Source organism: Nitrospirota bacterium, assembly GCA_013388455.1.
GTDB lineage: Bacteria > Nitrospirota > Thermodesulfovibrionia > Thermodesulfovibrionales > SM23-35 > JACAFF01.
On record JACAFF010000041.1, the window covers coordinates 1 to 57,512 of the forward strand.

A 57,512-nucleotide genomic window follows, 5' to 3' on the forward strand; every position below is an offset into this window, starting at 1 on the left:
CGGGGTCTCTTGATCTCATAAAGAAACTTCTTTTTAAGCATAGTCCCATAATAGAATTTCAGGGCATTGATAGCTTGATTCAATGTAGAAGTAGCAAATTGTTTTTCTTCTGCAAGATAGAGTAAGTAATCTCTGACCTTTGCAACAAGCTGAGGGTCATAAGGAAATGAAACTGTTATCCTGCCAGAATCATCTTTACCGATTGTTACTACCCCATAAATAAATCTCCTATTAGATGAGAGACTTAAAGGTTATTGCACTAAATTATTGTATAAAACCCTTGTCTTTTCCAGAACCGAATTGCCTCACCAAAAATCTAAATGAAACTGATTCATTGCCTCATTTAAAATTTAAATGAAACAGATAAACATTATAAGTATTTAAAAGTAAATTTTAGGGATACTGAGATATGGGTTGGTTATAGGGAATCGATTGTAGGGCATTTAGCGAAGCCGTTGCAAAAACACCTTATCAGAGAGTCATTGAATCAAAGCACATAGATAGTGCTATTACAAGAAAACTCAAAAGACAGTACGAGGAACTTAATCCTGCAGAGCTTAAAAGAAACATTACTAAGTTACAAAATAAACTTATTAGATTGGTTACATCAAAAAACAATGCAAAAAAGAAAGATAATTTCGTTTACAATTTTTATGAGGCAACCAAAAAAGATTTCGTTTATATTTTTACGTAAGACAATGAGACAATATTGTTTTAACTCATTCTTTTATAATTAGAATTTCTGCTCTTCTGTTTTCGGCTCTGCCTCTGGCTGTTTTGTTAGTTGCAATCGGCTTTGATTCACTATATCCTACAGCAGATATATTTACCTCTTTAAGAACACCAGCATTAATGAAATAGTTCTTTACAATCTCTGCCCTTCTTTCAGATAATCTTTGATTGTATCGTTCTGTTCCGATACTATCGGTATGTCCTTCGACCTTTACTTTTGAATTTGGATATTTTTTCAGAAATTCTAATGCCTTCTGGAGCTTCACTTCTTCATCTTTTTTGATTACATATTTATCAAAATCAAAATTTATAGTAAGTGACATTTTTTCGATTCCTTCTGGCTTTTCTTCAACTTTCAATTCAGGCTTGAGTTCTGACACAGGTGCTGGCGGCTGGGGTTGAGTAACTGCTGGCTCAGGAGATATTACTGTTACGGTTGCACTGGCTTCTTTTGTCCCTCCTACACCAGTAACCATACCTGTATAAGTAGTTGTAACTGTTGGACTGACTATTTTTGTGGCACCTGTAATCGGGACCTCTTTCCCATCAAGCATAGCAGATTTAACCGTTCCAGATGTTGTAAAAGTAAGCGTTGATGACTGTCCCTTCTCAATCTTTGGTGGTGAAGCAGTTAAAGAACAGTCAGCAGGTGGAGGGCAGAGTGCCTTTGCCTTTGCTGTTGCATCTTTTGCCATTTGTATCGCCTCTTGAGTCCTGCAAGCCCAGTATACACAATATGCTTCATCCATAAGTTCCTTTGCAGCATTAAATTCATCCGGGCATTCCTTATCCTTCCCTGCTTTCTGTGCATCTTCAACAGCCTTTGCTGCTTCTGGCAATTCAGGATGATAATACCAGATTGCACTTCCCTCTCTTGGTGCATATACCCTTCCTGAACATCCAATCAGAAAAATTATTGCTATAAAAATAGCAAGTGACAGTAAAAATATCTTTCTCATAATTTATTCTCCTCTCTGAATTTTATGAGATAAAAAAGTCTTTATAAAATCGAGTTCCGCATACTTTTTGATAATTTTGATAATAATATCAAATTTCCCACAATAAAGCAATTATTTTACTTTTTCTTAGCTCCAGTTTAGCTTATAATGTTCAGGTGGTGATATTAACTCGAAAAATGCGATTAAAATAATGCAGATGTTGTGAGAAAATTTATTTTCCGATACCTTAGTGTGCGGTTATATTCGTTATCTGTTAATAGTTATTTGTTATCCGTACAAAAAATCTTCATACGGACACAGACAACGAACACATAAAACGAGTTTATTTCGAGCAATGTTTGCATTATTCGGGTTAAAGAATTTCTTCAGAAATTAAATAGGGCTTGCATTTCTGCAAACCCTTGATATTCATTGGTGGCGGGGAGTGGATTTGAACCACTGACCTTCGGGTTATGAGCCCGACGAGCTACCGGACTGCTCCACCCCGCGATAGTTATTTATAAACAATAACTTATATTGAAATTCTTTGTCAAACCACTGCATTCTTCCTTAGTCTTTAGAGACTCTCCTCTCAGCTTCTTTTATAATATCTTTCATTTCTCTTACAGCCCTTTCTAAACCCACAAATACTGACCTGGATATAATGCTATGCCCAATGTAAAGCCCTCGCAGTCCATGAATAGAGGCAATTCGTGAAACATTGAAATAATTTAAACCGTGGCCAGCATTAACCAGAAGACTCAAATCTAAACCTGACTGAATTGCTCTAATGACACGGGATAATTCTTTTTGCTGTCTTTTCCCTTTTGCATTTGCATACATCCCGGTATGAATCTCTACCATATCTGCTCCAACTTCCTTAGAAACTTTCACATCTTCAACATCAGGATTTATAAAAAGACTCACTGAAATACCTGCTTCCTTTATTTTTTTTATTGTTTCTTGAAGATGTTTTCTTTGTGTTTTTATATTCAGACCACCTTCTGTTGTTAGCTCCTGTCTCTTCTCAGGGACAAGTGTAACCAGCTCAGGTTTTGTTTTTACAGCAATACTTATCATTTCTCCTGTTGCAGCCATCTCAAGATTTAATTCAACCGGGACAAATTCTTTCAGTAGTCTCAAATCTCTATCTTGAATATGTCGTCTATCCTCCCGTAAATGAACTGTAATTCCATCTGCACCTCCTAAGATAGCAAGAGTAGCTGCCATAACAGGACCAGGTTCAATTCCCATCCTTGCCTGTCGTATTGTCGCTATATGATCAATATTTACACCAAGAATCATCTCAGCATATCCTCGGCAGCTGATCTCCTGAAAGCATCTCAACAATCCTTGTGCCACCAATAGACGTCTTCAACAAGACCATGCTTTGTGGTGATTCCTTCACTTCGCCGATGATTTTAGATTCTTTTCCAAGCGGATGTTTTCTCATTATTTTTAAAAGAGCCTCTGCAACTGAAGGATCAACAATAGCAACGAGTATACCCTCATTTGCAATATAAAGAGGATCAAGACCGAGTAGTTCAGAAGCTCCTTTAACACCTGAAGGCACCGAGATTAAATCCTCATAAATCATTATGCATAAACCAGAATCAATAGCTATCTCTTTAAGCGTCGTTGCCAGTCCTCCTCTTGTAGGGTCCCTCATAGCGTGAATCTTCTTTGTTTTTTTAAGCATCTCCTGAACAAGACCATTTAAAGGTGCTGTATCACTTACTACTGGGGGATCAAAACTCAGACCGTTTCTCTCTGCAATGATTGATATGCCATGATTTCCAATAGGACCACTCAAGATGACTTTATCAGACGGCTTGACCTGTGATGGTGAAATCTCAATACCTTTTTTTATAATTCCAACTCCAGAAGTATTGATGAATATTCCGTCTCCTTTACCCTTATTTACGACCTTAGTATCGCCGGCAACTATCTTTACTCCTGCTTTTTGAGCGGCTTCAGACATTGATATAAGAATCTTCTTTAAATCATCAAGAGGAAATCCTTCCTCAAGAATAAGTCCTGCTGTAATATATAGCGGTATTGCACCCACCATTGAAAGGTCATTAACCGTGCCATATACGGCAAGCTCTCCGATATTTCCACCGGGAAAGAATACTGGTGATACAACATAAGAATCTGTAGTTAATGCGACTCTGCCTTTATTAAGGCCATCAAGGACTGCAGAATCGTTGAGTGTTTTCATTTCGAACCTGGGGACAAAATGTTCTCTTATCAGCTGATACATAAGCCTACCACCACTGCCATGCCCGAGGAGAATTCGATCCATAATGAAACCTCCTGATTTATTCGCAATATTTTAGCATACTAATAATTATAATAGATAGTGTTCGATTATTCTGGTGGAATCCATATGCCTGAAAGAAAAAGTGGCAGTTCAGCAGCACATTTTGGTCCAACAATAACCCTCCAACCACTTAATTTTTCTATTCTTTCTTTCAGTGAAGCAACAAGTCCCGGGATAATAATTTCTCTTTTGTTTACCTTTTCTTCAATCCTTGTTTCTTCTAATGCCTTTAGTATTCTCTCTGCTGTCATTGTCTGATAGATCATTGCCATATCAACTGTATTACCTTCTGTATTTACAAAAATAACAAAGAATGGACAGATTGTTGTTCCTAAAACACTCAGAAGAACTTGCTCAGTGTATTCATTATTTCCTGTTATAAGAACTATTGAATCTGCTCTTGGATTATTCAATTCTATAAGTCCTGTTAAACCAGGTCTTGGATGAACAAGAAGAGGGACTTCAGGCCATATTTCTCTGATATTTTGAACAGTCTTTATGGCATAGGCCTTATTTTTGCTTATGGATGGACATTCTTCAGGTCTTTTTGTATTGGAAATAATTGCTTCTATAAATTCCTCACATGAGGAAAATCCACATTGAACACAATCTGTTTTATTGAAATATCTTAAAAAATTGATTTCGTCAAAATATAAATCTGCTGATTTCAAAAATCACACCAGATATAATCTCAAATCATTTTATAATTCCTGAATATTTATAATAGGCTGCGCAGCTTCCTTCAGTGCTAACCATACAGGCACCAACAGGATGTTCAGGGGTGCAAACCTTCCCGAAAAGTTTACATTCTGTCGGTATCTTCACTCCTCTCAAAACAGAGCCACATTGACAGCCTTTTGGTTCCTCAGACTCAGGAATATCTAAATTAAATACCTCATTGATATCACGGTGCTTCATCTTTTCCTTCAATTTAAACCCGCTTGCTGGTATTACTCCTATACCTCTCCAGTTAGCATCACAAAGCTCAAAATATTCTTCTAAGAGAGATACAGCTTTACGATTTCCTTCTCTTCTGACAACTCTTGTATACTGGATTTCGACGGCTGCCCTTCCTGATGAAATTTGTTCAAGCAACATCATAATAGCTTGTAATATGTCTTCAGCTTCAAATCCCGTTATTACAGATGGAATTTTGTAATCAGCAGCAATAAATTCATATGGTTCACTTCCAATAATAGTACTTACATGTCCTGGAAGAATAAAACCATCAATGTGCAAATCAGGTGAATCCAGAAGCGCTTTTAAAGCTGGAGGCACTACTTTATGTGCAGAATAAATATAAAAATTCTTTATGCCTAATCTCTCTGCTTCCAAAATAGTTCCTGCTACAGACGGAGATGTGGTCTCAAATCCTGTTGCAAAGAAAACAATATTTTTATCTTGATTTTCTGAAGCGAGTTTTAATGCGTCCATCGGTGAATAGACTATGCTGACATGCGCTCCCTCGGCCTGTGCATGAAAGAGCGACTGCTTGTTACCAGGCACTCGCATCATGTCACCAAATGTGGTAAGAATACTTCCATTGAGTCTCGATATTGCAATTGCAGCATCAACATCACGTATTGGAGTTACACAAACAGGACAACCAGGCCCGCTAAGGAGTTTAATGTTTTTGGGTATTATATCTCTAATCCCATGCCTGAAGATCGCCACAGTATGGGTTCCGCAAACTTCCATCAGTTTTATAGACTTACCAATAGTGTCACTAAGGTTTTTTATCTTTTCAATTACTTTCTTCATTAGTTACTCCTTACATTTACTTTTCTATTGATTCTATTCCTGCCTTTATTCTCTCTCTTATAATATAAGCCTGACCAAGGGATATTCCAGCATCATTTGTTGGCACCTTATCATGTATTAGTACTTCCATACCATCTGATTCAAGATCTGGAATCACTCGCTCGAGTAAATACATGTTTTGAAATACTCCCCCACATAATGCAACACGATTTATCATCGTGAGTGAAGCAAGTTTCTTCACAACTTTTGTAATTACCTTGATAATGCTATTGTGAAATTTAGATGAAATAATTGCTTTTTCTGTTCCTCTTTTTAAGTCCTCTATTATCCTTAAAATAGTTTGAGAAAAATCGATCTCAATTGTATCTCTGAATTTTATATTTACCGGATAATCATCAATAACATAAGGATTTGTTATTGCCTCAAGGGCAATTGCTGCCTCTCCTTCAAAAGTATTATAATCACATAGACCTATGATTGCAGAAACTGCATCAAAAAGCCTTCCCGCACCCGATGTCAGAGGTGAGAACTGTCTTCTATCAAGAATCTGTATGATATCCTTTATCTTTTTCTCACCATATTTATCGATAAAGCTGATTAAACGAAGGTATTGAATAACATCTTCTCCGGCAAAATCTTTTACGTAACTAACTGCTATTCTCCATGGTTCTCTTACTGCAATTTCTCCGCCAGGAAGGGGGACATATTTAAAATGACCTGCCCTCTTGAATCCTTCTATGTCTGCTATTAGAAACTCCCCTCCCCAGAGATTTCCATCCGTCCCGTATCCAGTACCGTCAAAGGATACACCAATTACCTGTTCCTTAATACCCTTTTCTGCCATAACAGAAGCAACATGTGCATAGTGATGTTGTATGCCGATCTTCTTTATGTTATCCTGCCTTAAAGCCCATTGGGTTGATAGATATTGTGGATGAAGATCATAAGCCAGAGCTACAGGATTAACCCTATAAACATCTTTCAAGTTCTTAAGACTCTCTTCATAAAACATTAGTGTTTCATAGTTCTCCATGTCTCCGATATGCTGACTGGGTATTGCATAACTCCCTTTTGTTAGTGTAAAAATATTCTTTATATCAGCCCCACAACCAAGGACATCGGGGCCGTCTTCATGAAAGGCAATTGGGTCAGGAACATATCCTCGTGAACGTCTTATGAAAGAAATTGATGACCCATCTTTCATAACTTTAAGTACTGAATCATCTACTCTCATAAATATATCCCTGTTATGAACAAGAAACGCATCAGCAATATCTGCAAGCTTGGAAATTGCCTCTTCATTATCAATAACAATAGGTTCTTCTGCAATATTTCCACTTGTCATAACGAGAGCTTTGAAATTAGTCTTAAGTTGAAATTCATTAGAAAATGTAGTCATTGGGTCTAAACTGCGTGAATTTTCATCTAAAGGATAATAGAAAAGCAAATAATGCAACGGCGTGTAAGGAAGCATGAAACCAATATAAGGATTCTTTGGAGAAATAGCTTCTGGCAATGAGTTTTTTATTTTTTTTAAAAGTACTATGGGTCTTTTGTTCGAAATAAGAACAGATTCCTCCTGAGGTGACACTTCACAAAATTGTTTTATAGTCATCACATCTGGCGCCATAAGTGCAAAAGGTTTATTGCTTTTTCTTTTCTTCAACCGCAATCTGTTTACTGCATCCCCATTTGTAGCGTCACAGGCAAGGTGGAAACCACCAAGACCCTTAATCGCCACTATATCCCCTTTTTTAAGTAAGTCTATAGTCTTTTCTATTGCTTTTTGACCGATGAGTGTCGACTGGTTACTTTCTACTAAACTTACATGTGGACCACAGACATGGCATGCATTTGGCTGTGCATGAAATCTTCTGTTTCCTGGATCATTGTATTCATTATTACAATCATTGCACATTTTGAATATAGACATCGTAGTATTTGGCCTATCATAAGGAACAGATTTTGTAATAGTATATCTTGGCCCACAATTTGTGCAATTTATAAATGGATAAAGATATCGTCTGTCATTCTCATCAAGGAGTTCTTTGAGACAATCCGCACAAATAGATACATCCGGAGAGATGAGGGTAAAACTCCCCTCATCCTTACTCTTTAAAATGCTGAAATCCGTATAACCAAAATAAGGTAGATTAATAATATCAGTGTTCATTATTTTCGAAAGAGGTGGGGCTTCTTTATGAAGTCTTTCAATGAAAGCAGAACTTTTATCCCCCTCTATCTCTATAATGACACCTTCGGATGAATTTAAAACAAAACCTTTAAGATTGAGTGACTTTGCAAGGCTGTATACAAAAGGCCTAAAACCAACTCCCTGAACAATTCCTTTGACTACTATCTTTAATCTGGAATTCATTAGTCTTTTCTGAATATTTTCTTACTTTACCTTTGATCTTATCCATTCTGTCCATTTATTTATTCCTTCCCCTGTTTTGCAGGAAACTTCAAATATCTTCAATTTAGGGTTAAGGGATAATGAATCCTTCTTGATCTTTCCTAAATCTGCATTGGTATAAGGTAATAAATCAATCTTATTCAAAATAAGAGCGGATGATTCCTGGAACATTAATGGATACTTAAGTGGTTTATCATCTCCTTCTGCTATGCTTAAAAGCATTACTTTTATATCCTCACCAAGAACGAATTCTGCAGGACATACAAGGTTGCCAACATTCTCGATAATAAGGAGATCAAGTTTTTTCAATGGCAGGTCTTTCATAACTACATTAATCATGTTTGCATCAAGATGGCAGCCGCCTCCAGTATTTATCTGGACAACAGGTATCCCAAGACTATCAATACGTCTTGCATCATCACTACCTGCGATATCTCCTTCTATCACTCCAATTTTAATTTTACTTTTAAGATCTTTTATCGTCCTTTCAATAAGAGACGTTTTTCCTGCACCCGGAGCGCTCATGATGTTTATAACAAATACTTTAGCTTCCTTAAATATTTTCCTGTTTTCATCAGCAATTCTCTCATTCGCTTCAAGGATATTCTTTACAACTCTTAATTTCATTACTAAAAAACCTCCATCTCGTCAATATTCAATTCCCTGCCCGTTTCGATCACCAGTTGTGTGCTTCCGCATTTCTGACACTCCAACACATATGCTTCTTCAACAGAAAATCTACATTCGCAATTTTTGCAGTATCCGCTTACCTTGATTTCATTGATGGTTAAAGATGCCTTCTCAGCTATAGTTCCAATCTTTAAAGTTTCGAAGGCAAAAAGAAGAGAGTCAGGCACCACACCTGAAGCCTTACCAATCTTCACACTTATGGATTCTATTCTTTGATAACCACCCTTTTTACAATGTTCTATTGCTATATCGAGCAAGCCCTGGGCTATTGAAACCTCATGCATTAGATTCTTTTGTCAATCTCTCTTTCTCTTTTTCATATGCTTCTTTACCTGCCTCTATAGCAGTTGATATCATGGATTTCTTGTCATGTATGAAATCTTTGCCTTTATCGATTGATGATGTTACCTTCTCTTTTATGCTTCCTGCGTAATCCACTGCTTTCTCTCTTATATCGTCGGTAAAATCTTTAATCTTCTGCCTCGTTTCTCGACCTGATTGCGGTGCTAAAAGCAGTGCAATCCCTGCGCCAACTAAACCACCAAGCAAAAACGAAAGAAGTATACTGCCATGGCCATATCCACCTTCTTCTCTCATTTTCCATCTCCTTTCTTTGATAAAAGATTATTCATTAAGACTCCGAGACCCGCTTTTATTCCAGCTTTTACACCTGAAGCTTTAATTGATGCTATCCCAGTAATATGACCAATGATATTGCCTACCTGTTGCAATTGCATTGCAACATCCCTCAACACCCCAGAAAGGCTTTTAACATCCGAAGTTATTGCATTTACATCTTGTGAAACATCTCTTAAATTACGTAAAGTAAATTGTAATTCTTCAAGCACTGGTTTAAGAGAGGTCTCGGTCGTCTTTAGAAAATCATTTAATGAGCGAACTGTTCTTCTTAAATCTATTATTAGCAAAATGATAAAAAATGAAGTTATAACACACGTTAATACTAAAAGTATTATCCAGAATTTGTCCATAAAATATTATAACAGATTAAATGCCATGTGAGAAACAAGTTTTCACATTATTAAATAAAATATTATCAATCAATCTATCAATACATCTATGGTATGATAATTTTTATTAAATTTTTTACAATTCTATAAAATCATGAATGATGAATTTTATATAAAACGTGCTCTGAGACTCGCAGCAAAAGCGAAGGGGTTAACAAGTCCAAACCCTATGGTTGGAGCTGTTCTCGTTAAAAATGGGAAAATCATCTCTGAAGCATATCATGAAAAACCAGGGTCGCCCCATGCAGAAGTGCTCGCATTATCGAAAGCTACTGAAAAAGCAAAAGATTCTACACTTTATGTAAATCTTGAACCATGCTGTCATACAGACAAAAGGACACCACCCTGTACTAAGGTAATAATACAATCCGGTATAAAAAAAGTTGTAGTTAGTATGCTTGATCCTAATCCAAAGGTTTCTGGAAAAGGTTTATTCGAGCTTCAAAATGCAGGGATAGATATTGTAACAGGCGTTCTTGAGAATGAAGCAAAAAGGTTGAATGAATTTTATATAAAGCACATTACAACAGGAAAACCATTTGTGATATTAAAGGTTGCAATGACACTTGATGGTAAGATTGCTACACCTGAAGGACAATCTAAATGGATCACTGGAGAAAAGTCTCGAAAATTTGTTCATCAGCTAAGAAGTTCAGTAGATGCAGTTATGACAGCGATTGGGACTGTTAAGGCAGATGACCCACAGCTTACTGCCCGCATAAAAGTCGGGAAAAATCCTATAAGGATAGTTATTGACCCAAATCTTGAGATACCGATAAATGCAAAAATTCTTCAGACACCACCTGATACAATCATAGTCACAAAGACCAAGTCATCAAAGACAGATTATTTAATAAATTCAGGTATTAAAATTATATTTTATAAAGTAAAACTTGAACTTAACTGGTTAATGAAACTCCTTGGAGAAATGGGAATTATATCAGTACTTGTTGAGGGTGGCTCATCAATAAATTCGCATTGTCTAAATGAAAATATTATAGATAAAGTTATTTTTTTCATTGCACCAAAAATTATTGGTGGCAAGGAGTCTTTTCCCGCTGTTGGAGGAAAAACGTTTAAAAAACTTGAAGAAGCTTATAAAATTAAAAATACTAAAATTAGAAAAATTGGTGAGGATTTCCTCATTCAAGGATATATTGATTACGACAGAATTAATTAACCTATATAAACTAATAGACAGACTTAAACCGTCTTTTATTTGTCTTCAATAGAAAAAAGAGAATCCTTTATAAAAGAACCTTTACAAACAGGGCATTTGCCCGGTTTTTTTAATCTGTCTCTTTTTCTGAATTCAAATCCACATTTTCTGCATGAAGCCGGAATAACAACAAGTGGTTGGTTTTTCGTATTCATACTTTTCTGAATATGTTCAAGGTGATCATAAACTTCCTTTTCAGAAATCATAACTTCTTTAGAGATGTCTTTTGCAGTCAGAATGTTTCCCCTCAGAACAGAGACTATTTTTTGGCGGACGGTCTCTAAACGCTCGTATGGTACGAATGGTTTTTTAGATTTCTTTTCTATCATGGTATCGTCTTCTTCAATTACTAAACTATTCTGAAAGAGCTATATTGATCGTTCTTATAAAATTATCCAATAATACAGGATTGAATACTCCTCCAGCTTCTTTTTTCATAATTGCAATTACTTCTTTTATTTCTAATTCCCTTCTGTAAGGTCTTCGGCTTCTTAATGCATCAAAATAATCTGAAATTGCAACACACTGGCTACATATGTGTTGTTTTTTACCATTTACTTTCAATTTTGGATATCCCTTTCCATCATATCTTAGATGATGTTCGAATGCTACGATCGAAGCAAGTCGGGGAAGGCTATCGAGTTTTGCAAGATATCGTGCTCCATATAAAGGATGAAGTTTAATTTCTTCCCACTCCTCTTCGTTAAGGGAATCCTTTTTTTCCAGTACTTCTTTTGAAATAAATAATTTTCCAACGTCATGAAGCAATGCAGAAATACCTATATCGCGAAGAACGCTGTCCTGCATTCCAAGAGATTCTGCTTGAAACATCGTTAGAACTGCAACATTTGTAGCATGTGTGTAAGTATATTCGCTGTAAGATTTAACAGGACTTATTAGTTTAAGGATACCAACTTCTTTTCTAAAAGTTAGTATAAAATTTACCACTATTTCTTCAAGTCCTGCTACATTCAATTTCTTGAATGGAGAAATTCCTTTGTATACTTCTTTTACCATTTCAACTTGCTTAGAAGAAAAACTTGGCAGATTATCCAGATTAATGTCGATACTCGAATCAATCTTGAAACCTCCAATTTTGACATCTATAACACCTGTCCTGATATGCGTAAATGTTTTTAAATTTTCATCACTATCTGATATATAAGCAATCAACTGTTTTATCTCAGGAAAAGTTATTCCTCTTAAAAAATCGATTCTTGAGATACCTTTTCTTTTTAATCGCTTCATCAGATTTATTCCTTGAACTCCTACATCCCTTAAGGGTAATTTATTGGCAATTAAATCACCCTCCACAATCATAATCTCAAGACACTCCACTCCTTCTAAAATTTCATTCAATATCGATATAGCCTTTTGAGAGAGGGCTTCAACAGATGCATGATCTCTGGAATAAAGTGAACAATTCGAAACAGCTGACATTAATGTTGATATAAAAACATTTATTAAATCCATTTAATTCTTTTGTTCCTTTTTTAAACGTAAAGATATTTCCTGTATATATTCATTTTTTGATTTCAATCCGATTTTGATAAAATCTTGAATATTTTCATAGGGATAATTTTTTAGTGTTCTGTATATTTCTTCTTTAAGTTTTTCAGATGCACCTTTAAAGATAATGCTCTTTTCTGATAGTAAAGACTTAAAAACATCGAGCGCACGCAGATCTCCAATTTCGCCAAGAGCCTTAACAATAGGTATTTTATAATACAGGTCTACGCCGCTTATACCCCTCTTTTTCAGCATCTGTATTAGTTCCGGAACTACTTCACGAATTCTAAATGCACCTGCAAGATATATCGCCTGATCTACAATTTCTCTGGAAGAAGACCTCAGAGAATCTCTAATTGCTTCAATCCCATAATTATCACCTGCGATTAGAAGACATTTAATTGCTTCTATACTAACTCTTAAGTTTTCATGACGACAGTAAAGCTTAATATAGGGAAGAACATCATTTCTTTTAGTCTCACAAAGAAGGTAAATCATGTTTCTTTTAACAAACCATCTGTTGTCATTAAGTCGTTTAATCGCTTCTGGAATCATTTTGTCTTTGAATCTTATCAGAAGACCTATCAAAAACTTTCTGACTATCTGTGAATTTTCATCAATGAGAGCATCAAACAATACAGGGATTATTTTTTCATCATAATATTCACATAGAAGCGCAGCATCATCTCTCATCAGTCTCCCTACAGTTCTCAATGAATCGATTATTTTTGAGATAAATTCAGATGAATGATAGTATTGTATTAATTCACAGGTAATTTCAGGAAACTTTTTTTCATTATTATTCTCCTCCAGTACCTTTAATGCTTGAAGAACACGTAGATACTGACCTGTCCACAGCAACGTATCAATTTGTTCTTTAAGAATACCTGTAAAGATTTTGTATTCCTCTTCATTGAGAAATTGAGAAAATAATAATTCAAGAATTGCATAATTGAAATCTTGCTCAATATAATCATCATCATATGCTCTTTTAATTTCTGATAGCTCCGAAGCAATAATTTTAGATGCATCGAAGTTCATCAATTTCTGAATTTCTTTCTGATAAGTGTCAGTTACAAATTTTTTAAAACTACCTTCACCCAAAAGATTGGTAATATCTGTTGAAATAAATATATCGTCTATGAGAAGTCCATTTTCCAAGGCAACATCTTCAATAGCACCCTGAGGAAGTTTTGAGAGTTTGTCCATTAGATTCTTCAGTTCTTCAGGTATAGCTACTTTCTGCTCATTAATGGCATTCAAAAGTTCTATTAGTTCTTCAATTGGTGTTTCTTTCAATATTTTATAGGCAGAATCTATATCTTTTGAAACAGTTCTTACAGCAGAATTCAGGAACTGTTTTTTAAGCTCTGGCCTAAGGCTATTAATAAAGTCCATGAGTCTCTTTAAATCTTTACTTGAGAAAGCTGTATCAGATGTCCTTCTGATATAAGTGGTTATAACTTTATCATAAGTTTCTTCTTTTAAATTATCATGAGAAGTTCTATTTAAAAGGCGGGCAAGTATTTCAGGCGGAATATCCTTCATATCATCAGAAAAATCCTCCGTCTGTAATGTTCCCTCAAGCAATCCATAAACATACCGCTCCCATAAAGGAGTCCCCGTGTCTTTTGTAGTTTTCCCTTCATCAAAAAAGAATGCTCCATAATCTATAAATCCTGCCTTAATATGTATAAGATTCAATTCATTAAATCGTTTCTGAAACTCTTCTGAAGTCATTTCACTAACTTTTTCTGAAACTAATTTATGAAATACATATAGCTCATCTTTTGTTAATCCTGTTATAAATGAAATATATGCAATGTTCATTTTATTAAGATGTAGAGCAAAATCCCTGTAAACCGGATTTTTTCTATCTAAATAAAAGTCATCAATAATCAATGTATCTTTTGCAACAGCGAGGGTAATCTCTGCTCTTAATTCAAAAAGTTTTTGTAAAAATTCAAAAGCCCTATTCAGTGATTTATCAACCGAAGGATGATCTTTTGGATAAATTGCGACATTACGGCGTGAAATATTAAGCTCGATGATTGCATCACTCAGCAACCTGGCATCAAGAGGAATTTGTTCCGATTCTTCCGGCATAGTATTATTTTATAAATGGAAGAGCCGGACTTATTCTCATGGTGGTGTCCTTTTTAATCTGAAAGTTAATACTTTTTTTGAGAGAAACGAAAGAAGTTCTTTAATACCTATTCCTGTTATTGAGGAAACTTTTAAAAACTCCATATTATTATTCTTACAATATTGTTCAATCCTGTCAAGTTTTGTTCTTTGTATGGCTAAGTCGAGCTTAGTTCCTACAACAGTCTGTGGCTTTTTAACAAGTTCTTTGCTATATAATTCGAGCTCTCTGTTAATCTTTTCAAAGCTATCAACCGGATCTCCAATTGTATCATCTGAAATATCAATAAGATGTAAAAGCATCGATGTTCTCTCAATATGCCTCAAAAATTGAAAACCAAGACCTGCCCCCTTATGAGCACCTTCAATCAAACCAGGAATATCAGCAACAACAAAACTACCGTAATCTTCAAGTTTTACCACACCAAGAACAGGATTTATGGTTGTAAATGGATAATCTGCAATCTTAGGTTTTGCAGAAGAAATCACTGATAAGAGAGTCGATTTTCCAGCGTTTGGAAGTCCGATTAGTCCAACATCTGCAAGTAATTTCAACTCGAGTATCAACCACTTTTCTTCTCCTTTTTCCCCAGATTGTGCAAACCTGGGTGATTGTCTTTTAGGGGTTGCAAAATGAGCATTTCCAAGTCCTCCTCTGCCTCCTCTTGCAATAAAAGCTTGTTTTCCATTTTCATCGAGATCTACTATAAACTCTCCTGTCTGTGCATCTTTTATAATAGTGCCAATAGGCACATGAATAATAAGGTCTTCGCCGTCTTTCCCATGCATATTCTTTCCTTTACCATGCATTCCTCTTTCAGCTTTATAGTGCTTGTGATATTTATGATCAAGAAGTGTATTCAATTTATTGGTTGCCTTAAAAATAACATCTCCACCTTTACCTCCGTCACCACCATCTGGTCCACCTTTGGGCACATACTTTTCTCTTCTGAAACTAATGCAACCTCTTCCACCATCACCAGCTTTCACATATATTTTTACAAAATCAATGAACTGCATAATATATTTTACCTTAACTTAAATAATGCAGATATTGCTCGAAAATTTCTTTAACTCGATATGATTATTAACCCATATCATTCATAAATCTTCTCACAACATTTTTATTATTTTTAAGCTTGAAAGCTTGCCAGGCCTGATAGATTTTTTAATTGTATTTTTCGTGTTAAAAAATACCAAGTTCTAACGATAAGCTGACAGGAACCCTGTAGATTTTATAATTGCACATATCCCTGATGCTTTTGGGATGAGGACATTATTTTGATAGCATTTTTGGGTTTAATAAATTGCATTTTTGGTTAGTAAGAGAAATAAAAAAGCGGACATAAAGTCCGCCTTTTACCTGAATTGTATTCTCTCTTATTTAGTTAAAGGATATACGCTAAGCTGCAAACGTGTTCTGTCTTTACGTTCGAAGGTTACAATTCCATCAATTTTTGCAAAGAGGGTATCATCAGATCCCTTACCAACATTTAATCCTGGATGGAATTTTGTTCCCCTTTGTCTTACAAGGATATTTCCAGCCCTGACAAACTGGCCTCCAAATCGTTTTATTCCCAGACGTTTTGATTCGCTGTCACGTCCATTTCTTGAACTTCCTACTCCTTTTTTATGTGCCATAATTATCCTCCGATAACAATCTGATTGATTTCAAGAGATGTATAAGGTTGTCTGTGACCTCTCATTTTCCTATGATTTTTCCTCGGTTTCTTTTTGAATATAAGAACCTTGTCTGCTTTTCCATGACTTATAATTTTTGCAATTACTTTTGCACCAGTTATATATGGTGAACCATAGAGAATTTTTCCATCTTCTTTCACCATCATTACTTTCTCAAGTGTTACAAGCTCCTCAGGCTCATTCGAAATTTTTTCTATTCGTATCGTTTTACCAGGAGAGACTTTATATTGTTTTCCATTGTTTTCTATAATTGCATACATATTGACCTCCAATTTATTAAAATAACATAAAAATATTTTTCAAAACAAGTCTTTGTATAAGTTAGAGACATTTGCGACATTTCTCCTTTTTCGATTAAATACTGAATAGGGCTTTTTAATCCCGGAAACTTATTCTGATAGAAATCATTCGTGTCGCCTTTGTCTTTCAGCAAGGGGTTGCATCTGGAATTTTAATCTCTGACTTAAGTTATTATTCTTCAATTGATATTCATGTGTTAAATTATCAACACTCATTGTATAGGTTGTCTGAACCCCACTCATGCAGTTTCTTAAAATCCCCTGATAACAGGAGCACTCGGAGTTTTGAGGATATGCATTATTTATATACATTATCGCGCTACCCCACCAGATATTCGCTCCCCTGTATTCAATAAATGTAGGATACCACCAGATATGACATGGTGCTTCCATCGGTGCACAAACATCAGGGTCTTCTTCATACTCTACCTGGTTCTTTATTGCTACACCTGTATAAATCGCAGTTGTTGGATGTTGTATAATCCACAGGTCATCTGGATCAGTATTCACCCAGCTTTCATATGAACTATATATAAAATTGTAGTCTGCCAAAATATAAAATGCCCTTTTAAATTCCCCTGCACTAAGATATGGAATTATAAAATCGTATTCAGCAGGTGAAGCATATCCTGGATTATTTATAGGAGAGACTCTTAAGTAAATATCTTTTAGGTCATGTGGATATATATCCCACTCAGGTATTCCATCGCCGTTCGTATCTACCTGCTGTATTGCCTCTACACTGCCTGCTTCATACATTCTTCCATTTAGACATATCTGATCCATATCGTTAAACAAGTCAATAGGTGTTGGTTCACTTATATCTTTGAATCCTACTGCAACAGCTCCGTCTTCAAGTCCAAGCTGTCCATGATATATAAGACGTATAAAAACATTTATTGCAAATAAAGGAATAGGCTTACTACTCAAATCAAATGTGAGCTCTACATAACTATCATTTGGGATTGAACGAATGCCATTTGCTTCTGGTACAACTATGTATGTTATCTCGTTTTCTGCCTGAAAGGGATAATCTTCAGGATAGTTAAGAAAAGGGTCATCAATTGCACGCCTATAACCTACAATAAGCTCTATCGTCCCATTATTCATTTGTTCGTTGTTTGGTGTTGTATTCCTTGCAAGAAGTTTTATCTGTGTGAACCCTATAGATGGATTATCTGTCTGAGCATATGCCCCAGAAGAGGGAAGACTTATTTCTATATTGCCTCTGAAGAAGTAATCCAAAAGCCCTGCTGAGTAACCTACAGCTCGGGGGATAAGAAGAGAGGCATATTCTTTGTAGCATTCAAGATCAAGAGACAATGGCATCTTCTGATCATACTGAGGGAAATATTTTCTTCTATAATCAAATAACCAGCTTTTTACTGCTAAATGCTCTACAACATCGCCATTAACCGCTTTTTTAATATAAGTTCTCTTATTAGTGTCTTTCCATAAAACTGTGTCAATAATTCGTGGAAAAGGGAAATTATGCAAAGTACTACTTTCAAACATCGTGTCCTTACTTAAAAAATTGACATTTGTATATTCTGCTATACCTACAGATTGCAGAGCAGGCTGATGATCAACAAGTATTGTCTTTGTAATGTCAGGATTACCACCTGTGTATCTATCCGTATCAATTATTCGAGAAATGGGTACAGTAGCAGATGGATTTGTTGATGGGATAGTTAAAATTGATTTATCAAAAATTATAGGATTTGCAAGTAAACTGTCCCATATGAAATCATACTTGGCTTTGCGTGTTCTGAATTTTTCTACTTGTGCTTCATATGCTGGTAAAATATGAATGTCATTCCTGACATGCTCAGGCACCGATGCATCCTGCACAAGATGCATCAATTGGCCGATGGCTCTAAAAGTATTCGCAAAATATTTCTCTTTGTCTATTTTTGTAGTTGCTATTGTATTCCCATCAAAGTCCTTTCCTGTTAAAGCAATATAAAAATACTTCCTTGCATCTTGCCATGACCATTTACCTCCGATATTTTGATCTGGATTTTGTGCCCATAACACCTGTGACTGACCTGTGTATGATATGTCAATAACTACATCGTTTAAACCTGCATAATCCCAATCTTCCGCTGGTTTAAGTGGATTATGGAAATGATTGATTGAACGTGTTGGTTTGCGTAAAACATAATCATACCAAGCCCCCGGACGATCTTCCAGAACACCACCTTCCCCAAGCCAATTTTCTATTCTTTGTGTTACGTATTGATTATATATACCAGAATAACCATATAAAGGTTCTTTTACACCGGCATTCAAACCTAAATTTTTTATTAAAAAATCATTTAACGAAAAAATATTAATCGTTCTGTTTGCAATGTTTTCATTTATTGCCTTATGAGTATCTTCATTTAAAGCATGGCCATAAGATGTCCATATCAAAAATACTAAAATTATAATCGTTAATGTCTGAGTTTTCTGTATCATTTTAATCTCCTTCATAATAGGCTTTTGGTATTCCTAAATGCTTACTTTCTTCGTTTATTAATCTAATGAATTGTCCCTGTTTCTTAAGAGAATTTTCACCTGCCACTGGGCTTGGTAAAACTTTTAGCCTATCCTCTCTAATAGTCAACTTCCGCAGCTCAACAATTTCGCCGATGTTTTCACTCTTAGTAAAATTATATGTTTTCATTTTCTCTTTACATGTCTCAATTCCAAATCCTGCTGGATATGAACAATACCCAGGCTTGAAGACAATGAATTCAGGTGGGAGCGTATAATATGTACCGGTAAGGAAAGTAAAAATGGCTGTTATATTTCCACCATCCCGCCCTTTTGGCCCTTTTATAACCCATTCACCGTTTTTGTCAGTAAGTGTCTCCTTTACATCTTTTAGTCGTGAGGTTGGTCCTGCCGGAGTTGCTCTTTCTTCAAGCCATGATGCAACTACTACTGCACCTTCGATAGGTTCTTTCGTATCAGCATCTATAACCTTTCCACGAAATGTTTCCCCACATGCAGTTGTGCTGAAAAAAATAAATGCAAAAAGTAAACAGAATGTTATTTTGTATTTCATAGTTTTCTCCTGTTATTCCAAGGTATAACTATCGTCTATTCTTATAATCACGTTGCTGATTAGAAAAAATTTATTTTCCATATTCCCACGTGATCTCGAATAAATTCTATATAATAAGAATGTTCAACTTCATCCTGGGTAACAGTCATGTCGTATTCTGCAAGACTGTCTTCCAGATCCTTCATTGTGATTTCTCCCATATCTTGAACAATTATTGAAAGTATATCTCTCATCAATTCAAAGTTATATCTATACATTTCCTCTGAATGTTTACTAATGTTTTTTAATCCTCCTTCTACATCCTGATTTGCCAAAGATCCTTTCATCCCTTCCCATTTCCCTCTGAGCAATCTATCCATCTGGGACTTATTCAATACGATTACCGCAATTGTATCTTCATAGAGAATGTTATCAGGTCCTGTTACACTTGCTGTAATATAGTATATTCCCTCTGCTTTCATTCTTATCGTGTATTCATCAGGAGTTGAGGACATGATTTCAGGTATTATTGGCCCTGTTATATTGAGTGATGAGTTTTCTATACTGAATGAACCATCTATTCTTAAGATTACTTCCATTGGCAATATTCCTGACTCGATATTTGAGGTTAACCTTATATAATTGACCGTTGTTAAAGCATTCACATTGATTGATGTGGTTGCGGTATTGCCATCTGTATCTATTGCGGTTATTGTGATAGTATTAACCCCGTCAACCAGTGGTACATGGTTAGCTACAAACTGATTGCCGTAAACATTTGCGACAATGCCGTTTACGGTTACTCCTGTCTCGTTCCCTGTGGAGTTGATTATAACACCTCTGACCATTACATCAGGTCTTGTTATCGTTTCCCCGTCTGAAGGTGAACTTATAGCTATCGTAATAGATGGTGGAATATCTGCGATAGAGGCTTTCCCATCTGTAAGATTTCTGAATCTTCCTGCCCAGGCATTTATTATATTTTCTATTTTAGGAAGTTCATTCTCATTGAATGTGCCTGGTTTTGTGATAAAGAGAAAGGCTGTCTTGAATATCTTCTGGGATTGAGAAGCATCCGGTATCCGCTCTCCTTCAGCAGCAATAATATCATTTATGTTTATATATTTTGCTGTGCCTGAGATTGTTGCCCCGATTTCAGGCATTTTAGTTGGGTCAATAGAAGTATTATCAACTAAAAGCATTGGTGGAACGTGTGTCTTATCATAAATGCCTATGAGATAGAGATCGAGTGAACTGTAATATCTGTTCGCACCAGTTGATGTGAATGTGCCATCTCCATTCTCAATCCAGTCATTTCCATAAAGCACGGATGCATCTGAATCTAAAAGATAACTCCAGTGGACATTGTCTTTTCCGAGAAGGGCTGTGCTGATGTTTCCACTTTCATCTTTAAACTTAACATTTGCTCCCCATCTGTGCATTTGTTCGTGTGCGAGAAGGTTAAGTGTTTCTTCAAATTTGGGATCAATGGGGTTTGTTGTTATGTTTGCAATATTGCCCATATCAATAGTTCCCTGGAGTTTGCTGTTGCTACCAAAGAGTGATGAATTATCAAAAATGGGTTTTCCTATCCCCTGTATGTCATTCTTTACCTCAAGATAAAATGCCTTTGCTTCTGAATCAGGCATGGAAAAATCAAAGTTAGTAAAAATAACAAAGAAATCATATTCGTCAGGATGAGTTTTAAAAAATTCCTTTGCTATTTCCTGCCTTGGTATTGAATTGATTGAGCCATCTGTGGTTCTTGCATTATAGTCTCCTATAAACTCCATCACCGTGATGTTCCTATAATCTCCAATGGTTGTTGCCGAACATTTCTTAGTTGTGAAGGTATTATCCATTGAAGATGAAGCTAATCCATAAGTATTATTCGATATTATTCTGAAATGATATGTTGTATCAGAAGTGAGGTCTGATAAAGTGATACTATGACTTATTATGAACTCCGAATTCGTTATTGTATTCTCATAGCTTGTTGTCGTGCCATATTCAAAAATTGTTGATGTTGGCTGGTCGGTTGTCCAGGTAATTGTTGCTGAATCAGTAGTTGTACTGCTTACTGCTATGTTGCTTATAATTGGAGCAGTACTAAATGTTACTGTTATGCTTTGAGAAGCGGTCTGTCCATATTCATCTGAGGCAAATGCTGTTATTATGTTTTGTCCCTCAGTCAGAAAAATTGATGCAGAGAAATCACCATTGGTTACAGTTGCCTGTACATCATTAACCGTAACCTGTGCATTATTCGTCACAGTTCCTGCAACATTTACTGGAGAGGAGTTTATTAAAGCACCATCCTGTGGATATGTAATTGCTATAGTGAGAGGCGGCAGAGGCGTCAATTGTATATCAAGGGTTTTCGTTTCCCCGGAGATAACCGTTCCATTTGCTTCCTGTTTTAAATAACCTGATTTTTCGAATATTGCTATAAAATTACCAGGGGTAATATTTAATACTGTAAAGTTCCCATCTGAATCTGTGGTAGTTGAGTTTGAACCAATTGAATCATTTACTGTTACCATTACCCCGGATAAAGGAAAACCTGTAGAATAATCTGTAACTTTCCCTTTCAGAGTCGCTTTTGCTAAAGGGGTTAATTGGACATCAAGGGTTTGTGTCTGGCCTGATATTAATGTGCCGTTTACAGTTTTCTTCTCATAACCTTCCCTTTCAAAAACTGCGGTATAAGTGCCCTGATTCAGGTCTGAAATTTTATACATACCGTTTATATCCGTTTCGCTCTGCCACAAATTAAGAAATTCTAATTGAAAGAAGTCGGTAGCAAGATATATTTCAAAATCATTTCGATCTTTTTTACTATATGTCCATACAGAAACCCATCCATTCTCATCATAGTAATTATTACTACTTGTATCTATAACTTTCTCGAAGGATCGGTCTTCTTCATTTTTAGTACCTATCCATTGCGAGGTCAGCGCTTCCCATGAGCCAGATATATCATTCCAGACACCTACAGTAATGGGTTTATATTTGGTTCCTTTGATATGAATATAATCATTACTGAAAGTTTGCTCCTGATTTAATGCATTATCAATATATAACTTGAAGGGTAAGGAAAAATTGCAGGAAGTATTTCCCGAACGTGCTTCACTATTGTTTATACAACTTTTCCATATACCAAAACGCCTTAAAAATCCTTGTCCCCTTGTATAAGGATTGCTATTTTCAAATGGAATTGTTAGATAAGAAACATAATGATACTCTTCATAAGCATCATAATTATCTAAGTTAACTTTATTTATTAATAAATAATATGTCTGGTCTTTATTTAGAATCACAGGATTCGAAAAGTAAAAATCTACCCATGAATTAGGTGTAACTCCAGCATTCATATAAATAGGGTCACTGTATGCCAATATCTCAAATGGTTCGGTAAGAGATGATCGAACAGATATGGAAAAATTTTCATTCAAATTTTGTTCAGCGTACCAGCCAAGGAATAGGCTGATCTTCGTAAGTTTGCCAGTTTCCCCAGGTTTGAAACTCTGGGCAATTGATTCAATATTGCTATCACCTGATATTCCGTTCCATTCAATTCTAAACTGATCAAATTTATTAAGAGGATTTCTTATTTTAAAAAGCTGCAAGCAGTAATTATATTCATAATTGCTAATACTTGTATAAACTTTATTTCCATCATTGTACGCAAAAGCATTATACTGATCTAAAGAAAACGAATAACGTAAATCACTATTATCTAATGGGAGGTAATCTGAAAAGCCTGCATAGGAATATCTATAATCACCAGGACCCAATGTAATAGATCGAGGAATGTTAACTGACACCTTAACATTTGATAAAGGCAAACCAGTATATGCATCTGTAACCTGTCCTATAATTGAAGCTGCTGGCGGAGCACTGCCTGTCAAACTTACCGTTGTGTCATAATTATCCCAATCATTAGATGGTATTTTGATAGTACTATTAAAATCACCAGATAACGTCGGTCTAAAATCAACCTGAACTGAACATGATTCCGAAGTAGATAAAATTCTGCCCGAACACTCATCGGATATAATTCTAAAAGGCTCTGATGGAGTTGATATCATTCCTATTTTCAGATCACCACTGCCAATATTTGATACTTTCAAATCTGCCCACGTATAGCCGCCGGCGTTAACAGAACCAAAATCAATTGATTGAGGTTCAACATTGATTTCCCAATCGTCCAGTCCTCTTGAGGATTGCACACTCACCCATGCCTCTGAAACATCAATCCAGTTCTGGGGAACTACTATTCTGAACTTTATAAATCCAAATCCGTCCATAAGATGAAGAAGCTGTGTAAGATCAAGATCGTTCCATCCGCTAATAAGTTCAAAGCTTAATACGGATGATTGCAAAGAAAATCCATCAGCATTATAGGCATATACATTAACAACCTGTGGTGCACTCTCATAAAGATTGCTCACATAAACACTTAAAACATAGGAAGAAATATCTGTTGCATCAACATCTGTTCGGAGATCCAAAATATCATATCTGTTTTTAAATTTCTGTATTCGTGTGCTCTGGTCCAAAAATCCATCTTTCATAATAGAAGTGACATCTACACTGTTTATTTCCGAACTTGTCGCCGATTTAAGACCTGTACTGTAAACAACATTACTTATCAGGTCTATATGCTCATCACAGACATCTCCAATACCATCTTTATCAAGATCAACCTGAGTTGCATTATAGTCTAAAAGGCAGTTGTCTTTTGAGTCAAAAACTCCATCAACATCATTATCAGTGGTGACTTCTATATAATTAGTCACTGTTTTAGTGTCAGTATTACCAAGAGAATCTGTTACAGTCAGACTGACTGTATATTTGCCAATATTAGTGTATGTATGAAATGGATTCTGTATGGTGGAATCTATAATTCCATCGTTATCAAAATCCCATGCCCATGATATTAGTGTCTGGCCTTCAGGCACACCAGATTTGTCAAGAAATTGGACTGTAAATGGTGCTAACCCCTCTGAAGAATCAACAGAAAATGCAGCCTCTGTCCCTGTATAGAAATTTACATACCAATAATAGTTAACACCCGCCGTATATATTCCATCTTTTACCCATGAAGTGGTTCCAATATCAATTATGTTTATATTCTGCTCAGGATAAAAACTCCATCTCGTTTTAATTGTTTCCCATATGTGGCCAAAAGGTTGTTGTGATACAAGGGCAGGCTCCTGAAACTCTCTCTGAGCCCAGATTGCACCATTTGATAATCGAACATGATATGGAAAATCATTCACCAAAATAAGTTTTCCTACCTGATAGGGAAATACTGAATCGTATAAATTCCATCCTGAATCCCATGCTTGTGTATGGTCATGAACATAATTTGCATAAAAACCATTGTTCGACAATGAAACTCTCACATCTCCATTCTTATGAATAACAAATGATTCAATTCCATCAATGTTTTTCTCTTCAAAAAAGGATGCATTATTTGCATTACCTTTTAATATTTTCGTACCCATGAGAATATAAGGAATATTATCAGGGCCTATGGCAATTTCAAAATTCGATGGAGCATTAATTTTGTTTTCTTTTGGCCAAATTGAAATCTTATTCCATGCGCCCCCTATTCTATTTGCATAATGCAAGGTCATATAATTTCTCCCTTTATATCTCTCATAAAGCTGATAGATGATATGAGGGATATCATTTGAATCTATTGCTATTGAACACATGCCATTATAGGTATATTTATCAATTTCAAGCAATTCTGTGTTTCCCCATGAATTATCTCCTTTAAGACTATCAGAAGTGTTAAAAGTCTGATAATAAGGGCGTTTAAGCCGATCAAAAGCAATCATGTGAATCACATTTTGACTATCTACTGCAATCTCTGTCTGTGAGTATAGAAGCCATTCTTTTGTTGTATTGACTTGTCTCCAGTCATCTCCATTCTCTGAAGTATGGACTTCAAGAAAATGCTCATTATAACTTGTTGATTGGTCACTATTAGCAAAAAAATAATAAAGTCTATTTGAAGATGTTCTTATAATATTTCTGTTTCCATATAAAACATGATGAGTATTTCCTGTATCAACAATCACAGGTGTAAGATTAGCTGCCATGGTCGATAAGGACTCAAATAACAAGAAAAATACAAGATTGAATACGATGTATATTAGTTTGATGGTGTTAAATTTAAGATACACATTTTCCTCCTGTTTTTTTAAAATTTACAATTAAACAGGAGAATATAATAAAGCAAATGCTAAATTTTAGCAAATGATATTTTACTGATTTGTTACATTTTAATTTATCTGCATTACCTCGGCTAAAATGAAAATATTTTTACCCTCTCTCTGATATAATTGAGCGAGTTTAAATAAAAATGGATATCATTTATCGAAGTGCTAAAAAAGATGACTGTTTACAGATAGCAGAATTAATCGATATTGCTTCTGGTGGGCTTCTAAATTTCCTCTTTTACAATTTGACCATGGAATTGAGTCCTGTTCAGATTGTTGCTCAATATCTAAAGGAATACAATAGTCATTATACTTATAAAAATATATTTGTAGCTGAGTTTAATAATGAGATAGCAGGGATGATCTTAACCTATCCATCTGAATATTACGGAATTACAGAAGAGATGAAATATGTTCTTCCAAGAGAACGTTTAGAGCACTTAAAGGATATGTATTATTCAAAACTTCCAGATAGTTTTTTTATTGATACACTTAGTGTGCATGAAAGATATCATAAGCGCGGAATTGGTAGTACGTTACTCTCCATCGCCTTTGAGAAAGCAATAGAAAGCGGTTTCAAAACACTAAGCCTGATTGTATTTGCAGACAACTCAAATGCATTGAGGTTTTATGAAAAACGAGGTTTTCAAATTATGAAAAAAATTAAAATTGATTACCATCCTTTAATACCACATCAAGGTGGTGCATATCTGATGAAATGCGAAATCAAATAAAATAATTTATACTCTCCTTTTTTCAACACCAAAAATATATTTGTGAATCTGCAAATTCAATCGTGCATCGAGTTTGTCTTTGAGCATCCATTCAACAAGTCTTTCAGGAGGAAGTATTCCATATGCTGGAGACATGAGTAAATGAGATTTTTTTTGAAGATTATTAGAAACAATAACCTCTTTTGCCCATTCGTAATCTAACCTATCTGTAAGAACAAATTTTACTTCATCATTATTCTTCAATAGTTCAAAGTTTGAAAAATCCATCTTTTCACTCATTGCACTTCCAGGCGTCTTAATATCAAGTATGATGATAGCCCTTTTATCAACTTCTTTTATAGATACCGAACCATTTGTTTCTATTAAAACAGTGTGATTATTATCAATGATATTTGATATCAGTTGATAAACACCTGCTTGAAGCAATGGTTCTCCACCTGTAATCTCAACAAGGTTAAACCCGTAACGTTCGACTTCTGTAAGGATTTGTTTTACACTCATTTCTTTTCCATCATTATATGCATATTTTGTATCACAATAAGTGCACCTGAGATTACAACCCGTTAATCTGATAAAAGTACAAGGAATACCTGCAAAGCTTGACTCTCCCTGTATGCTAGTAAATATCTCACATACTTTTAAGATTTTTTTCACAATGAACAATTATACATTTCCTGTAATAAATTAACCCTAAAAATATATTCAATAACCAGATTGTCACATCCCAAATGGTTTAAGGGCTTGCAATTAGAATTTTATAGGTATATCTGGGTCAAATATAATAGTTTTCCGTATAAAATATTATATTATATAATGAAAAAGGGATTTAAGATGACAACAAATATAGCTAAGGAATCACCATCTGAATATGAAATTCTACAGGATGTAGTAAAAGCCTATCCTGGCATAATGAGTGCTTCTGAAATATTATTTCGAGAATTAAAAAGTTCTCCGAGAAAATGGGATACAATTGTTAAAGAATTAAAAAATCATGCTCTAAAAAACTTTTATCTTCACGACCATCATGAAAAAGGAAGTGAAGCAATCAAAGCAGTAATATCTATTTTTCTGGAGGCCATAGATTCTTCAACAGATCCATCCGTGCAACAGGCCGCAATAGATGGGCTTATCTTTTATATTGAAAAAATTCTTATTGATGGCAGTAATAATCTGAATAAATATGGAGCAATTTTGAATTACTGTTTTCAAAGACTTTTTCAATTCGATAAAAACCATTTTTCCATGCTAATCACCAATCCACATCAATTGAAAAAATTGGGACAGATCATTTACGGCAAGATGCCGAATCAATTGGACATTGTTCAATTCAACAACCTGCTTTTCAGATTTTTTTCAGAGACTTATGAATTCTGGTTAAATGAGCCAGATCCTATAAAATGGTTTTGTGACGGAAATAATTATGACCTGAGTAAAAAAGAACTAAAAAATATAAAAGAATTATTATTTCCATTATCACATGAAAATTTAAAAAAAATCCTGTCACATCTTCAAACAATAAATGCTTCATCTGATCAAATGCATCGTTTAAAAGAACTTCTACAGTTGCCAGGGTATCTTCAACTTGTTAAATATCACGAGGATCTAATAAGCAAATTAAATATAACAGGTAATTTATCAAGAGACCTCAATCTAAAAATATCCTATCTTTTTAAAATCATGGAAACAAAAGGGCTTTCGAGTATACACGAAAATACCCTGAGGGAAATAAATCGGACTGCTTCAAGCATTATAAAAATCGAACAGCATGAACAAATACAGAAAATTCTTGTAGACCTCTTCATTATCCTGAAAAAGTGCATGACCAATTTTCCAGAAACGGTTTTATACCTGATTCAAAGTATTGGTAATGAAATATATGCAACTGGTAGCAGCAAACTTGTTGAATGGTATCATAACAAAATAATATCTCTCGGATTTCAATATCCTGAAATTCAGGGCACCACAGAAGAATGGCAGGTAAAATCAAACCGAACTCATTTGAAAAATATTCGCACATGGCTCGAGCTAATAGAGAACAGCCCTAAGTGGTCTAAATCACTCATATCTGCTCTGATAATCAATCTAAAACTTGCAGGTGTCCATATTGATGATACTGATATCTTTCAGAAGGATGTAACTAAGCTTCTTAATAGTGATATTAAACCTGTTTATTTTTTGGTGAAAAAGCTGGCAAAATTATTCCCTGTCTATTTCAGCGAAGTTGGCGCAGAAGGTCCTTTAAGAGAAGTTTCTACAGAGATTGATGAAATAACTGGAAGAGCTGATCTGCTTGTTCATTTCCTGCGAAAACAGAGTCATGTTGAAAGCAGTTATAGAGTTGTTGATTTTATAGAGAGCGTTATCAACTTTTGGTTAACAAAAAACAAAAGCTATCTGAAAGAATTTATACCTTCTGAGCTCTATGAGCGAATAAAAACAGATGGCCATTTTATCGATGAGTTACATATTATCTTTAATCACATTTTCAGAGAAAAAGGGTTCCATTCAATAACAGACCTTATCACATTATCTGATGAAGAAATAATTCACATAACAAATAGTATTCCTCATATATCTGCCAGGGAGAAAAAACGTTCTTTTCTCGCTATAAAGTTTTATCATCTGCTCAGAAAAAAATATAAACTCGATCCACAGCATATCAAAGATCATCTGAAGTCTGCTCAGAGTCTGGGGCTTCCCAGTCCAGAAACATTAATTACCAGCCTTGAGAATGGAAATGTTTTTGACAAGCTTGACGAAGTATTGAATTATATGCAGATGCTGAAAGACATCATACTGTCTCCAGAAAAATTTGAACCTGTTGAAAATTTATTCCGCAAAAGACATATAGCAGTCGGGATAGCCTCGATATACGGTAAGTATAATGAGAGGAAATTTGATGCACTTGCATTAACATTCCGCCTTGAAAATCTGGCTAATATACTTTTCGAAGAACTTATTTGTTCAATCAATCTAAAATTTATCACAAGGGCAACTTTATTTGATATTGAGAGGTTTGCAAAACTATTTTTCAAAGCAATGCAACTTGATGGAATTTCATCGAATAGATTCGAAAATACTCTTGAATTATTAAGTGTTGCTCTCGAAGTAAGAAGATTTTCTTTTTCGCAATATATTGACATTTTTAAGGGATTTTCAGAAGCAGTACAGGATATTCTTAATACCTATTACAACGATGTTTTTAAAAACAATCTTAAAAAGATCATTTTACAAATCGGCGAGAAAAATATACTACCGAAATATCTCGGAGTCGGCAAATCCAAGACTGAATTTGAATTCATTCATACAGTATCCGAACAATTCCTGAGGGAAATTGTTGCAAGCTCATTTGGCCTGCAACAGCTTGACACATTCATAAGTAATATTTTAAAAACTCTTTTTGAACAATCTGAAGAACTTGATATACAAAACCTCGATCTGCTTATGAGTTATGATCCTAAAAAGTCACTCTCTAACATATATTCACCTAACAATACAACATACGACAGAATTCATCTGGGCAATAAGGGATATAATCTTGTCAAAATGGCTTCTCTGGGAATTCCTGTGCCACCTGGTTTTATTATAACTACAGAAGTTTTCCGTTGTGAAAAATCAATAAATAAATTTTTTTATGCCAGAGAGCATCTTGAAGAAGGAATTACTGAAGAGATTAAAAAACTCGAAAAATTAACAGGAAAATTTTTTGGTAATCCAGAAAATCCACTTCTAGTTTCTGTGAGAAGTGGGGGAGCCATCTCTATGCCTGGCATGATGATTTCTTTTCTGAATGTTGGAATAAATGAATCAATTGTTGAGGGACTCATTAATCAAACTAAAAGACCATGGTTTGCATGGGACTGTTACAGAAGATTTCTACAATGCTGGGGAATGTCATACGGCATGGAGAGGGATAAATTTGATGACATTATGAATTCGTTCAAATTAAAGTATAAAGTTTCTAAGAAAATTCAATTTTCACCCACTCAGATGAAGGACATGGCCTTTGCTTACAGAGAAGCTATTCTGAGCAACGGTATAGAAATCACTGATGACCCAAAAATGCAGTTGAAGATTGCAATAGCGCAGGTCTTTCAATCATGGTTTTCAAAAAAGGCGCAGACATATCGCGAACTGTTGTGTATTTCTGAAAACTGGGGAACAGCGGTGATAGTTCAAGCTATGGTTTATGGGAATCTCGGGACCGAAGCTGGAACCGGTGTTCTCTTCACCCGTAACCCTTATGAATCATCTGACAAAGTTCTGTTATGGGGTGACTTTGCTACAGGTGCTCAGGGAGAAGACATTGTATTGGGACTTGTCAAAACTCTGCCTATTTCAAATGATCAAAAACCATTTGAAGACAGAATAACAGAACCATCATTCGAAGAAAGCTTTCCTGAAGTTTATGAAGAACTCCTTACGATAATTAAAGATTTGATTTATAAAGAAAGATGGGGAGCACAGGAGATAGAATTCACTTTCGAAGGTAAAAGTAGGGACAAGCTCTTTATACTTCAAACACGTGATATGACTATTTCAAGAAAAGAGAAAATCATGGCTTTTATGCCTTCTAAAAAACTACTTTCTCACTATATTTCACGAGGAATCGGCGTAGGTGGAGGTGCAATGAGCGGCAGAATCGTCTTCGATTTAGATGAAATACAACATTTTAAGAAAGAAGATCCGTCTGCAAATGTAATTTTAGTAAGATCAGATACTGTGCCTGATGACATCAAGCATATATCAGCAGCAGATGGCCTTCTTACTGCGCGTGGAGGTTCAACTTCTCATGCTGCAATAATTGCAAACCGTCTCGGTAAAACATGTGTTGTAGGATGCAACAATCTTATTGTTTGGGAACAAGAAAAGAAATGCAAAATAAACAACCGAATTTTAAAGACGGGAGATTTCTTAAGTATCGACGGAAGAAATGGTTCAGTATATACCGGTAAACATCTGATTGAAGAGATTAAGGCAGAAATCATATCAGATTTATAGACCATTAATTAAGTGGTATAATAATCAAAAATAAAAATAAGGGGTTAACGATGGAAAAGAAAAAAATGAAAATCATATCTGAGAAAAAGAAAATTCTTGGTATTAATGGTCTTGGAAGAATAGGTAAATTGACCCTCTGGAATCATATCGGAAGAAAATATTTTTCTGAAATAGTAGTAAATATTGGCAGAACAGCGGGGTCAAATCTTCATGATATAGCCCTCTATATAGAAAAAGACTCAACATATGGTTTATTACAAAATTATCTTTACGGTTACAAAGCAAAAAGGATAATCGAACAGGTTGACGAAGAAAATGGCACTATGCTGATAGATGGTATACCTGTAACTATATTAAGAGAAACACGGAATCCCAAAAATATTCCATGGAAAGACTATGGTGTTAAAGTGGTTGTTGAGGCAACTGGCAAGTTCACAAATCCAGTTGCTGATGCAGATGTAAAGGAAGGATCGGTAAGAGGACATCTCGAAGGTGGAGCAGAAAAGGTTCTGGTATCAGCTCCCTTTAAAATAAAGGAAAAAAATATTCCTATGCCAGGCGATATTATAACCGTTGTCATGGGAATCAATGAGCAGGAGTATGATCATTCAAAACATCACATAATCTCCGGAGCATCATGCACGACTACATGTCTTGCACATATGGTTAAGCCTTTGCTGGATTATTTTGGGTCAGAAAAGATAATAAGCGCTTCTATGGATACAATTCATGCTGCTACAGGAACTCAAGCTGTTCTGGACAGATTGCCCAAGGCAGGTGCAACAGATCTCAGAAAAACCAGAAGTGTAATGAATAATATCATCCTTACTACTACAGGTGCTGCTAAAACCCTAGGCCTTGTTATACCAGAAATGAATAAAATAGGTTTTATGGCAGAGTCTGTACGCATCCCCACTTCAACAGGCTCACTTATAATTCTTGTTATTACTCTCTATGATGATCCGGACAAAGCACCTGTTAGTAGAGATATTATCAATAATATATATCGCGAAGCTGAAAAACGTGAAAAAAGAGGATACATAAAATATACTGATGAGCAAAATGTATCTTCTGATATAATCGGACTATATGGTCCTGCTGCAATTATTGAAGGACATGAAACGCATACAAGAACTGCGAACATCTCTCTTAATATAAAGAAACTTTATAAAATTACAGGAGACGTTGAAGCCTGTATCCCTGACAAGATTGAGATTCCTGTAACTAATGCAGTCATATACGGTTGGTATGATAACGAACTTGGAAGCTATACAAACATGCTCGGAGACTTAACAGTAAAGATAGCATCAATGGTATATCAATAAATCAACTTTAAGGTATCACTTAAATCTTTCTATAACCACTATATGATTACACCATTGTGCCTGCATTTATATTCAATGAGCTACATTTTTAGGATAAAAATCACAGATTAAAATGATAAAAATGACTATTGCATTCCTTACTCTCTTCGGTATTGCAATGGGCTATCTCGAAGCTGCTGTAGTTGTTTACCTGAGACAGATTTATTACCCTGAAGGATTTCAATTCCCTCTTAAAATAATTGCTCTGCACGGATTCTCTATTGAGTTCTTCCGTGAAATTTCAACCATAATCATCCTCATATCAATTGCCTTCATTGCCGGTAAGTCGTTTTATATGAGATTTGCATATTTTCTATTCTGTTTCGGTTTATGGGACATTTTTTATTACTTCTGGTTGAAAGTGCTATTAAACTGGCCACCATCTTTACTGACATGGGATATTCTCTTCCTTATACCTGTAGTCTGGGCAGGACCTGTTATGGCGCCTCTTATCTGTGCCATAACAATGATTGTAATCTCAGTATTAATTTTTTCTTTTCAGATAAAAGGTCTGGAAGTAAGGATTAAACCATTAGAATGGTTTTTACTATTATGTGGCTCTTTAATTATCTTTACATCTTTTATCTGGAATTATGGAAAACTTATTATTGAAGGTGGTTTTATTACGAGACTGCACAGCCTTTCATCGGCCCCACGATTTCAAGAGATAATCTCAACATATATTCCTGAATTATTCAACTGGCCATTGTTTTTTTCAGGAGAACTGCTGATTATTTCTGCCATTATAATGTTTTATTTAAGACTAAGTAATCAAGAGCATACTTATCCAGAATATTAATTACTAACAAGCTTTCAAGCTTAAAAATAATAAAAGGAAAGTGTATCGAGTTAACCAGAAAAATGCAATTAGAATAATGCAGATGTTGTGAAAAAAGACAGGACATAGTATTTAAATGGAGTTAAAGAAATTTTTGAGCAATATTTGCATTATTTTGGTTAAGTTAAAACTTAAAAAATGATCCCAGTTCATTCCCATCCATATCATATATTACCTTAGCAACAAAATTTTCTCCTGCCCTGAACGAAAACGAAAGCTCACGCCATATCACCGTAATTTTTTCAGAATCTTTTTTAACTTCAGCATATGGAAAGCGCGCAAAATATAAAAAATTCTTCACAACTCGCGTATTTTTTGAGTTTTCTATGAAAGGATTGCTTTCATCTCTTATATATGTCTCCTGAATACATATCCTCTGTGTAAAAAGGTCAGCAAATCCAACCTGTATCTTGTCTCCTGACTTTACAATAAACCACCATCTCAAAAAATCATTCGGCAGGGGACAGAGCTTGTAAATTTTAGCATCCACTTTTTCCCTAAGAAATTTTTCTGTTTCACCATGTAGATAATATCGAGCACCTGTATAACAAAAGAGAAGAATAAATGTTATGAATGCAATAACTGTTGCTTTTCTTTTCATCAATTTGAGCAAAATTAAAGAAAATAGGAAACCTAATGTAACATATGGGTCAATAATAAAAATCAGATCGAGCGAATATTGTTCCCAGTCAAAAGGAGATAGAATTCTCGTTCCATATTGGTTAGTAAGATCAAGGAAAAGATGTATTGCATATGCAAAAAAAGATATAATTGTATAATAAAAGAAACCTTTCCTGTAGCCAAATAGCAGTCCGATTATTACTGGCACAACAATTAAAGCAAAAACCCCATGCGTTATACCCCTGTGATACCTTAGAAAAACATCTGCACCCCACAATCGTGTAATATAATCAAAATCAGGTGCAAGAGAAGAAATGATAATAACCAATAAGGTAAATTTCCTTTTAAAGCCGAGATTGAAAAAAACTGTACCAGCAAGACTATGAGTAATTGGATCCATGATGTTCTTATATCCTTATTATCTATATATTATCTTACACCTATTTCATATATCTTTTCTTTAAGTTTAAATTTAATTTAAGATATTTAAAAGGAAAGAATTTATTCGTGGGAGGAAAAATATCAGATGGATTTTTCAAAAATAATTTTTTGGCCTGTCTTCTTGGTCTCAATTATCTGTTTATTATTCGTTCCTTCAATCTCAAATTCGCTGACTCTTGAGGAAGCGTTATCACTGGCAAAGCAGAACCTTCCATCATATAAGGCATCTGAATTACAGATAAAATCTTCAGAAGCTATTTTTCATTCTTCATTTTCACCTTACCTGCCGAGTATTGATGCATCTACTACCCACCAACGTATTTTTACTTCACAGGAAGAATTAACCTCGAGAACATATGACCTCACATTAGCTTACACGCTTTTTGATGGAGGCTATAGAAAGGCAAAAAGGAATATTGCAAGACTAAATCTCGACATTAGTACAGAAGATTTCAAGAAGAATCTCCTCGATCTTGAATACAATGTAAAAGTCGCTTTTTACAATGCAATAGCAAAGAAAGAGATCGAGGAACAGAGAAAGATACAATTGAAGGATGCTGAAAAAGATTATGAGGTTGCTGAAGGAAGATATAAATTTGGCGTAGCAAAATTATCAGATACACTTCAAGCATCTGTGAGACTTGAGCAGGCAAGATTCAATTTGGTCCAGGCTGAAGGTGAATACAAGAAGGCACTTTCTGATTTAAATTCTCTTATAGGGAATCCACTTGATACTGAAGAAGTGCTCCAGGGGTCTCTTGATATTAAAGATGAATATCCAGATATAGACAAGCTTTTCTTTATAACTCTCCAAAGGCCTGAAATAAAACAGGCTGAAGATCTTTTAAAAATTTCTGAACAGAATAAATTAGTCTCACGAAGTTCTTTCTTCCCGAGTATTTATCTAAATGCATCGTATATAAAAACCGGAGGGGATTTATCAAGAACTTCTTTTTCAGAAGAAAAAACTGCTGGATTAACTGCCCGATGGAATATTTTTGATTTAGGCAAATTCTATACACTGAGATCTTCAGAGTTTGATAGAAGAATTACAGTAGAAAATTTAAATGACCTGAAAAGGCAATTATTGCTTAATATAAACAATACATATCAAGACTATATTACTGCCTCAAAAAATCTTCTCGTTGCAAAGGAACAATTAAAACAGGCAGAACATAATTATTCACAAGCGCTGGGAGAGTATAAAGTTGGTAAAGCTGACATACTATCCCTTATACTGGCTGAGAGTCTTCTTTCAAATTCACGGGAACAATTAGTAAACGCAAAATTGAGCCTTATATTATCTAAGACATTACTGGAAAGGACAGCAGGCATTCATAGTCTTGAATCTTTACAGGATTAATATAGAAAGGAATATATGATGAAGAAAATTTTATTGCCAATAGTTTCAGCTATCATTATAGCAGTAATTATTTTTATATATAAAAGTCTCAACAAAACTACAATAGAGGTTCTGGAGACAGCAGAAGTCAAAAAAGGCAGTATACGTGGAGTTCTCGTTGAGACAGGTATCATAAAACCTCAGGTTGGAGCGGTTGTAAAGGTTGGAGCACGTGCAACAGGTACTATCATAAAGATGAATGTAAAAATTGGAGATAGGGTAAGAAAAGGGCAACTTATTGCACTTATTGATGACAGAGAGATTCTGAAAGCAGTAGAACAGCAGGAAGCATCCCTCTTAGTTGCAGAGAACACCTTAATCCAGATAGAACAATCATATCCTGAGCGTATCAGAGAGGCAAAAGCCAATTATGAATATGCGAAAATAAACTATGAGAGAGAAAAGGAATTATTAGAACATGAATATACTACGAAAGATGCTGTTGACAAAGCAAAAAGTCAATTCGATGCGGCAGACGCAATTTTGAAAAGATTACAGAGTGAATATGAAACACAGCGCAAAATTGCTAAATCTAATATCGATGATATCGCTGCACAGTTGAAACAACAGGAAACAAGATTAAGTTATACACGCATTTATGCCCCTATAGACGGTGTTGTCGCAGATATAACTGCTCAGGAAGGCGAAACAATCGTTGCAGGTCTTCAGGTTGCAAATCTTGTAACAGTGCTTGATCCAACACTGCTTGAGATGTGGACATATGTAGATGAAACCGATATTGGAAGAGTAATAAACGGACAGAAGGTTGAGTATTCTGTAGATACATTTCCTGATAAACAATTTTATGGGACTATTGAAAAAATTTATCCACAACCTATTGTTAAGGATAACATCGTTTATTATCTTGCTATTGTAAAGGTATCAAAGGATGACGCAATATACCTCCGACCAGAAATGACAACTCATATAAAGATAATCTTCAATGAGAAGAATAACATCCTGATTGCTCCGAATGCAGCAATCAAATTTGAAGAAGGCAAGCAAGTTGCATATGTTGTAACAGGGCCTGATAAAACTCAAAAAGTTGAATTAAAAACTGGTTTGCGAGGAGAAGATTATACAGAAATTATTTCAGGCGTTAAAGAAGGTGATATTCTTGCCACCAAATTAATCATTCCAGTATCAACAAAATCTTAAAAATAAAGGAATCATTTGCAATGCCTCTTTGTTTAATGGAAGATGTCAGAAAGACTTATATGATCGGTAATGTCCCTGTAGAGATTCTTAAGGGATTAAATCTTAAGATAGAAAAGGGAGAGTTTGTAGCTATTATGGGAGCATCTGGATCAGGAAAAACAACACTCATGAATATCATTGGTTGTCTTGATGTTCCAACTTCAGGTCGATATGTTCTTGCGGATAAAGAGGTCTCTTCTCTTTCAGATGATGAATTATCGGTCATAAGAAATGAACATATTGGTTTCGTATTTCAGAATTTTTATTTACTACCATATGCTACAGTCCTGGAAAATGTTTTATTGCCAACATTATATATTGAAACAAAGAAAGATTCGATAGAAAAATATGCTGTTGATCTTCTCAAAATGGTAGGACTTGGAGAAAGGATTAAATTCAGACCTAATCAGCTTTCTGGAGGAGAGCAGCAACGTGTTGCAATAGCCCGAGCATTAGTTAATGAACCTGATCTGCTCCTTGCAGATGAACCAACCGGTCAGCTCGATAGCAAAACAGCAGGCGAAATCATGCAGTTGCTCACTGATATGCATGCTAAAGGAAAAACACTAATTGTTATAACACATGACCCAAACATCGCAGGATATGCAAAGAGAATAATAAATATAAAGGATGGGATTATTATCGAATAATGGACTCACCCTATGCTTTCGATTTGAGCAAGAAAGAATGATGTTATAGACGAAAGTATTTTAAATAATATGCAAAGGTTGATAAAAATTGTTTCACAATCAATAAAGGCTGTTAGAGCTTACAAATTGAGAACACTATTCTGTCTTATCAGTGTATCACTTGGCATAGCATCTATAACTATTATTGTTGCTGCCACCGAAGGTGCATATCAAAAAGCTTTTGAGATAGTAGATCGTTTTGGTCCCGATTCATTATTGGTTTTCGGCAGCGGGGAAGAAGCAAGAGCAACAGGGCAGAGACAAAAAACTATAACTCTTGATGACATAGAAGCAATAAAACAGGCATTCTATAGCGCTTATTTAGTCGTCCCGATGACATCCATGAGAGAAATAACAGTTTCATATAAAGAAAAAAAATATCAGACTATGATTGTAGGCTCAACAAGTGATTATAGTCGTGTCTGGACATGGCCGGTTATTCAGGGTTCTGATTTTACTGAAGAGGATGTGAAAGGTTTACGCAATGTCGGACTCGTAGGCCAATTTGTTGCTAAAGAACTCTTCGGTGAACAAGATCCGATAGGTAAATCCATTCTTATTGGAAGAATGCCAGTACAGATTGTGGGGGTTCTATCAGAACGAGGAACTACGCCTGCAGGAGACCGTCTTGATGACAGGATCATAATCCCGATAACTACTCTAATGAGAAAGTTACAGAATGAAACAAAATACGTCTCTGCAATCAGAATACGTTTCATTGACCAGCAAAACCTTCAAAAGTATATTCAGGAACTCAAGTTATTTCTCAGAAAAAGACACCATCTGCCACCAGAAGAACCGGATGATTTTACAATTATCTCACCAAAGGATATTGTCAAATTCCTCGTCGCTTTGACAGGTTCACTCGTTGTATTTCTTGGGATAACAGGTGTCATTTCATTAATTGTAGCTGGTTTTGTTCTTGCAAATCTATTCCTTCTATCAGTAAAAGAAAGAGCTGTTGAAATAGGGATAAGAAGAGCAATTGGAGCAAAAAAGAAGGATATAATGTATCAGTTTCTCGGTGAATCAGTGTTAATAACTACCATTGGAGGCCTATGTGGCTTTATACTCGCACTATTGTCTTCGAATCTTCTCATGTATATAGCTCAGTTTCCAATACATTTCTCATGGAAGGCTTTTGTAGTAGGATTAGTTCTTTCATGGATTGTTGGTATAGTTTTCGGATTACAGCCTGCCAATAGAGCTTCAAATCTGCTTCCTGTAGAGGCAATTAAAGGATGAACAGGATTTTTCTAAATCTCAAAATAGCAGTTCGTTCATTATTGAATTTTAAACTCAGGACTTCTCTGGCTGTTCTCGGTGTATTCCTTGGCACATTCTCTCTTATAGTGGTATCCAATCTTTCAGATTCACTGTCCAAGAAAACCGAACAGGAGGCAGAAAATTTTGGTGTGAATCTTCTGATAGTAAGGAGCGGCATTGTAAGAAAATTCGGCACGAGAACTCGATTGTTAAGTGAAGCCACCACACTTACAGTTGATGACGCTTCAGCAATCAAAAATGGTTCAAGACTAATCCATGATGTTTCTCCTTCAGGGAATGAAAATTTCCCTGTCAGATATGGGAATAATGTCCTTAAATCAGTGCTTGTGATTGGGGTAACACCCAACTACACTAATATAAGAAACTTCCACGTAAAAGAAGGCAACTTTATTACAAATGATGACAATAGAAATCTTAATAAAGTTGCTGTTCTGGGAAAGAAAGTAGCAGAAAGGTTATTTACAGATGAAGATCCGATAGGAAAATACATACTCATCTGGAGGGTTCCATGTCAGGTTATAGGTATCATGGAAGAGAAGGGAGTGGACATTTCAGGTGCTGATCAGGATAATCAGATATTTATTCCTCTCAATACATTCCTCCGAAGATTTGTAAATAAAGACTATGTCAATAATATTTCAGTACAGGTAATAGAGGAATCGCTGATTCCTGTAGCAAAAAAAGAGATAGAGTTTATTTTACGTAATCGCCATAAAATAAGAGATAACCAGAACGACGATTTTACAGTAATAGATTTAAAAGATGTTATGGAATTGAAAACACAGGCTATGACAATGATTAAAATTCTTGGAAGAGTTTCCGCTGTAATATCTTTTCTTATCGGAGGAATAGGTATTCTATCTATAATGATACTTATCGTAAATGAAAGGCGTGTTGAAATCGGCATCAGGAGAGCAGTTGGATCAAGGAAAAGGGACATTATTCTTCAATTTTTAATAGAGGCTTCTTTTATCTCTTTTAGCGGAGGGACCGTGGGTGTTATATTGAGCTCTTTCGCTAGTATTATGATTTTTGTTTTTGCAGACTTACCTTTTAGTATTTCGCCAGCAGGGCATGTAATCTCTTTTGTATCGACTATAGCTGTAGGCATTCTTGCAGGTATCTATCCATCACAGAAAGCAATCAAAATACAACCAGTGGATGTTATTAGATCTTAAGGTAACATTTAAGTGTTATAATTTTAACAGGGCAAGGGCTACCTTGCCCTGCGAGAGAGACCCCCTGAGGAATACATTAACTCCCTCAGCGTATATGAGGAGGCTGACCCACGCCTCTAATATAATATATAGCATATGCTTAATTATTTGTCAAATATTTTTTACACCGAAAAATACAATTAGAATAACTTAGTCGAGTTGACTAAAAACCAATGAAAATCTACCCCTTGAACGCAAGGTAACCAGAAAAAATAATAAGAACTCCTCCCATAATGGTATTTATTCCTGGCATTTCGAAGAGGAATATAACACTAAACATGATTGCACAGACAGGCTCAAGATAACCAAGGACTGCTGCCTTGTTTGCTGTAACTTTTTGAAGGCCTTTGTAGTAAAGAATAGGTGCAATTGTTGAATGGATTATTCCCATGACCAGAAAAATCCAGATAGCTTTTAAAGGAAAATCTTTAACAAATGGTAAAAGGAATATCCCAAGAAATAGATTTATAAAAAAAGTTAACACTAAAGGATGAAACTGCTGTGAATATTTTCTGAGCAATATAATGACGATTGCATAGGCAAATCCTGATATAAGGCCTGCTATTATGCCTGCTGTCATAGTTTTTTCAAAAGCAAATCCGTCCAGCATAATCCAGAGACCTGAAGATGCCAGTAATATTATAATAATAATTCTTTTTGTTATGATTTCACGAAGTAAAACAGGTGCTAAGATTGCAACAATTACAGGTGCAGTGTAATGGGTTAACACAGCATTAGCTATTGTGGTATTCTGGAAAGCATAAAAATAGGTGAAAGTATTTATAAGTGAAAATATTCCCAGTATCAAAGGATACTTTATATTCTTGATCTGAAACAACTGCTTGCGATAATTTTTATGGCATAAAATAATTGCCTGAATAATCAGTGAAACTCCATTAACATAGAAAATAAGTATATGCACTGGAACATCTGATAATCTTACGAAAATTCCAAGTGAACTCCAGAGAAAAATGGCAATGAGAATGTAGATTGAAGGCATTATAGAGAGATATCTCTGATGTTATCGAGAACAAACTTTCTTATTTCAGAAGGCTGTTCTATCTTAATTAGTTGTTTGCCTTTATCAATTACTGGAATAAGTATATCTTCAAATTTCTTTCCACATAAGCATTTATATTTTTCTCTATTATTCGGTACAATCTTATCTGATTTACACTTCGGACATCTCAAAAGCCGTTTGCTCCCTGACCATTTGCCCCTTTTTGCCAGAGGTTTTCCTTCAATCTCCATAATATCCATAGCAAAATCCACAACAGGAGCATTGCTTATTGAAGTGCCTATTCCATAACCGTCAACCAGTGGATTCAAAACTTGCATATCATCTTCTTTAATTCCACCGCTTACATAAAATCTTATATGCTTATATCCCCTCAGATTAAGTTCCCATCTACATTCCTCAAGAATCCTGTAGAAATCTCCCCTTCTTGAACCGGGGGTATCAAACCTGACAGCAAAAAGCCTTTTACCCAAAGCTTCAGCCACATTTAATACCTCAAACTTCTCATCAAGAAAAGTATCAATAAGTGCAACTCTCTTTATTTTGGGCTCAAGAATTTCATCGTATGCCTTTAAAGCATCTACTGTTGACTCAAAGCACAAAACAAGCGCATGTGGCATTGTGCCCATTGGATCTTCACCAATTAATTCACCTGATTTTATTACTGCGACACCATCACATCCACCTATATAAGCGTTCCTTTCTATCATAGGAGCAAGTATAGGATGCATTCTACGCGCTCCAAAACTGATAACAAGTTTTTCGCCAGCAAGCTTTTTAAAACGTGCAGCCATTGTTGCAACACCTGAAGCCTGACAGATAAGACCAAGGATTGCTGTCTCATATAAACAGAAGTCCTGATATCTGCCTTCTATCTCCATAATGGGTTCATAGGGATAAAAGACTGTTCCTTCTTTTAATGCTCTAACTTTAACCGGCAGATGTTTCATCAGATAGAGTGCCTCTTCAAGACCAGCAAATATAGCCCATTGCCATTTTTCAGGAAGACTTTTAGCAATAAATTCTGCTTTGACTACAGGATTTATTCCTTTTGTCTTGAGGATTCTTAAAGACCTTTCAAAATAAACATCGGTAATTTTCCCCTTAATAATGTCCTCTGGACTTGCTATGTGAAACATATGAATTCTCCTTCAGGTTTTACTTTTAAAGATTGCAATAGTATATCATTTAACCCTCTCCTTCATCCCCTCCCTTCAAAGAATGGGACTATTTATCAGCCATCGCCCACTGAGGGAAAGGGCATTGTTGAAGGGGGTCGTAGTTTATATACAGCCTCTAATCAGTTTGAAACCTTTTATCAATCTTCCTTCAAGAGTTCTTTGATTAAATTTAGCGAAATCATTCTCAGTGCTAAATCCTCATATGCCGTGATATCTGAAGATGTTATCTTTTACATAACGGACAACGCGTTCTACTTCTGTTTTGATTATCTCCCTTTTTATTGATGATTCATCATATTCCTTATCATCAATCATTTTATTCTGAAAACCATATTGAGCATAGTTACTGAGAAATTCTTGTGGAATATAATCAGGTAACTCAACACTATTCATTATCGCCCAGGCTAAAGTCCATGCCCTTGCAACATTAGACATATTATATCCTCCACCACCCAAAGCAACCCATTTTGGAGATATATCTTTTATCCTTCTGACAACCTCATAAAAACCCTTTATTGAATAACTCAGATGTGCAAGAGGGTCATTATAAAAAGAATCCACTCCGAGTTGACTGACAACAATATCTGGTTTAAATTTATCTATAATTGGCGGAACAACTTCATTGAAGGCGTAAAGAAAGAGCTCGTCATCTGAAGCTGGAGGCAAGGGAATATTTATTGAAAATCCCAAACCATCACCCTCTCCTGCTTCAGTTTCAAAACCTGTCCCCGGAAAGAGTGTATTACCGGTTTCGTGAATGGATATTGTTAATACCTTATTCGTTTTATAAAAAGCAGCCTGCACACCATCACCATGATGTGCATCTATATCGATATAAGCCACCCTGAATCCTTTCTTCTGAAGTGACATAATTGCGAGAACGGGATCATTGATATAGCAAAAACCTGATGCATAATTTGACATTGCATGATGAAGACCTCCGGCAAAATTAAATGCAACATCAACCTCACCATTTGCCACCAGAGATGCTGCCTTCAATGACGCTCCTGCAACAAGGCTTGACCAGTCATATAGTCCTTTAAAAGCAGGGTTATCACCAATACCGATTCCATAAAATTCAGCCACAGGAATCATACGTCCATTATTTAAAATTTTCAAGATATCAATATAGCCCTCATCATGAAACATCAGCATATCTTCCTTACTCGCCATTATTGGCTCTACGAGTTTTGTGTCTGGCAAAGAAAGCAGTCCGCAGGCTTTAATAAGCTCATACGTAAGTTTAAGTCTAAAGGTTTTTAAAGGATGATCCGGCCCATATTCAAATGCAACAAAATCATCTAAATATATAAGAGCAGTTTTCATTGTTTAATGTCTCTACCTTTTCACTCAAAACTTATAAATCTTTTCGGATCAATCTTTCTGGCAACTTTTGAAGGCAGAAAGCCAGCAAATAATGTTGTGAGAAAAAGGATAACTGTCACAATTGATAAATAGAAATATGGCAGACTGAAATTTATCTTCCATCCGAATGAAATCTTATTCACTACATGCATAAAGATTATGCTCATTAAAGGGCCGAGGAGCATCCCCAGTAATATCCCTGTAATACCTACTACAGCCGCTGAAAGGATCAGGGTCTGCTGTATCTGCTGCCATTTTCCCCCAAGATACCTGATTATGCTTATTTCCCTTTTTCTTTCGAATACAAGTGCAAGCAAGGTATTGATAACCCCTATAAGTGAGACAATGATAGATATGAATTCAATTGCATATGTTATAGCAAAACTTTTATTGAAAATATCCATGATTTTGTCACGAAGCCCCTGATTATTCCATATCTCAACAGCATAGTAAGGGGATAGTCTTTCTTTTAGCTTCTGGATAAAAGCATCAATATTAACACCCTCTTTCACATAAACACTGAATTGTGTTGCATCATCAAGTCCCCAAAACTTTTTCAACCATTTCCTGTCAATATATACAAAGCCTGATGTTGTAGAATAACTTGAAGAAACATCATTTATTCTGAATGATTGTCTACCTTCCGGCGTATCGAGTTCAATAAAATCTCCTTTTTTTAATCCATATTTTATGCTCAGATAATCAGAGATGCCAGCAACTTTCTCCTCTCCCTCCATCTCTTTTAGAATAGCATCGTATTCCCTTTCAAAATACCTTTTTGCCGAGTATTTCCTTTTTACTTTTATATCAGCAAATCCTGCGATAACTTTTCTACCGTTCAATTCAATGTATAATGCGCGAAATTTGTCAACACCTGTAACTTCAGGAAAATTCCTCACAATATCAATTACTTCTTCTGAGATAGGATAGAAACAATAATTGGATTTACATGACGCCGGCTTTATGTAAACGTCTGCTGTAATATATTGATTTATCCATCCTCTCAGGGAGTTTCTGAATGAAAATATCAGCGTAAAAAGTGCGATAATCAGTGAACTGCTGATAGCTACACTCATTAAAGCAACTGAAAACCTGTATATATTTCCTTGCATATCAGCAAGTGTAATTCTTCCTATTGCCCTGAATATTTTTTCTGAGGGTCTTTTAATAAGACTTAACAGTAACGAAAGATATAAGGGCGATATAAATGTAAAGCCGGCAATTATAAAAAGGATTCCCAGATAAGCAAGAACAGGGAATTCAAAGGGAGTATATATATAATCGAGATAAGATATAATGATTCCACTTATAATGAAAACAATCCCTGCTAATGAAAATATTTTTTTGTATTTTCTGAACTTATATTCAAATGACCCTTCTCTTATACTTTCATTCGGTCTTATTTTTGAAGCCTCATAAGCAGGGATTGTTGATGCAATAAGTGATATAATCAATCCCAGAAGTAAAGCCATAATCACATCACGTCCTGTGATTATGTAATCGGAGATGGATATTGTGCTGTACATGGTAGAGATTGTTTTTTCTACAGCGACTACAGAAAAATATGCAGTTAATTGGCCAAATAATATCCCAAGCAATGAGCCTGATATGCCGAGGAAAATCCCCTGAACAGTGAAAAGAATAATAACGGTTTTCCTGTCAGCCCCGATCCCTCTCAAAATACCTATCTCTGTCCTTCTTTTCACAACAGAAATGAATATCGTGTTATAAAGCAGGAATATCCCAACGAGTATGGCAACAAGACTTATAAACTGGAGATTGTATCGGAATGATGCAATAAGCGACTTCTGATTTCTGAATATATCTTCTTTTTTCTGAATCTTTAAATGAGATGGTAACTTGTTCTGTATCTTATCTGCAGTCTCATCGTCGGTATGGAGGTCAATCCGGGTGAGATAGCCGTATCGTTTAAAATACTCCTGGAAGTCTCCAATATCCATTATCAGCGTGTTTTCATTAAGTGATTCTGTATCAATAATATCAAGTATTTTTAAAGGATACTGTCTGTCATAAACCAATGGCGTGATAATGTCATTTTTTTTCAACGAATACGTATCAGCAAATTTTCTGGTAATAAGTACCCCGTTGATTTCTTTATAGAATTCTTCTCTATATGGAATTTTTTCAGGTGCAATATTTAAATAGCGAAGTGCTTTGACAGAATATAGACCATAAATGTCAATCGTTTCTTTTATTTCGGGGATGTAGCCAAATGTTTTCAGGACAGGGAAGCTTTCTTCTTCAATTATGCGGACATCCTTGTATATTGTTTCATCAAAATCTATGCCTCCGATATCATAGATTTCGTAATTTTCATATGGACTCAATCCTTTGATACTCGATTCAAATGATGATATTGCCTGATCAGAAGCAACCTTTACCCCAACAAAAAGCCCAACACCAAGTGCAATACCGATAACAGACAGGAAGGTAAGAAATTTCTCTTCCTTCATATTTTTAATCACGAGAAGCTTTATTAGTTTCAATATTTGCATGCTGTTATTAATTACTTCTTACTTTATTATGAATCCATCCTTTATCCTTATAATTCTTTTTGCATATTCAGCTATATAAGATTCATGTGTAACAAGTATTATGGTTTTTCCTGTCTCCTTTGCCAGTTGTGTAATCAATTCCATAATCATTATCCCTGTCTCGCTGTCTAAACTTCCTGTCGGCTCATCAGCAAGTATGATTTCAGGGTTATGTATTAATGCCCTTGCTATTGCAACTCTCTGTTGTTCTCCACCTGAAAGTTGATATGGATAAACGTTCTCCTTACCTTTAAGTCCAACACGTTCAATAATTTCGTAGACCTTCTTTATGTTTTCATCTCCATTAAGAAGCAATGGCATTTGAATATTTTCAACAACTGAAATATTCGGCAAAAGATTAAAGAACTGAAAAATAAAGCCTACTTTCTTTCGTCTGTAAAGTGTAAGCTGTTCATCTGTATATGCCGATATCTCTGAACCATTAACAAAGATACTTCCTTTTTCTGGTTTGTCCATACCACCGATAAGATTAAGCAATGTGGATTTTCCAGAACCTGAACTACCCATAATCGAAATAAATTCGGCTTTTTCTACCTCAAGATTTATACCCTTGAGAACTCTATTATTCCCGTAATATTTTTCTACACCTTCGAGTTTTATCATTCTCGGTACCCTGTCATCTCTACATATGCCCTTCCTTTTGAAGTCCCGTCAACCTCACATGTGCCTTCCCAGTAATAATTACCAGTTGTTCCATAAGCCAGAAATTCCTGATCTTTAATAAGGGGTGTAACGAAAAGGATAAGATTTTCGGATTGAAGCCAGATTTCCCACTTAGAAGGATATCTTGCCTTTGTTTTTTTAGATTTATAGTGAGTTAAGACTTTTATATTAAAATCATTTCTTGAAAGCTTTCGGTATTTACCACCGGGATATACGAGCGTTCCTGATGAATATTTATCTATAGAACCATCTTTATTTCTGATCATGTAGAGCATTATTTCTCTTCCGTCGTCAAGCTGTATCGCAAACCAGTCCCATCCTTTCTGATTATCTGAAAGGCTTCTTGATGAGATTTCCCTGTCAAACCAGCTCTTCCCTTTTACATTAAACGAATGATTACCTATCTTTAATATCCCTTTGGTTTTCATATTTGTATAAGAAAAATATATCGAAGAAATCAAAGATGATTCTTCTGACTTTCTTGAATATCCATTCTCACCGTTAAGAACAACAGGCTTTGATGGAATCAACTCAAGATCGATCATATTACTGCTATCAAAAGCCTTTATGTGCATTTTATTCATTTTACCTTTCAATGTATTCTCCTCAACCCAGACATTCAGTTCATCTTCTTTTGCACCTGCGAACCCATATGCCCCTGAATCTCCTTTGTCATAAAAATAAAATTTATTATTGTTTACATCAGAGATGGCAAAATGCGAAATATATATCTTGTTTACGCCGAATTGAGATTTGTAATTCCTTTTCTGAACATTCACAACAAAGAATGTAAGCTCGTATCCAAATTCTCTGCCATTCATATCAAACAAATGTCCTGTAAAATACCACCACTGGACTCTATAGTCTTTTTTGAAATAAAAATCCTCTGGAAGTTTTACTCTGTAGTCAGGTGTAACATCAAGGTATTCCTGAGAAAAGGCAGAAGAGGATAAAAAAAGTAACAAAACCAGAATTAATTTTTTCATGCTATTAATATTTTACCAATGAGATGATGAATTAGATAGCTTGAAAATTTCTTTCCATTTAGGCAAACATAATTTATGGAACTATTTAAAGACAGGGCTATTTCATCCTCTTCTCCACCTCTCGCTTTTAGAATGTGTCCTCAAACCCTTGATGAATACATAGGTCAGGAGCATATACTCGGGGCTGGCAAATTACTTAGAAGGGCGATAGAGGCAGATAGAATTTCATCAATCATACTTTATGGGCCCCCTGGAACAGGGAAGACCGCACTTGCGCGGGTGATTGCAGAAAAAACAAAATCCTATTTCGAATGGCTCAACGCGGCAACTATCGGACTCGATGAAATCAGAAAAGTTATAAAAGATGCAAGGAAAAGAAAAACAAATGGGATAAACACTATCGTATTTCTTGACGAAATCCACCGCTTCAATAAGTTACAACAGGATGCTTTGCTTCCTGATGTTGAGGAAGGAAATATTGTACTTATTGCTGCAACAGTTGAAAATCCATTTTTTTACGTCAATTCAGCTTTACTCTCGAGAAGTCAGGTCTTCGAATTGAAGCCTCTTTCAGAAGAAAATATTTTAAAAATTTTGAATCATGCACTGCTTGATAAAAAACGGGGGTTTGGCAATCAGGATGTTATCATTGATGAAGATGCACTTAAGCACATCGCTAAAATGTCTGATGGAGATGCAAGAAAGGCTTTATCTTCACTTGAGATTGCTGTTCTTACAACTGCGCCGGATAAACATGGGAAGATTTATATAAATTTGCAAACAGCAGAGGAGTCTATTCAGAAAAAAGTAGTTGTTTATGACAAGAAAGGTGATCAGCATTTTGATACAATCTCAGCATTTATAAAAAGTATGCGCGGCTCAGATCCTGATGCAGCTATTTATTATCTTGCGAAGATGATTTATGCTGGAGAAGACCCACGTTTTATAGCGAGACGTATCGTTATATGCGCATCAGAAGATGTTGGGAACGCAGACCCAATGGCACTGATTGTTGCAACCTCTGCTTTAAGAGCAGTTGAATTCATTGGAATGCCTGAGGCAAGAATTCCTCTTGCACAAGCTGTTATATACATTGCAAATGCACCTAAGAGTAATGCCTGTTATAAAGCAATTGAAGGTGCTTTGAAAGACATTTCTACTGAAGAAACTATTGAGGTGCCGAATCATCTGAAAAACAGCCACTATTTAGGAGCAAGAAAACTTGGTCATGGCAAAGATTATAAGTATCCTCACGATTACGGCGGATATGTTGAACAGGAATACTTGAAAAAGAAAAAGAAATACTATAATCCCTGACATGACAATCCCTTCGAATACTTTTAAACTCCTTGAATTCGATAAGCTTCTTAGCTTTATTGCTGATTATTCAAATAGTGAGGCATCAAGGAATTCTGTGCTTAAGATTCATCCCATGCATGATAAAGATAATATTGAGAACAGATTCAGACAAATCGCTGAGATCCGCAAGTTATCTAATGAAGGCAATCCTTTGAAGTTATCCCCTTTTACGGATATATCCGATCTTATCTCAAAAATAAGACCTGAAGGTTCTGTCCTCGATGCCAGTGAACTTTCTGAATTCATTCCCGTATTAAGCATTTCTTATCACATATCAGAACAGATGAAAAACAGATTTGATCTACCCTTTTTAAAAAAGCTTACAGACCATCTAACAGGATTTCCTGATATTCTTGAAATACTTGAAAAATCGATAGACAGCGAAGGGAATATTCTTGACAGCGCTTCATATCTAATTGCTGAACTGCGTGGAAAGATAAGGACACTCGAGGGAAGGATAAGGAAGAATCTTGAAGAGATAATCAGGGATAGTCGAATCTCTGTTTTTTTGCAGGATAATTTTATTACAACAAGATCAGGCAGATGGGTCATACCAGTAAGGATGGACTCGAAAGGAATGGTTCAGGGGGTGGTTCACGATGTCTCAAAGTCAGGAGAAACTGCATTTATAGAACCGCTCGGCATTATTAATCTTACAAATGAACTTGAAAATCTCAGGGCTGAACATAAAGCTGAGGAGATTCGTATTCTCAGGAATCTCTGTTCAATCATAAGAAACGTGATACATGAATTACAGGCTGAATTTAAAACTATTGTTTATCTCGATGTTCTAAATTGTATCGCAAAGTTTTCAGACCTTTTAGAGATGGAAAATCCACAAATCAATACTTCTGATTCGATTCATCTCATACAGGCGAGACATCCTCTCCTCCAGCTAACATTGCAGAGGATGGGAAATAATACACAAAAAATAGTTCCTCTCGACGTTCGATTAGGTACTGAGAACACGGTAATGGTTATAACTGGTGCGAATGCAGGGGGTAAAACCATAGCTATCAAGACAATAGGACTTCTACTTCTCATGGCCTTATCTGGTATGCCTGTCCCTGCCAAATCATCTACTGCATTTCCGATAGTTCAGAACGTCCTCGTCGACATCGGTGATGAGCAATCAATAGAAACAAACCTCTCAACATTCTCTGCACATATATCTAATATCTCAGACATTCTTAAAAAAACAACCTCTAAAACTGTTATCCTTATTGATGAACTTGGCACAGGTACTGATCCTGAAGAGGGGGCAGCTTTATCATGTGCAATTTTACAGGAAATGAGGAAGAAGGGAGCTCTTGTTTTTGCCACTACTCATTTGTCAGAAATTAAGGGATTTGTTCATAAAACAGAAGGCATGATAAATGCCTCTATGGAATTTGATCAAAAAATGCTTACTCCACTATACAGATTACGTATTGGTGAACCTGGACAGTCTCATGCTCTTGAAATAGCCACAAGATACGGTTTGCCGAAAATTATAATCGAAACAGCAAAAAAAATGCTGGGAACACAAAAAATCGATTTTGACAGAATGATAGTAGATCTGCATGAAAAAAGGATGCAGTATGAAAAATTACTTGAGGACCTCAGAAAACAGCATTCAGAGTTGGACAAAAAAAGTAGCACATTGATACAGAAAACACACGATTTCGAAAAAAACAAAAAGGAGATTCTTGCAAATGCATATAAGGAAGCTTTAGATATAATATCTGCTACCAAAAGACAAATGAATACTCTTCTTGATGAATTAAAGAAAAAGGGAAGAGCCGAAAGTCGTAAAATTATTAAACAGATTGATTCAACAATGGATTCTGTTTTAGAAAATCTAAAAAAACATGATAAAGAAAATAATCAAATTCTTACAATAAATGAAATCAACAAGGGTGACATTGTCTTTGTCCGATCCCTTGGTCATGATGCAATGATCACTGACATAAATTCTAAGCAAAATCGTGTAAAGGTAATTACTGGCAATTTAGAAATTGAAATCCCGTTATCTGATTTAAGTAAAAAAAGAGGAGATATTTTACCTCTTGAAAAGACATACACATTATTTACAGAAAAATTTGACAAAACTGTCTCCTCAAGGCTTAACCTTGTCGGACTGCGGGTTGACGAAGCAATATCAAAACTCGAACATTTCATCAACCATGCCTCCTTATCAGATTTACGTGAAATAACAATAATTCACGGTATCGGTAAAGGCCTGTTAATGAAAGCAATACACGAACATCTCTCGAACCATCCGCTGATCGTTTCTTTCAGAAGTGGAACACCTGAAGAAGGAGGAATCGGCGTAACTATTATAAAACTGTCTTAACCCGAATAATGCAATTAAAATAATGCCCATGTCTTGAACGACGAGATTCCTCACCCCGCTCGGAATGCAGGTTTTTATCGCTGGATTTGGCTATATATAAATACAGACTTGTCCAAAACAAGAAAATTGATATGGCTGAATAACTCATAAACACATAAATCGACAAGTTATTTATATGGCTAACGCGGGTGGAATTTTAAAATCAGAGATCTAAAGCAATTCTTAATGCTTCATTCGTTTGAATTAATAAGTACCTGACTGCTTACTATAACGAATACACGAAATTTTTCGGGGGCATGAGGGGCTCCTTTATATACACGGTATAGGTCACCGCGTTTCATAATCCACCTGATAAGAAAGGACATCTTCAGCTTCCTCGTTGAGTTTATCAGCCTTCTTATTAAGAATAATAAGGTCCTTCATTCCTTTCTAATTTAACCTGCCTTTCAATATAGTCCCTTACTGCCTTCTCAATAAATTCCGATTTATTCTGCTGCCTTCCGGCCAGATTTTCAATATTTCTAATAAGTTCTTCCGGAAGAGTGATTGATGTCTTAATTTTCACACCACCAATATACTACTAATATCTTACTAACATCAATACTTAATCGATAAATGCATCCTTCAGTAGTTTGCTCTGTCTTTCGAATGCCTGTCTTGGATTCCGAGGGTAAATTCATGGGATGATTGCATATTTTATTCCTTTACCTTTTGATAAATTATCAAATGCCTTTTGTATATTTTTTAATGAATATCTTCCTGAAATAAGTTTCGAAAACTCAAGTTTTCCTGAACACAGAAGATTATATGCATTTCTCACATCAGTTGGGGTATAGTGAAAAACTCCTTTCAATGTTATCTCATCATAATGAATTCTTTCTGTATCGTAAGTAACCCTTGTACTTGACGGACAGCCGCCAAAGAGGATAACTGTTCCACCTCTTCTCAGATAGTTGACAGAGGACTCCCAGACTTCTGGTATCCCCGTGCATTCAAAGAGATAATCAAAGCCAATATTATTGGTAATTTTATTTAAATTAATATTCTTCTTACCTGCAAGGGTAGAGGAAATATCTTCCCTCTTGAGAGGGGTACAGGGGTGTGATTCCTCTCCCTTGATGGGAAGGGATGATATAAAATCTGCGCCCACCTTTTTTGCTACTCTCAGTTTATAAAAATGTTTATCTATTATAGTTACTAATACCCCCTTTTCTTTCAAGAGCAATGAATGCAGAAGCCCTATAGGCCCAGCTCCTATAATAAGTCCATTGTCACCTTTATTAATAGTAAGAGATTCTATACCATGAACTACACAAGATAAAGGCTCAAGCAAAGCAGATTCTTCAAAGGTTATATTTTCTGGTTTATGATAAACATTTTGTTTAACAATATGAGATGGTAAGACTATATATTCTGCAAAAGCACCTAAAACTTTTGTGTCCATTATCTTTTCGCATAGATTATAGAGCCTTTTTTTACAGTAGATACAATTAAGACATGGAGCGCTGTGAACTGCCATTATTCCATCACCTTCTTTAAATCTTCTTACTCCCCTACCAACAGCAGCGACAATTCCAGAAAATTCATGGCCAAATACTCCAGGCATAGGTATCATCGGATGGCCACGTTTATAAGCTTTGAGGTCAGTCCCGCATGTAAGCGCTGCTCTAATCTTTACAAGTATTTCTCCACGAGATGGTGACGGAGTTTTTACTTCCCGAAGTTCGATTATACCAGGTTTTACAAGAATAGTTGTAAGCAAGTTTAAATTTCCATTCTGCCACCAAGTAATTGACCTGCAATAGCGGCAAATGCAAAAATTGGTATGTATTTTATATCGATATGAGAGATAATCCTTGCAATAAATATAAGTGGTATGGGTATATGTATATATAAGAACCATCTTAGTGAATATCTTTTTGCCCTTGCTCTTGCATATCCGAAAGGAAGATTGATTAAGAGCGTAAAGACAAAAATGGCGGCAATTATATTGAATTTGCTCAAAAAATCCATAATGGAAAATAACTTAAAGATATGATATAAGTCAATTCTGTGGTAAATGCAGAAAATTTTTACATGTTTATAATATAATTTATAGAATACTTACTTATTTTATTCATAAAATTTTTCGGGTATAGACAGGACATAGTATTTAAGCGGATTTATTTTGCCGATATTCATACAGTATGTATATTAATGATTAAGAGGCAAAATCCCTCGGAGGTCAAAGACCGAGAATGAGCGAAAATACTATGTCCTGTCTTAACGAATAATCTGGACTAATTATAAAATTATAAAGTAAGAGGGATCGAAGACAAAACATTGGAAAATACTGAAGAGAAGATCAGGGAAATTCTTGAGAGTCTGCAATGTATTTTAACTGCTCATGAGAGTTGTGCAGAATTGTTAGAATTTAAAGATAACAAGGCGGTTATATATTGTGGAGGTCCGTGTAAACAATGTGACAACAGGTGTATCGAAGAAGCGATTAAAGGACAATTACCGAACGTTGAAATAATTATTCAGTAAATAAGTAATAAGAAACAAATCCAAAAAGGCAAATAAATTCAATTTAATCCAAATAATGCTGCCATTGCTCGAAAATTTATTTAACTCAATGTAATTATAAAACTGATTTTTCAACCTTTGTCCATGTTTTATCAGGATTGAATATCTTGATCGCCTCTGCTTTACGCTTTGTATTTTTGCCAAGATTTTTCTGGTATATTATACCCTGCTGATTTACCATAAAAGTCATAATGCCAGAATTTCCGTATTCTGCAGGAAAGGCTATAATAGCAAATCCAAGAATCATTTTCCCTTTTACTATATAATCATATGCTCCTCCGTAAGCATATTTCCCCTGTCCTTTCAGAATCTTGAAATAATAACCGTGGAACGGCTGGAGATTTGGATTTGCATAGCCTTCTTCAGCAGCCTGAGCAACCAATGGTCCCAGAGGACTTTCTTCACCTTCTTTTGCATCCCAATATAGACCATCATGTTTTCCTTCAGTGCTTATAATCTTTTGAGCAAATTCTACCTTTCCACTTCCTGCACAATCCTTAGTTGCATATTCATGTTGTGCATCGACAAAAGCATGAAGCACATCAATAACGCTCAATTCATTTCTGCCTATCCTTCTGTTCAGGATCTCCTGTCTTCCTTTTTGCGTATCAAAATACCATCTTGAACCCTTTTTCACAAGTGGGATAGGCATTGGCCAGTTATCAATGCCTATAGAAAGAATCATTGTATCAGCAGATTTTTGTGTAAGTGTATTCATTTCTTTATACGCTTCGAGGAATTTTTCACGATCAGTCCTATCGGATGCTTCATCTCCAGAAGAGATTAAATCTCTGCTCGCCGGACCCAACACCAAAAGAATCCTCTTCAGATTATGCATCCTTACTGCTTCAACAAGAGATTTGACTGCTTCTTCAGACGAATCAAAACCCTGCTGATCAAGGCTATCTGCCTTAATAGACGGAGCTACTGAAAACATAAATACCAGTAATACGATGAGGTAAAATATCACAGAAAACCAGTTCATCTTTTCCTTCTCATGGTATATCTTGTTATTCATTTATTTTCCTCCATCATGCATCTATAGTCATGGAAAAATTATTGTTTATTCTCATTTGGCTATCTACTGAATTTCAATCCGCTACCGCTATCAGGGAACATACCACCCGGTTGTATAATTACTTTGCTCGGACTTATTATTTGCTTACTCTTGCGGCTTTCACTTCCCCTTTCACTTGCCTTCCTCTCAAAGCTTCCATTTCCGATTCCCCTGAAAGGGGTATCCAGAACTGGCTTCTGTTTAATTTTTTTTGGTTCGGTTTTAGCTCCTGGGACAATTATTCCTTTCTGAACCTCAACAGGTTGTTCTTTTGTTTTAAATATCTTTTTCTCAGAACCTTCTTTTGGCGGATATCCACGTATTTCAGGGCTTGAAGGTGACAACCATAAAGATCCTGGTTTTGTTATGAAACGTTCTTTTGTTTTACTATCCCTGTAAGCAACTCCTTTCCTGTGATAAGGGTCATGACGCCAGTAAACCTTACCAGAAACTTGCTTTTTGTGTTCTTTGTGGAATCGCTTGGTTTTATGGACTTCTATATAAATATGATGCACATGCCAATCAAACCATACCCAAGACCACAAACCTATTCCAATAAAAAAAGGAGGTGAATAACTTATATATCCGCCGGTGATTACATACCCATAAGGATAATACCAATAATATGGAGGATAGGCTGGATACCACCATGGCCCATATACATAAATAGGGTCGTAGACTGGAATATAAATCACCTGAGTATTGGCAGGTTCAATCCTGATAATTTCTTTCTCCACGATGACTTCTTGTTCTGATGTCGTCTTGAGATTTCCCTGTTCCTGAGCTTTCCTGCGCAGTTCCTGTATAACCTCCATGACTTCATCTTCCTGAGCAAGAAATGCATCTCCTAATTTTCTGGTCTGGTCAAGTTTATCACTCATAGCAAAAAGTACGTCTGGAAAATGACATAGCGATTTTATGCTTGTATCCCATGGCTTCAGTTTCAGAGCATTGTCCAGTTCATCACCCTTCAAGCCCTTGTTCTGACGCAACCATCGCTCAGCTTCTACTACTTCGAGCGGATATGTCGATGCTATAAGTATCTGAGCTATTAGCGAATCCGGATAAAGGGCAATTGAAGCAAGCATTTGAGTGAGTTCTTCCTTTTTAAATCTTTCAGATTGTTCCGACTCACCGTAATCTTGCGCTGCTATTTCATGCGGTAACATAAGCATGGGAAATAATATCCATGCAAGAGTTATCTTAATAATTTTTATATTTCGCATAATGTCTCCTTTCAATGGTTTTCTACTAACTAATTAAACCCGAAAAATACAACCCTTTAGCAATAGAGACAGGCATATAAGTATCAAAAATATAAATATTTTTTCCGGTTTTCCCAATCTTATGTTTTTTGGCTTGGCAACGAAAAATTAAATGTTGCACCTTTATCAACTTCCCCTTCAGACCATACTTCTCCACCATGCCGGGTTACTATCCGATGCACAATGGCAAGTCCCACCCCGGTCCCGGGAAAATCCTTCTCACTATGTAAACGCTGAAATACCTTAAAAAGCTTATCTGCATATCTCATGTTAAACCCTGCCCCATTATCCTCAACACTATACACTACCTTCCCATTCTC

Annotated in this window: 46 protein-coding genes, 1 tRNA gene and 1 pseudogene; 13 read left to right on the forward strand and 35 right to left on the reverse strand. The window is 35.6% G+C overall.

Annotation, left to right across the window (positions count from 1 at the left end):
- The 12 genes and pseudogenes from HXY53_09955 to HXY53_10010 all read right to left on the reverse strand — a co-directional run bounded on the left by HXY53_09955 (position 1) and on the right by HXY53_10010 (position 9,849).
- Positions 1–137, reverse strand: a pseudogene (locus HXY53_09955) (phage integrase N-terminal SAM-like domain-containing protein).
- A 582-nt stretch (positions 138–719) separates the two neighbouring features.
- Positions 720–1,691, reverse strand: a complete 972-nt coding sequence (locus HXY53_09960) for an OmpA family protein (protein ID NWF76867.1) — start codon at positions 1,689–1,691, stop codon at positions 720–722.
- 412 nt (positions 1,692–2,103) lie between these two features.
- Positions 2,104–2,180 (reverse strand) — tRNA-Met (locus HXY53_09965).
- A gap of 60 nt (positions 2,181–2,240) precedes the next feature.
- Positions 2,241–2,975 carry a pyridoxine 5'-phosphate synthase gene (locus HXY53_09970; protein NWF76868.1) on the reverse strand — a complete coding sequence of 245 codons (735 nt, stop codon included), beginning with the start codon at positions 2,973–2,975 and terminating at the stop codon, positions 2,241–2,243.
- Position 2,976: 1 nt separating this feature from the next.
- Positions 2,977–3,975, reverse strand: coding sequence for a hydrogenase expression/formation protein HypE (hypE, locus tag HXY53_09975; protein NWF76869.1), 999 nt, complete (start codon positions 3,973–3,975; stop codon positions 2,977–2,979).
- A gap of 65 nt (positions 3,976–4,040) precedes the next feature.
- Entirely contained in the window at positions 4,041–4,664 is a 624-nt protein-coding gene (locus tag HXY53_09980; GenBank protein NWF76870.1) for a hypothetical protein, read from the reverse strand.
- Positions 4,665–4,689: 25 nt separating this feature from the next.
- Entirely contained in the window at positions 4,690–5,754 is a 1,065-nt protein-coding gene (gene hypD, locus HXY53_09985; protein ID NWF76871.1) for a hydrogenase formation protein HypD, read from the reverse strand.
- A 16-nt stretch (positions 5,755–5,770) separates the two neighbouring features.
- Positions 5,771–8,131 carry a carbamoyltransferase HypF gene (gene hypF / locus HXY53_09990; protein NWF76872.1) on the reverse strand — a complete coding sequence of 787 codons (2,361 nt, stop codon included), beginning with the start codon at positions 8,129–8,131 and terminating at the stop codon, positions 5,771–5,773.
- A 21-nt stretch (positions 8,132–8,152) separates the two neighbouring features.
- Positions 8,153–8,797 (reverse strand): hydrogenase nickel incorporation protein HypB, encoded by a 645-nt coding sequence (hypB, locus tag HXY53_09995; protein NWF76873.1) that lies wholly within the window; start codon positions 8,795–8,797, stop codon positions 8,153–8,155.
- 2 nt (positions 8,798–8,799) lie between these two features.
- Entirely contained in the window at positions 8,800–9,144 is a 345-nt protein-coding gene (gene hypA / locus HXY53_10000; protein NWF76874.1) for a hydrogenase maturation nickel metallochaperone HypA, read from the reverse strand.
- Complete coding sequence (locus HXY53_10005; protein ID NWF76875.1) at positions 9,137–9,457, reverse strand: YtxH domain-containing protein; 321 nt, start codon at positions 9,455–9,457, stop codon at positions 9,137–9,139. Before HXY53_10005 ends, hypA begins: the two co-directional genes overlap by 8 nt.
- Entirely contained in the window at positions 9,454–9,849 is a 396-nt protein-coding gene (locus HXY53_10010; GenBank protein ID NWF76876.1) for a DUF948 domain-containing protein, read from the reverse strand. Before HXY53_10010 ends, HXY53_10005 begins: the two co-directional genes overlap by 4 nt.
- A 133-nt stretch (positions 9,850–9,982) precedes the next feature.
- Between HXY53_10010 and ribD the strand changes: the two genes are divergently transcribed.
- Complete coding sequence (gene ribD, locus HXY53_10015) at positions 9,983–11,068, forward strand: bifunctional diaminohydroxyphosphoribosylaminopyrimidine deaminase/5-amino-6-(5-phosphoribosylamino)uracil reductase RibD (protein ID NWF76877.1); 1,086 nt, start codon at positions 9,983–9,985, stop codon at positions 11,066–11,068.
- A 35-nt stretch (positions 11,069–11,103) separates the two neighbouring features.
- On the opposite strand, the gene HXY53_10020 is transcribed toward ribD, so the two are convergent.
- The 9 genes from HXY53_10020 to HXY53_10060 all read right to left on the reverse strand — a co-directional run bounded on the left by HXY53_10020 (position 11,104) and on the right by HXY53_10060 (position 25,908).
- Complete coding sequence (locus HXY53_10020; protein ID NWF76878.1) at positions 11,104–11,433, reverse strand: transcriptional regulator; 330 nt, start codon at positions 11,431–11,433, stop codon at positions 11,104–11,106.
- A 28-nt stretch (positions 11,434–11,461) separates the two neighbouring features.
- Positions 11,462–12,580 (reverse strand): HD domain-containing protein, encoded by a 1,119-nt coding sequence (locus tag HXY53_10025; protein ID NWF76879.1) that lies wholly within the window; start codon positions 12,578–12,580, stop codon positions 11,462–11,464.
- Complete coding sequence (locus HXY53_10030) at positions 12,581–14,722, reverse strand: HEAT repeat domain-containing protein (protein NWF76880.1); 2,142 nt, start codon at positions 14,720–14,722, stop codon at positions 12,581–12,583.
- 36 nt (positions 14,723–14,758) lie between these two features.
- Entirely contained in the window at positions 14,759–15,781 is a 1,023-nt protein-coding gene (gene obgE / locus HXY53_10035) for a GTPase ObgE (GenBank protein ID NWF76881.1), read from the reverse strand.
- Positions 15,782–16,141: 360 nt separating this feature from the next.
- Positions 16,142–16,402, reverse strand: a complete 261-nt coding sequence (gene rpmA, locus HXY53_10040; GenBank protein NWF76882.1) for a 50S ribosomal protein L27 — start codon at positions 16,400–16,402, stop codon at positions 16,142–16,144.
- 2 nt (positions 16,403–16,404) lie between these two features.
- On the reverse strand, positions 16,405–16,722 hold the full coding sequence (gene rplU, locus HXY53_10045) for a 50S ribosomal protein L21 (GenBank protein ID NWF76883.1): 318 nt from the start codon (positions 16,720–16,722) through the stop codon (positions 16,405–16,407).
- 144 nt (positions 16,723–16,866) lie between these two features.
- The gene (locus HXY53_10050; GenBank protein ID NWF76884.1) at positions 16,867–19,221 is read right to left on the reverse strand and encodes a hypothetical protein; all 2,355 of its coding nucleotides are present in this window, start codon (positions 19,219–19,221) and stop codon (positions 16,867–16,869) included.
- A gap of 1 nt (position 19,222) precedes the next feature.
- The gene (locus HXY53_10055; protein ID NWF76885.1) at positions 19,223–19,813 is read right to left on the reverse strand and encodes a hypothetical protein; all 591 of its coding nucleotides are present in this window, start codon (positions 19,811–19,813) and stop codon (positions 19,223–19,225) included.
- Positions 19,814–19,872: 59 nt separating this feature from the next.
- On the reverse strand, positions 19,873–25,908 hold the full coding sequence (locus HXY53_10060; GenBank protein NWF76886.1) for a carboxypeptidase regulatory-like domain-containing protein: 6,036 nt from the start codon (positions 25,906–25,908) through the stop codon (positions 19,873–19,875).
- Positions 25,909–26,171: 263 nt separating this feature from the next.
- Between HXY53_10060 and HXY53_10065 the strand changes: the two genes are divergently transcribed.
- On the forward strand, positions 26,172–26,762 hold the full coding sequence (locus tag HXY53_10065) for a GNAT family N-acetyltransferase (GenBank protein NWF76887.1): 591 nt from the start codon (positions 26,172–26,174) through the stop codon (positions 26,760–26,762).
- Positions 26,763–26,768: 6 nt separating this feature from the next.
- On the opposite strand, the gene HXY53_10070 is transcribed toward HXY53_10065, so the two are convergent.
- Complete coding sequence (locus tag HXY53_10070) at positions 26,769–27,407, reverse strand: radical SAM protein (protein ID NWF76888.1); 639 nt, start codon at positions 27,405–27,407, stop codon at positions 26,769–26,771.
- Between the two features lie 186 nt (positions 27,408–27,593).
- On the opposite strand from HXY53_10070, the gene HXY53_10075 reads away from it, so the two are divergent.
- The 3 genes from HXY53_10075 (at position 27,594) to HXY53_10085 (ending at position 33,926) form a co-directional block, all read left to right on the forward strand.
- A complete protein-coding gene (locus HXY53_10075; protein ID NWF76889.1) occupies positions 27,594–31,763 on the forward strand; it encodes a hypothetical protein in 4,170 nt (1,389 codons plus the stop codon).
- A 65-nt stretch (positions 31,764–31,828) separates the two neighbouring features.
- Positions 31,829–33,088 (forward strand): glyceraldehyde-3-phosphate dehydrogenase, encoded by a 1,260-nt coding sequence (locus HXY53_10080; GenBank protein NWF76890.1) that lies wholly within the window; start codon positions 31,829–31,831, stop codon positions 33,086–33,088.
- Positions 33,089–33,200: 112 nt separating this feature from the next.
- Positions 33,201–33,926, forward strand: a complete 726-nt coding sequence (locus tag HXY53_10085) for a hypothetical protein (GenBank protein NWF76891.1) — start codon at positions 33,201–33,203, stop codon at positions 33,924–33,926.
- A 163-nt stretch (positions 33,927–34,089) separates the two neighbouring features.
- Here the strand turns inward: HXY53_10085 and HXY53_10090 are convergent, their stop codons facing one another.
- Positions 34,090–34,986, reverse strand: a complete 897-nt coding sequence (locus HXY53_10090) for a metal-dependent hydrolase (protein NWF76892.1) — start codon at positions 34,984–34,986, stop codon at positions 34,090–34,092.
- 126 nt (positions 34,987–35,112) lie between these two features.
- On the opposite strand from HXY53_10090, the gene HXY53_10095 reads away from it, so the two are divergent.
- The 5 genes from HXY53_10095 to HXY53_10115 all read left to right on the forward strand — a co-directional run bounded on the left by HXY53_10095 (position 35,113) and on the right by HXY53_10115 (position 40,780).
- Positions 35,113–36,390, forward strand: a complete 1,278-nt coding sequence (locus HXY53_10095) for a TolC family protein (protein ID NWF76893.1) — start codon at positions 35,113–35,115, stop codon at positions 36,388–36,390.
- A 15-nt stretch (positions 36,391–36,405) separates the two neighbouring features.
- Positions 36,406–37,587: an efflux RND transporter periplasmic adaptor subunit gene (locus HXY53_10100; GenBank protein NWF76894.1), complete on the forward strand. Its 1,182-nt coding sequence runs from the start codon at positions 36,406–36,408 to the stop codon at positions 37,585–37,587.
- A 20-nt stretch (positions 37,588–37,607) separates the two neighbouring features.
- The gene (locus HXY53_10105) at positions 37,608–38,276 is read left to right on the forward strand and encodes an ABC transporter ATP-binding protein (protein NWF76895.1); all 669 of its coding nucleotides are present in this window, start codon (positions 37,608–37,610) and stop codon (positions 38,274–38,276) included.
- Positions 38,277–38,345: 69 nt separating this feature from the next.
- Positions 38,346–39,560 carry an ABC transporter permease gene (locus HXY53_10110; GenBank protein NWF76896.1) on the forward strand — a complete coding sequence of 405 codons (1,215 nt, stop codon included), beginning with the start codon at positions 38,346–38,348 and terminating at the stop codon, positions 39,558–39,560.
- A complete protein-coding gene (locus HXY53_10115) occupies positions 39,557–40,780 on the forward strand; it encodes an ABC transporter permease (protein NWF76897.1) in 1,224 nt (407 codons plus the stop codon). Before HXY53_10110 ends, HXY53_10115 begins: the two co-directional genes overlap by 4 nt.
- 220 nt (positions 40,781–41,000) lie before the next feature.
- On the opposite strand, the gene HXY53_10120 is transcribed toward HXY53_10115, so the two are convergent.
- The 6 genes from HXY53_10120 to HXY53_10145 all read right to left on the reverse strand — a co-directional run bounded on the left by HXY53_10120 (position 41,001) and on the right by HXY53_10145 (position 48,608).
- Positions 41,001–41,819 (reverse strand): EamA family transporter, encoded by an 819-nt coding sequence (locus HXY53_10120; protein NWF76898.1) that lies wholly within the window; start codon positions 41,817–41,819, stop codon positions 41,001–41,003.
- Entirely contained in the window at positions 41,819–42,976 is a 1,158-nt protein-coding gene (locus tag HXY53_10125) for a nicotinate phosphoribosyltransferase (protein NWF76899.1), read from the reverse strand. The genes HXY53_10120 and HXY53_10125 overlap by 1 nt, the downstream gene beginning before the upstream one ends.
- Before the next feature lie 240 nt (positions 42,977–43,216).
- The gene (locus HXY53_10130; GenBank protein ID NWF76900.1) at positions 43,217–44,344 is read right to left on the reverse strand and encodes an acetoin utilization protein AcuC; all 1,128 of its coding nucleotides are present in this window, start codon (positions 44,342–44,344) and stop codon (positions 43,217–43,219) included.
- 20 nt (positions 44,345–44,364) lie between these two features.
- Entirely contained in the window at positions 44,365–46,899 is a 2,535-nt protein-coding gene (locus tag HXY53_10135) for an FtsX-like permease family protein (protein NWF76901.1), read from the reverse strand.
- An 18-nt stretch (positions 46,900–46,917) separates the two neighbouring features.
- Complete coding sequence (locus HXY53_10140) at positions 46,918–47,562, reverse strand: ABC transporter ATP-binding protein (GenBank protein ID NWF76902.1); 645 nt, start codon at positions 47,560–47,562, stop codon at positions 46,918–46,920.
- Complete coding sequence (locus tag HXY53_10145; GenBank protein ID NWF76903.1) at positions 47,559–48,608, reverse strand: carotenoid 1,2-hydratase; 1,050 nt, start codon at positions 48,606–48,608, stop codon at positions 47,559–47,561. The genes HXY53_10140 and HXY53_10145 overlap by 4 nt, the downstream gene beginning before the upstream one ends.
- Before the next feature lie 75 nt (positions 48,609–48,683).
- Between HXY53_10145 and HXY53_10150 the strand changes: the two genes are divergently transcribed.
- Complete coding sequence (locus HXY53_10150; GenBank protein NWF76904.1) at positions 48,684–49,925, forward strand: replication-associated recombination protein A; 1,242 nt, start codon at positions 48,684–48,686, stop codon at positions 49,923–49,925.
- A 1-nt stretch (position 49,926) separates the two neighbouring features.
- A complete protein-coding gene (locus HXY53_10155) occupies positions 49,927–52,302 on the forward strand; it encodes an endonuclease MutS2 (protein NWF76905.1) in 2,376 nt (791 codons plus the stop codon).
- A gap of 400 nt (positions 52,303–52,702) precedes the next feature.
- Here HXY53_10155 and HXY53_10160 read toward each other — a convergent pair whose 3' ends face one another.
- From HXY53_10160 to HXY53_10170, 3 genes are all read right to left on the reverse strand, one after another.
- Positions 52,703–52,867 carry a ribbon-helix-helix protein, CopG family gene (locus HXY53_10160; protein ID NWF76906.1) on the reverse strand — a complete coding sequence of 55 codons (165 nt, stop codon included), beginning with the start codon at positions 52,865–52,867 and terminating at the stop codon, positions 52,703–52,705.
- 111 nt (positions 52,868–52,978) lie between these two features.
- A complete protein-coding gene (locus HXY53_10165) occupies positions 52,979–54,064 on the reverse strand; it encodes an alcohol dehydrogenase catalytic domain-containing protein (protein NWF76907.1) in 1,086 nt (361 codons plus the stop codon).
- Between the two features lie 2 nt (positions 54,065–54,066).
- On the reverse strand, positions 54,067–54,315 hold the full coding sequence (locus HXY53_10170) for a hypothetical protein (protein ID NWF76908.1): 249 nt from the start codon (positions 54,313–54,315) through the stop codon (positions 54,067–54,069).
- A gap of 309 nt (positions 54,316–54,624) precedes the next feature.
- Between HXY53_10170 and HXY53_10175 the strand changes: the two genes are divergently transcribed.
- Positions 54,625–54,831 carry a hypothetical protein gene (locus HXY53_10175; GenBank protein NWF76909.1) on the forward strand — a complete coding sequence of 69 codons (207 nt, stop codon included), beginning with the start codon at positions 54,625–54,627 and terminating at the stop codon, positions 54,829–54,831.
- A gap of 94 nt (positions 54,832–54,925) precedes the next feature.
- On the opposite strand, the gene HXY53_10180 is transcribed toward HXY53_10175, so the two are convergent.
- The 3 genes from HXY53_10180 to HXY53_10190 all read right to left on the reverse strand — a co-directional run.
- On the reverse strand, positions 54,926–55,855 hold the full coding sequence (locus tag HXY53_10180; GenBank protein NWF76910.1) for a DUF2950 domain-containing protein: 930 nt from the start codon (positions 55,853–55,855) through the stop codon (positions 54,926–54,928).
- Between the two features lie 92 nt (positions 55,856–55,947).
- Positions 55,948–57,153, reverse strand: a complete 1,206-nt coding sequence (locus HXY53_10185; GenBank protein NWF76911.1) for a DUF3300 domain-containing protein — start codon at positions 57,151–57,153, stop codon at positions 55,948–55,950.
- A gap of 119 nt (positions 57,154–57,272) precedes the next feature.
- Positions 57,273–57,512: PAS domain-containing sensor histidine kinase (locus tag HXY53_10190; protein NWF76912.1), on the reverse strand; the 240-nt coding region annotated here is incomplete at its 5' end.

What these genes read in the sequence shown, in the direction of transcription:
- HXY53_09960 (NWF76867.1), bottom strand. Translation starts at nt 1,691, where the DNA reads ATGAGAAAGATATTTTTACTGTCACTTGCTATTTTTATAGCAATAATT.
- HXY53_09970 (NWF76868.1), bottom strand. Translation starts at nt 2,975, where the DNA reads ATGATTCTTGGTGTAAATATTGATCATATAGCGACAATACGACAGGCA.
- hypE (NWF76869.1), bottom strand. Translation starts at nt 3,975, where the DNA reads ATGGATCGAATTCTCCTCGGGCATGGCAGTGGTGGTAGGCTTATGTAT.
- hypD (NWF76871.1), bottom strand. Translation starts at nt 5,754, where the DNA reads ATGAAGAAAGTAATTGAAAAGATAAAAAACCTTAGTGACACTATTGGT.
- hypF (NWF76872.1), bottom strand. Translation starts at nt 8,131, where the DNA reads ATGAATTCCAGATTAAAGATAGTAGTCAAAGGAATTGTTCAGGGAGTT.
- hypB (NWF76873.1), bottom strand. Translation starts at nt 8,797, where the DNA reads ATGAAATTAAGAGTTGTAAAGAATATCCTTGAAGCGAATGAGAGAATT.
- hypA (NWF76874.1), bottom strand. Translation starts at nt 9,144, where the DNA reads ATGCATGAGGTTTCAATAGCCCAGGGCTTGCTCGATATAGCAATAGAA.
- HXY53_10005 (NWF76875.1), bottom strand. Translation starts at nt 9,457, where the DNA reads ATGAGAGAAGAAGGTGGATATGGCCATGGCAGTATACTTCTTTCGTTT.
- HXY53_10010 (NWF76876.1), bottom strand. Translation starts at nt 9,849, where the DNA reads ATGGACAAATTCTGGATAATACTTTTAGTATTAACGTGTGTTATAACT.
- ribD (NWF76877.1), top strand. Translation starts at nt 9,983, where the DNA reads ATGAATGATGAATTTTATATAAAACGTGCTCTGAGACTCGCAGCAAAA.
- HXY53_10025 (NWF76879.1), bottom strand. Translation starts at nt 12,580, where the DNA reads ATGGATTTAATAAATGTTTTTATATCAACATTAATGTCAGCTGTTTCG.
- HXY53_10030 (NWF76880.1), bottom strand. Translation starts at nt 14,722, where the DNA reads ATGCCGGAAGAATCGGAACAAATTCCTCTTGATGCCAGGTTGCTGAGT.
- obgE (NWF76881.1), bottom strand. Translation starts at nt 15,781, where the DNA reads ATGCAGTTCATTGATTTTGTAAAAATATATGTGAAAGCTGGTGATGGT.
- rpmA (NWF76882.1), bottom strand. Translation starts at nt 16,402, where the DNA reads ATGGCACATAAAAAAGGAGTAGGAAGTTCAAGAAATGGACGTGACAGC.
- rplU (NWF76883.1), bottom strand. Translation starts at nt 16,722, where the DNA reads ATGTATGCAATTATAGAAAACAATGGAAAACAATATAAAGTCTCTCCT.
- HXY53_10050 (NWF76884.1), bottom strand. Translation starts at nt 19,221, where the DNA reads ATGATACAGAAAACTCAGACATTAACGATTATAATTTTAGTATTTTTG.
- HXY53_10055 (NWF76885.1), bottom strand. Translation starts at nt 19,813, where the DNA reads ATGAAATACAAAATAACATTCTGTTTACTTTTTGCATTTATTTTTTTC.
- HXY53_10060 (NWF76886.1), bottom strand. Translation starts at nt 25,908, where the DNA reads ATGGCAGCTAATCTTACACCTGTGATTGTTGATACAGGAAATACTCAT.
- HXY53_10065 (NWF76887.1), top strand. Translation starts at nt 26,172, where the DNA reads ATGGATATCATTTATCGAAGTGCTAAAAAAGATGACTGTTTACAGATA.
- HXY53_10075 (NWF76889.1), top strand. Translation starts at nt 27,594, where the DNA reads ATGACAACAAATATAGCTAAGGAATCACCATCTGAATATGAAATTCTA.
- HXY53_10080 (NWF76890.1), top strand. Translation starts at nt 31,829, where the DNA reads ATGAAAATCATATCTGAGAAAAAGAAAATTCTTGGTATTAATGGTCTT.
- HXY53_10085 (NWF76891.1), top strand. Translation starts at nt 33,201, where the DNA reads ATGATAAAAATGACTATTGCATTCCTTACTCTCTTCGGTATTGCAATG.
- HXY53_10090 (NWF76892.1), bottom strand. Translation starts at nt 34,986, where the DNA reads ATGGATCCAATTACTCATAGTCTTGCTGGTACAGTTTTTTTCAATCTC.
- HXY53_10095 (NWF76893.1), top strand. Translation starts at nt 35,113, where the DNA reads ATGGATTTTTCAAAAATAATTTTTTGGCCTGTCTTCTTGGTCTCAATT.
- HXY53_10100 (NWF76894.1), top strand. Translation starts at nt 36,406, where the DNA reads ATGATGAAGAAAATTTTATTGCCAATAGTTTCAGCTATCATTATAGCA.
- HXY53_10105 (NWF76895.1), top strand. Translation starts at nt 37,608, where the DNA reads ATGCCTCTTTGTTTAATGGAAGATGTCAGAAAGACTTATATGATCGGT.
- HXY53_10110 (NWF76896.1), top strand. Translation starts at nt 38,346, where the DNA reads ATGCAAAGGTTGATAAAAATTGTTTCACAATCAATAAAGGCTGTTAGA.
- HXY53_10115 (NWF76897.1), top strand. Translation starts at nt 39,557, where the DNA reads ATGAACAGGATTTTTCTAAATCTCAAAATAGCAGTTCGTTCATTATTG.
- HXY53_10120 (NWF76898.1), bottom strand. Translation starts at nt 41,819, where the DNA reads ATGCCTTCAATCTACATTCTCATTGCCATTTTTCTCTGGAGTTCACTT.
- HXY53_10125 (NWF76899.1), bottom strand. Translation starts at nt 42,976, where the DNA reads ATGTTTCACATAGCAAGTCCAGAGGACATTATTAAGGGGAAAATTACC.
- HXY53_10130 (NWF76900.1), bottom strand. Translation starts at nt 44,344, where the DNA reads ATGAAAACTGCTCTTATATATTTAGATGATTTTGTTGCATTTGAATAT.
- HXY53_10135 (NWF76901.1), bottom strand. Translation starts at nt 46,899, where the DNA reads ATGCAAATATTGAAACTAATAAAGCTTCTCGTGATTAAAAATATGAAG.
- HXY53_10140 (NWF76902.1), bottom strand. Translation starts at nt 47,562, where the DNA reads ATGATAAAACTCGAAGGTGTAGAAAAATATTACGGGAATAATAGAGTT.
- HXY53_10145 (NWF76903.1), bottom strand. Translation starts at nt 48,608, where the DNA reads ATGAAAAAATTAATTCTGGTTTTGTTACTTTTTTTATCCTCTTCTGCC.
- HXY53_10150 (NWF76904.1), top strand. Translation starts at nt 48,684, where the DNA reads ATGGAACTATTTAAAGACAGGGCTATTTCATCCTCTTCTCCACCTCTC.
- HXY53_10155 (NWF76905.1), top strand. Translation starts at nt 49,927, where the DNA reads ATGACAATCCCTTCGAATACTTTTAAACTCCTTGAATTCGATAAGCTT.
- HXY53_10170 (NWF76908.1), bottom strand. Translation starts at nt 54,315, where the DNA reads ATGGATTTTTTGAGCAAATTCAATATAATTGCCGCCATTTTTGTCTTT.
- HXY53_10180 (NWF76910.1), bottom strand. Translation starts at nt 55,855, where the DNA reads ATGAACTGGTTTTCTGTGATATTTTACCTCATCGTATTACTGGTATTT.
- HXY53_10185 (NWF76911.1), bottom strand. Translation starts at nt 57,153, where the DNA reads ATGCGAAATATAAAAATTATTAAGATAACTCTTGCATGGATATTATTT.